Origin of the sequence: Pseudomonas sp. NPDC088885 (genome assembly GCF_044750025.1) — a bacterium.
GTDB classification, from domain to species: domain Bacteria; phylum Pseudomonadota; class Gammaproteobacteria; order Pseudomonadales; family Pseudomonadaceae; genus Aquipseudomonas; species Aquipseudomonas rustica.
Genome location: NZ_JBIVJB010000014.1, coordinates 1 through 55,704 on the forward strand (window position 1 = coordinate 1; position 55,704 = coordinate 55,704).

At 59.0% G+C, this 55,704-nt stretch carries 52 protein-coding genes and 2 pseudogenes (1 of these 54 only partly in view); 29 read left to right on the forward strand and 25 right to left on the reverse strand.

Translation table 11 applies throughout. The annotated features are described in order from the left end of the window. Window positions 1-66 precede the first annotated feature (66 nt). Complete coding sequence (cysN, locus tag ACIP1X_RS09325; RefSeq protein ID WP_400751485.1) at window positions 67-1,896, forward strand: sulfate adenylyltransferase subunit CysN; 1,830 nt, start codon at window positions 67-69, stop codon at window positions 1,894-1,896. Window positions 1,897-2,058: 162 nt separating this feature from the next. Here cysN and ACIP1X_RS09330 read toward each other — a convergent pair whose 3' ends face one another. Genes ACIP1X_RS09330 through ACIP1X_RS09340 form a run of 3 tightly spaced genes read right to left on the reverse strand, consistent with a single transcriptional unit; the run spans window position 2,059 to window position 5,448 of the window. Beyond that, window positions 2,059-2,961 carry an acyltransferase gene (locus ACIP1X_RS09330; RefSeq protein ID WP_400751358.1) on the reverse strand — a complete coding sequence of 301 codons (903 nt, stop codon included), beginning with the start codon at window positions 2,959-2,961 and terminating at the stop codon, window positions 2,059-2,061. Beyond that, a complete protein-coding gene (pta, locus tag ACIP1X_RS09335; protein ID WP_053117139.1) occupies window positions 2,962-5,061 on the reverse strand; it encodes a phosphate acetyltransferase in 2,100 nt (699 codons plus the stop codon). Window positions 5,062-5,121: 60 nt separating this feature from the next. Continuing rightward, the gene (locus ACIP1X_RS09340; RefSeq protein WP_400751361.1) at window positions 5,122-5,448 is read right to left on the reverse strand and encodes a DUF3565 domain-containing protein; all 327 of its coding nucleotides are present in this window, start codon (window positions 5,446-5,448) and stop codon (window positions 5,122-5,124) included. Here ACIP1X_RS09340 and ACIP1X_RS09345 point away from each other — a divergent pair. From ACIP1X_RS09345 to ACIP1X_RS09355, 3 genes are all read left to right on the forward strand, one after another. Next, window positions 5,417-5,902, forward strand: coding sequence for a peptidylprolyl isomerase (locus ACIP1X_RS09345; protein WP_053117141.1), 486 nt, complete (start codon window positions 5,417-5,419; stop codon window positions 5,900-5,902). The genes ACIP1X_RS09340 and ACIP1X_RS09345 overlap by 32 nt on opposite strands. Before the next feature lie 122 nt (window positions 5,903-6,024). Beyond that, window positions 6,025-6,507 carry a glutathione peroxidase gene (locus tag ACIP1X_RS09350; RefSeq protein ID WP_053117143.1) on the forward strand — a complete coding sequence of 161 codons (483 nt, stop codon included), beginning with the start codon at window positions 6,025-6,027 and terminating at the stop codon, window positions 6,505-6,507. 195 nt (window positions 6,508-6,702) lie between these two features. Further along, entirely contained in the window at window positions 6,703-7,806 is a 1,104-nt protein-coding gene (locus ACIP1X_RS09355; protein ID WP_282355775.1) for an NADH:flavin oxidoreductase, read from the forward strand. Between the two features lie 111 nt (window positions 7,807-7,917). On the opposite strand, the gene ACIP1X_RS09360 is transcribed toward ACIP1X_RS09355, so the two are convergent. Together ACIP1X_RS09360 and cysZ are read right to left on the reverse strand one after the other, a co-directional pair. Continuing rightward, window positions 7,918-9,117, reverse strand: coding sequence for a glycosyltransferase family 4 protein (locus ACIP1X_RS09360; protein WP_400751364.1), 1,200 nt, complete (start codon window positions 9,115-9,117; stop codon window positions 7,918-7,920). 42 nt (window positions 9,118-9,159) lie between these two features. Next, window positions 9,160-9,912: a sulfate transporter CysZ gene (gene cysZ / locus ACIP1X_RS09365; RefSeq protein ID WP_159812166.1), complete on the reverse strand. Its 753-nt coding sequence runs from the start codon at window positions 9,910-9,912 to the stop codon at window positions 9,160-9,162. A gap of 312 nt (window positions 9,913-10,224) precedes the next feature. Between cysZ and trxB the strand changes: the two genes are divergently transcribed. Then, on the forward strand, window positions 10,225-11,187 hold the full coding sequence (trxB, locus tag ACIP1X_RS09370; RefSeq protein WP_212549706.1) for a thioredoxin-disulfide reductase: 963 nt from the start codon (window positions 10,225-10,227) through the stop codon (window positions 11,185-11,187). A gap of 205 nt (window positions 11,188-11,392) precedes the next feature. Here the strand turns inward: trxB and ACIP1X_RS09375 are convergent, their stop codons facing one another. The 6 genes from ACIP1X_RS09375 to ACIP1X_RS09400 form a co-directional block, all read right to left on the reverse strand. Further along, on the reverse strand, window positions 11,393-11,731 hold the full coding sequence (locus ACIP1X_RS09375; protein ID WP_102900671.1) for a HopJ type III effector protein: 339 nt from the start codon (window positions 11,729-11,731) through the stop codon (window positions 11,393-11,395). Further along, a complete protein-coding gene (locus ACIP1X_RS09380) occupies window positions 11,724-12,020 on the reverse strand; it encodes a DUF1244 domain-containing protein (protein WP_053117177.1) in 297 nt (98 codons plus the stop codon). The genes ACIP1X_RS09375 and ACIP1X_RS09380 overlap by 8 nt, the downstream gene beginning before the upstream one ends. A gap of 98 nt (window positions 12,021-12,118) precedes the next feature. Beyond that, window positions 12,119-12,490 carry a dihydroneopterin triphosphate 2'-epimerase gene (gene folX / locus ACIP1X_RS09385; RefSeq protein WP_053117178.1) on the reverse strand — a complete coding sequence of 124 codons (372 nt, stop codon included), beginning with the start codon at window positions 12,488-12,490 and terminating at the stop codon, window positions 12,119-12,121. After that, a complete protein-coding gene (gene folE, locus ACIP1X_RS09390; RefSeq protein ID WP_053117179.1) occupies window positions 12,491-13,051 on the reverse strand; it encodes a GTP cyclohydrolase I FolE in 561 nt (186 codons plus the stop codon). A 21-nt stretch (window positions 13,052-13,072) separates the two neighbouring features. After that, window positions 13,073-13,783, reverse strand: coding sequence for a dihydromonapterin reductase (gene folM, locus ACIP1X_RS09395; protein WP_400751369.1), 711 nt, complete (start codon window positions 13,781-13,783; stop codon window positions 13,073-13,075). A gap of 160 nt (window positions 13,784-13,943) precedes the next feature. Then, window positions 13,944-14,513 carry an antibiotic biosynthesis monooxygenase gene (locus ACIP1X_RS09400; protein ID WP_400751372.1) on the reverse strand — a complete coding sequence of 190 codons (570 nt, stop codon included), beginning with the start codon at window positions 14,511-14,513 and terminating at the stop codon, window positions 13,944-13,946. Between the two features lie 211 nt (window positions 14,514-14,724). Here ACIP1X_RS09400 and ACIP1X_RS09405 point away from each other — a divergent pair. Further along, window positions 14,725-15,684: pseudogene (locus ACIP1X_RS09405) on the forward strand (MerR family transcriptional regulator). A gap of 3 nt (window positions 15,685-15,687) precedes the next feature. Here the strand turns inward: ACIP1X_RS09405 and ACIP1X_RS09410 are convergent. Together ACIP1X_RS09410 and ACIP1X_RS09415 are read right to left on the reverse strand one after the other, a co-directional pair. After that, the gene (locus ACIP1X_RS09410) at window positions 15,688-16,293 is read right to left on the reverse strand and encodes a hypothetical protein (RefSeq protein WP_053117187.1); all 606 of its coding nucleotides are present in this window, start codon (window positions 16,291-16,293) and stop codon (window positions 15,688-15,690) included. Window positions 16,294-16,347: 54 nt separating this feature from the next. Further along, window positions 16,348-16,824, reverse strand: coding sequence for a PAS domain-containing protein (locus ACIP1X_RS09415; RefSeq protein WP_400751375.1), 477 nt, complete (start codon window positions 16,822-16,824; stop codon window positions 16,348-16,350). Window positions 16,825-16,977: 153 nt separating this feature from the next. Between ACIP1X_RS09415 and ACIP1X_RS09420 the strand changes: the two genes are divergently transcribed. Further along, on the forward strand, window positions 16,978-17,433 hold the full coding sequence (locus tag ACIP1X_RS09420) for a flavodoxin (protein WP_053117192.1): 456 nt from the start codon (window positions 16,978-16,980) through the stop codon (window positions 17,431-17,433). Here ACIP1X_RS09420 and ACIP1X_RS09425 read toward each other — a convergent pair. Next, window positions 17,423-18,310 carry a LysR family transcriptional regulator gene (locus ACIP1X_RS09425; RefSeq protein WP_053117194.1) on the reverse strand — a complete coding sequence of 296 codons (888 nt, stop codon included), beginning with the start codon at window positions 18,308-18,310 and terminating at the stop codon, window positions 17,423-17,425. The two genes, ACIP1X_RS09420 and ACIP1X_RS09425, sit on opposite strands and share 11 nt — an antisense overlap. 97 nt (window positions 18,311-18,407) lie before the next feature. Between ACIP1X_RS09425 and ACIP1X_RS09430 the strand changes: the two genes are divergently transcribed. From ACIP1X_RS09430 to ACIP1X_RS09450, 5 genes are all read left to right on the forward strand, one after another. Beyond that, on the forward strand, window positions 18,408-18,794 hold the full coding sequence (locus ACIP1X_RS09430; protein ID WP_400751379.1) for a CidA/LrgA family protein: 387 nt from the start codon (window positions 18,408-18,410) through the stop codon (window positions 18,792-18,794). Continuing rightward, window positions 18,784-19,470: an LrgB family protein gene (locus ACIP1X_RS09435; RefSeq protein WP_053117198.1), complete on the forward strand. Its 687-nt coding sequence runs from the start codon at window positions 18,784-18,786 to the stop codon at window positions 19,468-19,470. The genes ACIP1X_RS09430 and ACIP1X_RS09435 overlap by 11 nt, the downstream gene beginning before the upstream one ends. Window positions 19,471-19,602: 132 nt before the next feature. Further along, the gene (locus ACIP1X_RS09440; RefSeq protein WP_008084971.1) at window positions 19,603-20,385 is read left to right on the forward strand and encodes a class II aldolase/adducin family protein; all 783 of its coding nucleotides are present in this window, start codon (window positions 19,603-19,605) and stop codon (window positions 20,383-20,385) included. Then, window positions 20,385-21,287: an alpha/beta fold hydrolase gene (locus ACIP1X_RS09445; RefSeq protein WP_400751382.1), complete on the forward strand. Its 903-nt coding sequence runs from the start codon at window positions 20,385-20,387 to the stop codon at window positions 21,285-21,287. The genes ACIP1X_RS09440 and ACIP1X_RS09445 overlap by 1 nt, the downstream gene beginning before the upstream one ends. A 202-nt stretch (window positions 21,288-21,489) precedes the next feature. Then, on the forward strand, window positions 21,490-22,401 hold the full coding sequence (locus ACIP1X_RS09450; protein WP_159812177.1) for an SDR family oxidoreductase: 912 nt from the start codon (window positions 21,490-21,492) through the stop codon (window positions 22,399-22,401). Window positions 22,402-22,444: 43 nt separating this feature from the next. On the opposite strand, the gene ACIP1X_RS09455 is transcribed toward ACIP1X_RS09450, so the two are convergent. Both ACIP1X_RS09455 and ACIP1X_RS09460 read right to left on the reverse strand, forming a co-directional pair. Continuing rightward, the gene (locus tag ACIP1X_RS09455; protein WP_400751385.1) at window positions 22,445-22,705 is read right to left on the reverse strand and encodes a bacteriocin immunity protein; all 261 of its coding nucleotides are present in this window, start codon (window positions 22,703-22,705) and stop codon (window positions 22,445-22,447) included. Window position 22,706: 1 nt separating this feature from the next. After that, a complete protein-coding gene (locus tag ACIP1X_RS09460) occupies window positions 22,707-25,058 on the reverse strand; it encodes an S-type pyocin domain-containing protein (protein ID WP_400751388.1) in 2,352 nt (783 codons plus the stop codon). Between the two features lie 745 nt (window positions 25,059-25,803). On the opposite strand from ACIP1X_RS09460, the gene ACIP1X_RS09465 reads away from it, so the two are divergent. The 4 genes from ACIP1X_RS09465 to ACIP1X_RS09480 all read left to right on the forward strand — a co-directional run bounded on the left by ACIP1X_RS09465 (window position 25,804) and on the right by ACIP1X_RS09480 (window position 34,266). Next, window positions 25,804-27,597, forward strand: coding sequence for a DUF1302 domain-containing protein (locus ACIP1X_RS09465; RefSeq protein WP_400751391.1), 1,794 nt, complete (start codon window positions 25,804-25,806; stop codon window positions 27,595-27,597). Window positions 27,598-27,620: 23 nt separating this feature from the next. Then, window positions 27,621-28,988: a DUF1329 domain-containing protein gene (locus tag ACIP1X_RS09470; protein ID WP_053117210.1), complete on the forward strand. Its 1,368-nt coding sequence runs from the start codon at window positions 27,621-27,623 to the stop codon at window positions 28,986-28,988. Between the two features lie 139 nt (window positions 28,989-29,127). Then, on the forward strand, window positions 29,128-31,689 hold the full coding sequence (locus ACIP1X_RS09475) for a LuxR C-terminal-related transcriptional regulator (protein WP_400751394.1): 2,562 nt from the start codon (window positions 29,128-29,130) through the stop codon (window positions 31,687-31,689). 165 nt (window positions 31,690-31,854) lie between these two features. Then, entirely contained in the window at window positions 31,855-34,266 is a 2,412-nt protein-coding gene (locus ACIP1X_RS09480; RefSeq protein ID WP_400751397.1) for a dermonecrotic toxin domain-containing protein, read from the forward strand. 46 nt (window positions 34,267-34,312) lie between these two features. Here the strand turns inward: ACIP1X_RS09480 and ACIP1X_RS09485 are convergent, their stop codons facing one another. Next, entirely contained in the window at window positions 34,313-35,107 is a 795-nt protein-coding gene (locus ACIP1X_RS09485; RefSeq protein ID WP_400751400.1) for an IclR family transcriptional regulator, read from the reverse strand. Between the two features lie 164 nt (window positions 35,108-35,271). Here ACIP1X_RS09485 and hmgA point away from each other — a divergent pair, with 164 nt between their 5' ends. The 4 genes from hmgA to ACIP1X_RS09505 all read left to right on the forward strand — a co-directional run bounded on the left by hmgA (window position 35,272) and on the right by ACIP1X_RS09505 (window position 40,052). After that, complete coding sequence (hmgA, locus tag ACIP1X_RS09490; protein ID WP_400647881.1) at window positions 35,272-36,576, forward strand: homogentisate 1,2-dioxygenase; 1,305 nt, start codon at window positions 35,272-35,274, stop codon at window positions 36,574-36,576. Between the two features lie 3 nt (window positions 36,577-36,579). Then, a complete protein-coding gene (fahA, locus tag ACIP1X_RS09495; protein ID WP_400751402.1) occupies window positions 36,580-37,884 on the forward strand; it encodes a fumarylacetoacetase in 1,305 nt (434 codons plus the stop codon). A 12-nt stretch (window positions 37,885-37,896) separates the two neighbouring features. Next, window positions 37,897-38,532, forward strand: a complete 636-nt coding sequence (maiA, locus tag ACIP1X_RS09500; RefSeq protein ID WP_400751405.1) for a maleylacetoacetate isomerase — start codon at window positions 37,897-37,899, stop codon at window positions 38,530-38,532. 164 nt (window positions 38,533-38,696) lie between these two features. Next, window positions 38,697-40,052: an MFS transporter gene (locus ACIP1X_RS09505; protein WP_400751408.1), complete on the forward strand. Its 1,356-nt coding sequence runs from the start codon at window positions 38,697-38,699 to the stop codon at window positions 40,050-40,052. Window positions 40,053-40,131: 79 nt separating this feature from the next. Here ACIP1X_RS09505 and ACIP1X_RS09510 read toward each other — a convergent pair whose 3' ends face one another. Further along, the gene (locus ACIP1X_RS09510; protein WP_212549689.1) at window positions 40,132-40,935 is read right to left on the reverse strand and encodes a transglutaminase family protein; all 804 of its coding nucleotides are present in this window, start codon (window positions 40,933-40,935) and stop codon (window positions 40,132-40,134) included. Window positions 40,936-41,120: 185 nt separating this feature from the next. Here ACIP1X_RS09510 and ACIP1X_RS09515 point away from each other — a divergent pair, with 185 nt between their 5' ends. Beyond that, window positions 41,121-42,140 carry a Glu/Leu/Phe/Val dehydrogenase dimerization domain-containing protein gene (locus ACIP1X_RS09515; RefSeq protein WP_053117228.1) on the forward strand — a complete coding sequence of 340 codons (1,020 nt, stop codon included), beginning with the start codon at window positions 41,121-41,123 and terminating at the stop codon, window positions 42,138-42,140. 144 nt (window positions 42,141-42,284) lie between these two features. On the opposite strand, the pseudogene ACIP1X_RS09520 reads toward ACIP1X_RS09515, so the two are convergent. Continuing rightward, window positions 42,285-42,539, reverse strand: a pseudogene (locus ACIP1X_RS09520) (YebG family protein); the annotation flags it as partial. A gap of 337 nt (window positions 42,540-42,876) precedes the next feature. Here ACIP1X_RS09520 and ACIP1X_RS09525 point away from each other — a divergent pair. Continuing rightward, window positions 42,877-43,377: a phosphate-starvation-inducible protein PsiE gene (locus ACIP1X_RS09525; RefSeq protein ID WP_053117232.1), complete on the forward strand. Its 501-nt coding sequence runs from the start codon at window positions 42,877-42,879 to the stop codon at window positions 43,375-43,377. On the opposite strand, the gene ACIP1X_RS09530 is transcribed toward ACIP1X_RS09525, so the two are convergent. After that, window positions 43,374-43,691 carry a DUF3509 domain-containing protein gene (locus ACIP1X_RS09530; RefSeq protein ID WP_400751412.1) on the reverse strand — a complete coding sequence of 106 codons (318 nt, stop codon included), beginning with the start codon at window positions 43,689-43,691 and terminating at the stop codon, window positions 43,374-43,376. The two genes, ACIP1X_RS09525 and ACIP1X_RS09530, sit on opposite strands and share 4 nt — an antisense overlap. A 340-nt stretch (window positions 43,692-44,031) precedes the next feature. Further along, window positions 44,032-45,408, reverse strand: a complete 1,377-nt coding sequence (locus ACIP1X_RS09535) for an L-serine ammonia-lyase (protein WP_053117236.1) — start codon at window positions 45,406-45,408, stop codon at window positions 44,032-44,034. A 135-nt stretch (window positions 45,409-45,543) separates the two neighbouring features. Here ACIP1X_RS09535 and ACIP1X_RS09540 point away from each other — a divergent pair, with 135 nt between their 5' ends. Then, window positions 45,544-46,491, forward strand: coding sequence for a LysR substrate-binding domain-containing protein (locus ACIP1X_RS09540; protein WP_400751415.1), 948 nt, complete (start codon window positions 45,544-45,546; stop codon window positions 46,489-46,491). A gap of 199 nt (window positions 46,492-46,690) precedes the next feature. Further along, window positions 46,691-47,098 carry an HPF/RaiA family ribosome-associated protein gene (locus ACIP1X_RS09545; RefSeq protein ID WP_053117239.1) on the forward strand — a complete coding sequence of 136 codons (408 nt, stop codon included), beginning with the start codon at window positions 46,691-46,693 and terminating at the stop codon, window positions 47,096-47,098. A 239-nt stretch (window positions 47,099-47,337) separates the two neighbouring features. Here the strand turns inward: ACIP1X_RS09545 and ACIP1X_RS09550 are convergent, their stop codons facing one another. From ACIP1X_RS09550 to ACIP1X_RS09565, 4 genes are all read right to left on the reverse strand, one after another. Beyond that, entirely contained in the window at window positions 47,338-47,706 is a 369-nt protein-coding gene (locus tag ACIP1X_RS09550) for an endonuclease domain-containing protein (protein WP_400751418.1), read from the reverse strand. Window positions 47,707-47,943: 237 nt separating this feature from the next. Then, window positions 47,944-50,277: a TonB-dependent Fe(3+) dicitrate receptor FecA gene (gene fecA / locus ACIP1X_RS09555; RefSeq protein ID WP_400751420.1), complete on the reverse strand. Its 2,334-nt coding sequence runs from the start codon at window positions 50,275-50,277 to the stop codon at window positions 47,944-47,946. Window positions 50,278-50,457: 180 nt separating this feature from the next. Further along, complete coding sequence (locus ACIP1X_RS09560) at window positions 50,458-51,390, reverse strand: FecR domain-containing protein (protein ID WP_400751422.1); 933 nt, start codon at window positions 51,388-51,390, stop codon at window positions 50,458-50,460. Further along, window positions 51,387-51,875, reverse strand: coding sequence for a sigma-70 family RNA polymerase sigma factor (locus tag ACIP1X_RS09565; protein ID WP_400751424.1), 489 nt, complete (start codon window positions 51,873-51,875; stop codon window positions 51,387-51,389). Before ACIP1X_RS09565 ends, ACIP1X_RS09560 begins: the two co-directional genes overlap by 4 nt. Window positions 51,876-52,060: 185 nt before the next feature. On the opposite strand from ACIP1X_RS09565, the gene ACIP1X_RS09570 reads away from it, so the two are divergent. The 5 genes in view from ACIP1X_RS09570 to ACIP1X_RS09590 are tightly spaced (at most 1 nt apart) and all read left to right on the forward strand, a layout consistent with a single transcriptional unit that may run on beyond the window. Then, the gene (locus ACIP1X_RS09570; protein WP_400751426.1) at window positions 52,061-52,366 is read left to right on the forward strand and encodes a DUF3649 domain-containing protein; all 306 of its coding nucleotides are present in this window, start codon (window positions 52,061-52,063) and stop codon (window positions 52,364-52,366) included. Further along, a complete protein-coding gene (locus ACIP1X_RS09575; protein ID WP_400751429.1) occupies window positions 52,363-53,949 on the forward strand; it encodes a PepSY-associated TM helix domain-containing protein in 1,587 nt (528 codons plus the stop codon). The genes ACIP1X_RS09570 and ACIP1X_RS09575 overlap by 4 nt, the downstream gene beginning before the upstream one ends. Next, complete coding sequence (locus ACIP1X_RS09580; protein ID WP_053117253.1) at window positions 53,949-54,275, forward strand: DUF3325 domain-containing protein; 327 nt, start codon at window positions 53,949-53,951, stop codon at window positions 54,273-54,275. The genes ACIP1X_RS09575 and ACIP1X_RS09580 overlap by 1 nt, the downstream gene beginning before the upstream one ends. A 1-nt stretch (window position 54,276) precedes the next feature. Continuing rightward, window positions 54,277-54,843, forward strand: a complete 567-nt coding sequence (locus ACIP1X_RS09585) for an RNA polymerase sigma factor (RefSeq protein WP_053117255.1) — start codon at window positions 54,277-54,279, stop codon at window positions 54,841-54,843. Beyond that, a protein-coding gene (locus ACIP1X_RS09590) for a FecR family protein (RefSeq protein WP_400751432.1) crosses the window boundary here: on the forward strand, window positions 54,840-55,704 show its 5' portion. It continues 125 nt past the right edge of the window; 865 of the gene's 990 nt are visible here — the first part of the coding sequence; its start codon is at window positions 54,840-54,842; the stop codon falls past the right edge of the window. The genes ACIP1X_RS09585 and ACIP1X_RS09590 overlap by 4 nt, the downstream gene beginning before the upstream one ends.

Sequence of the window (55,704 nt, forward strand, 5' to 3'; positions counted from 1 at the left end):
ACTCACAAATCATAATAGATCACCAATTAAATCATCTCATACCACGGCAAGAAATAACGTAAAGAGCTGCTGCGATTTTTGACTTGCGGTAACGTCGATGACGGCAAGAGCACCCTGATCGGGCGCCTGCTGCACGACTCGAAAATGATCTACGAAGATCATCTGGAAGCCATTACCCGCGATTCGAAAAAAGTCGGCACCACAGGTGACGACATCGACCTGGCATTGCTGGTTGACGGTCTGCAGGCCGAGCGTGAGCAGGGCATCACCATTGATGTTGCTTACCGCTATTTCTCCACCGCGAAACGCAAATTCATCATCGCCGACACCCCCGGCCATGAGCAGTACACCCGCAACATGGCCACCGGTGCGTCCACCTGTGACCTGGCGATCATTCTCGTCGACGCGCGTTACGGCGTGCAGACCCAGACCCGTCGCCACAGCTTCATTGCTTCACTGTTGGGGATCAAACACATCGTTGTCGCCATCAATAAGATGGATTTGAAAGGCTTCGATGAAGGTGTGTTCGAGTCGATCAAGGCCGACTACCTGAAGTTCGCCGAAGGCTTGAAGATGAAGCCGACCAGCATGCATTTCGTGCCGATGTCTGCCCTCAAGGGCGACAACGTGGTGAACAAGTCCGAGCGCTCGCCTTGGTACAAAGGCCAGTCGCTGATGGAAATTCTCGAGACCGTGGAAGTCGCGGGCGACCGCAACTTCACCGATCTGCGTTTCCCGGTGCAGTACGTCAACCGTCCGAACCTGAACTTCCGTGGTTTCGCCGGCACGCTGGCCAGCGGCATCGTGCACAAGGGTGACGAAGTCGTGGTGCTGCCGTCGGGCAAGAGCAGCCGCGTGAAATCCATCGTCACCTTCGAAGGTGAGCTGGAACACGCCGGTCCAGGTCAGGCAGTAACGCTGACCATGGAAGACGAAATCGACATCTCCCGTGGCGACCTGTTGGTGCATGCCGACAACGTGCCGCCAGTCACCGACAGCTTCGAAGCGATGCTGGTGTGGATGGCTGAAGAGCCGATGCTGCCGGGCAAGAAATACGACATCAAACGCGCCACCAGTTACGTGCCGGGCTCGATTGCCAGCATCGTTAACAAGGTTGACGTGAACACCCTGGAAGAAGGCCCAGCGAGCGCGTTGCAGCTCAACGAAATCGGCAAGGTGAAGATCGCGCTCGACGCGCCGATCGCCCTCGACGGTTACGAAAGCAACCGCACCACCGGCGCGTTCATCATCATCGATCGCCTGACCAACGGCACCGTCGGCGCCGGCATGATCGTCGCGCAGCCAGTGACGCATGGCACTGCCACGCACCACGGCAAACTGGCGCATGTTGCGACTGAGGAACGTGCTCAGCGTTTCGGCCAGCAACCCGCGACCGTGCTGTTCAGCGGTCTGTCGGGCGCGGGCAAAAGCACGCTGGCTTATGCGGTCGAGCGCAAGCTGTTCGACATGGGCCGTGCGGTGTTTGTGCTGGATGGTCAGAACCTGCGTCACGACCTCAACAAAGGTCTGCCACAGGATCGTATCGGCCGTACCGAGAACTGGCGTCGTGCCGCACACGTCGCGCGTCAGTTCAACGAAGCCGGTCTGGTGACGTTGGCTGCGTTTGTCGCGCCAAGCGCTGAAGGTCGCGAGCAAGCCAAGGATCTGATCGGCAAGGATCGTTTGCTGACGGTCTACGTACAGGCCTCGCCGGCCGTGTGCGCCGAGCGTGATCCGCAAGGTCTGTATGCCGCCGGTGGCGACAACATCCCAGGCGAATCCTTCCCGTACGACGTGCCGCTGAATGCCGATCTGGTGATCGACACGCAGACGCTGAGTCTGGAAGAAAGCGTCAAGCAAGTGCTGGATCTGCTGCGTCAGCGTGGCGCGATCTAAGCGTTAGCGACAAATAAAAAGCCCGCCGATGAGTAATCATCGGCGGGCTTTTTTGTGACCTTAAGATCGCTTTCGCGGGCAAGCCTTGCTCCTACAAGAAGTGCACCTCATCACATTGTAGGAGCAAGGCTTGCCCGCGAAGAGGCCATCACAGGCAACCGATCATTTGGCAGGATATTCGCGGTGCATCTGTTCCAGCAGCGCATCCTTGTCCAGCCACAGCTGATTGATCCAGCCCTGAAACTGCAAACGATACTCGCCGTCCTGATCGTAATTCTTGCCAATGAATTGCTGCGGAATTTTCAGCTCTTCAAAATGCACCACCACGTCGCGCACATTGCCGCAGAGCAAATCCCAGAACCCCGGACGCCCGGCGGGGTAGTGAATCGTCACGTTAACGATCGACTCCAGTTGCTCGCCCATCGCATCCAGTACAAACGCGATGCCGCCAGCCTTCGGCTTGAGCAGATATTTGAACGGTGATTGCTGTTGCGCATGCTTACCTTCGGTAAACCGCGTGCCCTCGACGAAGTTGAAAATCCCCACCGGATTATTGCGAAATTTCGCGCAGGTTTTACGCGTAGTTTCGAGGTCCTTGCCTTTCTTCTCCGGGTGCTTGGCCAGGTACGCCTTGGAGTAGCGCTTCATGAACGGAAAGCCCAGCGCCCACCACGCCAGACCAATCACCGGCACCCAGATCAGCTCCTGCTTGAGGAAGAACTTCAGCGGTTGAATCCGGCGGTTGAGCACGTATTGCAGCACCAGAATATCGACCCAGCTCTGGTGGTTGCTGGTGATCAGATACGAGTGCTGATAGTCGAGGCCTTGCAAGCCGCTGAGGTGCCAGCGCGTGCGGCGCACCAGGTTCATCCAGCCTTTGTTGTTGCTGATCCACGCTTCATGGGTGTGGCTCATCAGCCAACCGGCGATGCGCTGGGTGAAGGCAAACGGCAACGCCTTGACCAGCGCCACGCAGAACAGAAACGAGCAGAGCAGAATCGTGTTGAGCGCCAACAGCAGCGAGGCGATCACACCGCGCACGGGTGCAGGTAGAAAATCCAGCATTTACACATCCATAGGTCGGTTGGCGGCTTGAATCGCGGTGAGGGCGATGGTGTAGACGATGTCATCGACTTGCGCGCCGCGCGGCAAGTCGTTCACCGGTTTGCGCAGGCCTTGCAGCATCGGCCCGAGGCTGACGCAATCGGCGCTGCGTTGCACGGCTTTGTGCGTGGTGTTGCCGGTGTTCAGATCCGGGAAGACGAACACCGTGGCGCGACCGGCGACCTGACTGTTCGGCGCCAGTTGCCGGGCGACTTCAGCGTTGGCCGCAGCATCGTATTGCAGCGGGCCGTCGATCAGCAGCGAGTGCTGTTGTTCGTGGGCGAGCAAGGTGGCCTCGCGGACTTTTTCGACTTCCTCGCCAGTGGCCGATTCGCCGCTGGAGTAACTGATCATCGCCACGCGCGGGGTGATGCCGAACGCCGCAGCCGAATCGGCGCTTTGCAAGGCAATTTCGGCCAGCTCGGTGGCGCTCGGGTGCGGGTTCATCACGCAGTCGCCGTAGACCAGCACTTCCTCCGGGAAGAGCATGAAGAACACCGACGACACCAGCGTGCAGCCCGGTGCCGTTTTGATCAGCTGCAAGGCAGGGCGGATGGTGTTGGCGGTGGTGTTGATCACGCCCGAGACCAAGCCGTCGACTTCATCCAGCGCCAACATCATTGTGCCGATCACCACGGTGTCTTCCAGTTGCTGCTCGGCCATCGGCGCATTAAGGCTTTTGGTTTTGCGCAGGGCCACCATCGGCTCGACGTAGCGTTCGCGGATCAGATCCGGATCAAGAATCTCCAGCCCCGGCGGCAATGTGATGCCTTGGGCGCGGGCGACGGCTTCGACGTCTTCCGGTTTCGCCAGCAACACGCAACGGGCGATCCCGCGTTCCTGACAGATCGCCGCCGCTTGCACAGTGAACGGCTCGCTGCCTTCAGGCAGGACGATGCGCTTGTTCGCTGCCTGCGCACGCTGAATCAATTGATAACGGAACACCGCTGGCGACAGGCGCATTTCCCGAGGCGTGCCGCAGCGCTGGTGCAGCCATTTCGCGTCGAGGTGGCTGGCGACGAAGTCAGTGATGATCTCCGCACGCTCGCGGTCATCAATGGGGATTTCTTTGTTCAAACCGTTGAGCAGATTGGCGGTGTCGTAGGAGCCAGTGCTCACCGACAACACCGGCAAACCGGCCTGCAACGCGCCACGGCAGAGGTCCATGATGCGCGGATCGGGCAGGGTGTCGCTGGTCAGCAACAGGCCCGCCAGCGGCACGCCGTTGATCGCGGCGAGGCTGACGGCGAGGATGATGTCGTCGCGATCGCCTGGCGTCACCACCAGCACGCCGGGCTTGAGCAGCTCGACGGTGTTGCGCATGGTGCGCGCGCAAATGATAATTTTGGTCATCCGCCGGGTTTCGTAATCACCGGCGTTGAGCACCTGCGCGCCCATCAGATCGGCAACGTCGCGGGTGCGTGGTGCGTTGAGTTCTGGTTGATACGGAATGCAGCCGAGCAAGCGGAAGTCACCGCTGCGCAGCAACGGCGAATGCTCCTTCAGGCGCGCGGCGAAGGCGTCCATGCTTTCGTCGGTTTTGACCTTGTTGAGGATCACACCAAGGACTTTCGGATCTTTTGGGCCACCGAACAATTGCGCCTGCAGTTCGACACGCCCGGAGAGTTCGGCGAGCACTTCGTTTTCCGGCGCCGAGACCAGAATCACCTCGGCATCGAGGCTTTTGGCCAGGTGCAAGTTGACCCGCGCGGCGTAGCTGGCGCTGCGGGTCGGCACCATGCCTTCGACCACCAGCACGTCTTTGCCGATCGCGGCTTGCTGGTAAAGGGTGATGATTTCTTCGAGCAACTCATCGAGCTGACCGTCGCCGAGCATCCGCTCAACGTGAGCGAGGCCAAGCGGTTGCGGCGGTTTCAGGCCGTGGGTGCGCGCCACCAGTTCGGTGGAACGCTCAGGGCCGGTGTCGCCCGGGTGCGGCTGCGCAATCGGTTTGAAAAACCCGACTTTCAGGCCCGCTCGCTCCAGCGTGCGCACCAGCCCGAGGCTGATGGAGGTCAGACCCACACCAAAATCGGTGGGTGCGATAAAAAAAGTTTGCATGCGAATTCTCTAAAGTTGCATGGCAATGGTGTCAGCTTATGTCTGGCTGACTACCGAAATTCAGTCGTCAAGGTTATCGCTAACCGAGCCTTGTGCGCACCAACCGCAGGCAAAGGGTTGGCCTATTTTTTCAATACGTTGCGCCGGGTCGAGTACCCACGCCCGGGTTTGCCATGGCGGCTGATGGCGCAGGTGCTGGGTGTGGCCACAGGAAAGCTCGGCCACCCAATGGCCCTCTTCGTCTTGATGGAAGCCTGTGATCGTTGAAACCCGTTTGTCCGGGTTGTGTTCGCTTTCGCGCGATTGCTTCGCTAAACTTGGCCTTTCTATATTCTTATGCAAAAGGTCTCGCCCCATGCTGATCGCCGCCAATAAGGCTGTCTCCATCGACTATACCCTGACCAACGACGCTGGTGAGGTCATCGACAGCTCCGCCGGCGGCGCTCCGCTGGTCTACCTGCAAGGCGCAGGCAACATCATCCCGGGCCTGGAAAAAGCTCTGGAAGGCAAAACCGTTGGTGACGAGCTGGACGTTTCCGTTGAACCGGAAGACGCTTACGGCGAATACGCCGCTGAGCTGGTCAGCACCCTGAGCCGCAGCATGTTCGAAGGCGTTGACGAGCTGGAAGTCGGCATGCAGTTCCACGCTTCGGCGCCGGACGGCCAGATGCAAATCGTCACCATCCGTGACCTCGACGGCGACGACGTGACCGTTGACGGCAACCACCCGTTGGCCGGCCAGCGTCTGAACTTCAAAGTGAAGATCGTTGACATCCGTGATGCCAGCCAGGAAGAAATCGCTCATGGTCACGTCCATGGCGAAGGTGGCCATCACCACTGATTTCTGCGCTAAGCTTCGAGTACTGGAGAGGCGCCTGCGGGCGCCTTTTTAGTCCGCGGCTGTCCTTGGTGGTCTCGCCAAGTGGCTGTTTCGAGTAGAACACGGGAATCTTGGAGTTCGTCATGAGTGCTTTTCACGACCTTAAGTTGACAGCCCTGGATGGTCAGGAGCTACCGCTGGCGCCTTTCAAGGGCCAAGTCGTGCTGGTGGTCAACGTCGCCTCCAAATGCGGCTTGACCCCCCAGTATGCGGCGCTGGAAAACCTCTATCAGCAGTTCAAAGGCAAAGGCTTCAGCGTGCTGGGCCTGCCGTGCAACCAGTTTGCCGGTCAGGAACCCGGTTCTGAAAAGGACATTCAGGATTTCTGCAGCCTCAACTATGGCGTGACGTTTCCGTTGTCGAGCAAGCTCGAAGTCAACGGTCACGAACGGCATCAGCTCTACCGTCTGCTGGCGGGCGAGGGCGCGGAGTTTCCCGGTGACATCACCTGGAATTTCGAGAAGTTTCTGCTCGGCAAGGACGGCCGGGTGCTGGCGCGGTTCTCGCCGCGCACGGCGCCGGATGATCCGACCATTGTTCATGCGATTGAAAAAGCGCTGAGCTGATCAAGCAAGATCAAAAGATCGCAGCCTTCGGCAGCTCCTACAGGTGACCTTAAAATCCTATGTAGGAGCTGCCGAAGGCTGCGATCTTTTGCTCTGCGTCTTTTGATCCTTAATCACCGAAATCAATAATGCTGTTCAAAGGCTTCGGCTCTCCATATTATCGCCGTCATAAAGTCATCTCTGTGGAGCTCTTCGATGCCCGTTCAAGCCTTGTTCAAACCGTTCCACCTCGGTGCCCTCGAACTGCCGACCCGCGTGGTCATGGCGCCGATGACCCGTTCTTTCTCCCCGGGTGGCGTGCCCAATTCGAAAGTCATCGAGTACTACCGCCGTCGTGCGGCCGCCGGTGTTGGCTTGATCATCACCGAAGGCACCACCGTTGGCCACGTTGCCTCGAACGGTTACCCGAACGTGCCGCAGTTCTTCGGTGAAGCGCCATTGGCCGGCTGGAAAAAAGTCGTCGACGCCGTTCACGCTGAAGGCGGCAAGATCGTTCCGCAACTGTGGCACGTGGGCAGCGTGCGCCGCATCGGCACCGAACCGGACGCCAGCGTGCCGGGTTACGGCCCGTCGGAAAAACTCAAGGACGGCCAAGTCGTGGTGCACGGCATGACCAAACAAGATATTCAGGACGTGATCGCTGCGTTCGCCCAAGCGGCCAAGGATGCACAAAGCATCGGCATGGACGGCGTGGAAATCCACGGCGCCCACGGTTACCTGGTCGACCAGTTCTTTTGGGAAGGCAGCAACCAGCGCACCGATGAGTACGGCGGCAGTCTGGCCAACCGTTCGCGTTTTGCCATCGAGTTGATTCAAGCCGTGCGTGCGGCGGTCGGCGAAGGCTTCCCGATCATCTTCCGCTTCTCGCAGTGGAAGCAGCAGGATTACACCGCGCGTCTGGTGCAAACCCCGGAAGCGCTGGGTGAATTCCTCAAGCCGTTGTCCGACGCTGGCGTGGATATTTTCCATTGCTCGACGCGGCGTTTCTGGGAGCCTGAGTTCGATGGCTCTGACCTGAACCTCGCTGGCTGGACGCGCAAGCTGACCGGCAAACCGACTATCACCGTTGGCAGCGTTGGTCTGGATGGCGAGTTCCTGCAATTCATGGTCAACACCGACAAAGTCGCGCAACCGGCCAGTCTGGAAAACCTGCTGGAGCGTTTGAACAAAGAGGAATTCGATCTGGTGGCGGTGGGGCGTGCGCTGCTGGTTGATCCGGACTGGGCGCTGAAAGTCCGCGAAGGGCGTGAGCAGGATATTTTGCCGTTCAGCCGTGAGGCGTTGATGTCGCTGGTTTAAGCGGCGCCTGTCACGACCCCTTCGCGAGCAAGCCCGCTCCCACATTTGGAATGCATTTCAAAATGTGGGAGCGGGCTTGCTCGCGAAAGCGGTTTCAAAGGCAACGATAATTCAAGGCAGTGTTTGAGCCTCAGGCACCACCAACTCCCCCAAACACGCCCCACGCAAATGCCCTTCAAACTGCTCGATGATCGCCGCCCACCCCTGGCGACTCGCATGCTGCCGCGCATTCAGGCGCACGCAACGCAAGCGCTCATCCTCTTCCAATAACCACACTGCCGCCTCGCAAAACGCCTCTTCGTCCCCGGGCATCGCCAGCACGCCGCTGTAGCCATGGCGAATATGCTGCGCCGCCGCAGCCTGATCGTAAGCCACCACCCCCAACCCTGACGCCAACGCCTCCAGCACCACATTGCCAAAGGTTTCGGTCAGGCTCGGAAACAAAAACACATCCCCCGACGCATAGTGCGCCGCCAGCGCTTCGCCACGCTGGGCACCGCAAAAAATCGCCTCAGGCAATTCCTTCTCCAGCGCCAGCCGTTGCGGCCCGTCGCCGACCACGATGAGTTTCAGATTGCGCTGTGGATAAGCGCTGCGCAGTGCTTCGAAGCTGCGCTTGAGCAGGCCCAGATTTTTCTCCGGCGCGAGGCGTCCTACGTGAATCACGGCAACGTCGCGCTCGCGAAGTCCCCATTGCTCACGCAAGGCGTTCAGGCGTTTGCTCGGGTGAAACAACTGGCTGTCCACACCGCGCGACAACAACGCCAAACGCTCGAAATGCCGACGCTCCAGTTCCAGACGTTGACTGGGACTGGGCACCAGCGTCATCGCCGAGCGATTGTGAAACCAGCGCAAATAATGTGTGAGCATCCGCGTCAGCAGGCCGAGGCCGTACTGACTGGTGTATTGCTGAAAATTTGTGTGAAAGCCGCTGACCACCGAAATCCCCAGGCGTCGCGCCGCGCGCAAAGCCGATAAACCCAGCGGGCCTTCCGTGGCGATGTACAGCACATCCGGGCGCTGGCGTTTCCAGCGGCGCAGCAATTTGTGCATCGACGACTGGCCCCATTGCAGGCCCGGATAGCCCGGCAGCGGCCAGCCTCGGCACAACAGCAGCGCGTCGTCATCGCTGCGCTGCGGATCGCCAGCCTGACGCGGGCGCACCAGATCCACTTGATGCCCGCGCGCGCGCAGTCCATCGCACAAGCGGCCAAGGGTATTGGCCACGCCGTTGATTTCCGGTGGGAAGGTTTCGCTGATGAGGGTGATATGCAGAGCTGTCGTCATGACCTCAGTGTCGGCTGAGGCCATGTCGTCGTTGTGACGTTCGGATGATGGATTTGTGACGCCGCGTTAGCGTTGAGTCACCAGGTTCTCGGCGCCACGCTCACGCACCCAGAACAACGTCGCGCCAGCGACAGCGGCCGGCATCATCAGAATGTTCACCACTGGAATCAGCAGCACCAGATAAACGATCCCGCCAAAACTCATGCTCTGCCAGCGCTTCTGCCGCAGCCAGGCGAGCATCTCGTTCCAGCCAAGTTTGTGGTTGTCTGCCGGGTAGTCGATGTACTGGATCGCCATCATCCACACGCCGAACAACAGCCACAGCGGCGCGGCGATGATGTTCACCACCGGGATAAACGAAAGAATGAACAGACCGATCGCGCGGGGCAGGAAATAGCCAAGTTTGCGCATTTCCCGGGCGAGGGTGCGCGGTACCATCTCGATCAGTTCGCCCCAGCTGAAGGCCGGGAAGTCATCGGTGCCGCGCACGACCACTTCGACTTTTTCCGCGAGGAAACCGTTGAACGGTGCGGCGATCACGTTGGCGAGCATGGTGAAGGTGAAAAACACCATCAGCGCAACCAACACGACGAACAGCGGCCAGAGGATGTAGCTGAGGAAGCTCAGCCATTCCGGCAGCGACGGCATCAGCGTGTCGACCCAGAGGCTGAACTGGTGGCCGGCCAGATAGATCAATCCGACGAACAGCACGAGGTTGATCGCCAGCGGCAGCAACACGAACAAGCGCAGGCCAGGGCTGAGAACCAGTTTGAGGCCTTCGCGCAGGTATTGCGGGCCGGACAGAACAGGGGCGGGCATAAGGTGCTCCGAGCAAGGGAAAACGCGCCGACCTTACCGACTTTGCAACGGCGGCGAAAGCGCGGTAGAGCGATCGACATTCACTGTAACAAAGACGTCCATCTCGTCAGTGTGTCGGCATAGAGACCACCTATGAGCTGGATTGTTAATCCGTATTTCCTTAATCTTGCCCCCCTCGATACGCTGCACCCAACTTTTTACAGGACTGTCGAGCTCAAGCCTTCCCCAAGGTTTTCCACGGTCCTTTTTTATTTCCGCCGGCAGTCCGGCGATCCGTGCCAGTTTTTTCGGCCCGGTCAACAGGAGCAGGTCATGTCTGAAGTCCGTCATTCGCGAGTGATTATTCTCGGTTCCGGCCCTGCCGGTTACAGCGCTGCGGTATACGCGGCCCGTGCCAACCTCAAGCCACTGCTGATCACCGGCATGCAGGCCGGCGGTCAACTGACCACCACCACCGAAGTCGACAACTGGCCGGGCGACGTTCACGGCCTGACCGGTCCAGCCCTGATGGAGCGCATGCGCGAGCACGCCGAGCGTTTTGAAACCGAGATCGTTTTCGATCACATCAACGCTGTGGATTTCGCTGCCAAGCCTTACACCCTGACCGGCGACAGCGCGGTTTACACCTGCGACGCCCTGATCATCGCCACCGGCGCCAGCGCTCGTTACCTGGGCCTGCCGTCGGAAGAAGCGTTCATGGGCAAAGGCGTTTCGGCCTGCGCAACCTGCGACGGTTTCTTCTACCGCAACAAGCCAGTCGCTGTGGTCGGCGGCGGCAACACCGCGGTTGAAGAAGCACTGTACCTGGCCAACATCGCCAGCACCGTGACCCTGATTCACCGTCGCGAAACCTTCCGCGCCGAGAAGATCCTGATCGACAAGCTCAACGCTCGCGTCGCTGAAGGCAAGATCATCCTCAAGTTGAACGCCAACCTGGACGAAGTCCTGGGCGACAACATGGGCGTGACCGGTGCGCGTCTGAAGAACAACGATGGCAGCTTCGACGAAATCACCGTCGACGGCGTGTTCATCGCCATCGGCCATACCCCGAACACCTCGCTGTTCGAAGGCCAGTTGACCCTGAAAGACGGTTACCTGGTGGTGCACGGCGGCCGTGAAGGCAATGCGACTGCGACCAGCGTCGAAGGCATCTTCGCTGCCGGTGACGTGGCTGACCACGTTTACCGTCAGGCCATCACCTCGGCCGGCGCCGGCTGCATGGCGGCACTGGACACCGAGCGTTACCTGGACGGTCTGCAGAACGCATCGTTCTAAGATCGCAGGCAAAAAAACCGGCCAGATTGGCCGGTTTTTTTTGTGCCCGGAGTTTCAGCTACGTGATGATCGTTCCCACGCTCTGCGTGGGAATGCCTCATCTGGACGCTCTGCGTCCGATGGGACGCGGAGCGTCCCCGGCTGCATTCCCACGCGGAGCGTGGGAACGATCACGGTGCCGAAGGCTGCGATCTTTTGATCTTGATCAGCGGCGGGTCAGGGGCTGTGCGGTGAACTTGACGCCGGCCAGACCGTGTTTGATCAACGCACGGATGTTGCCGTGATCGCTGCCCTCAGGCGTCGCCACTACCGAGCGATAATGCTCGCCAAACGCCAGCAGCGCTTCTTCATCGCTCAGGCCTTCCAGCAGCGCCAGGCCCAAGGTCTTGCACGAACCTTCGTTCTGCCCGGCGGCGTTTTCCACGCCACCGTTGTTGAAGGCTTGCGGCTGGTAGTCGTAACCGGCAGCAATGAAAGCCAGGGTGTCGGCGAAAGCGTGCTCGCCGCTTTTCAGGCTGGCGCGCAGGGTGTTCAGGTCACTCATGGGTTTTTCCTTTGGCGAACGCCGCTTGCTGGTCGGCGCTGGCTTCTTGCTGATATTGGGCTTTCCACTCGGCGTACGGCATGCCGTAAACCACTTCGCGGGCGTCATCGAGGCTGACGTCGATCTGGCGCTCGTCGGCTTCGGCCTTGTACCACTTCGACAGGCAATTGCGGCAGAACCCGGCGAGGTTCATCAGGTCGATGTTCTGCACGTCCTTGCGGCTGTCCAGATGGGCAACCAGCCGGCGGAAGGCGGCGGCTTCGAGTTCGAGGCGTTGTTGCTCGTTCATGGAGGTCTCTTCGAGACAGCTTCAAGCGGCGAGCTTCAAGCTGCAAGTTTGGATTGTGGGTGGCGGTAGCTTAACGCTTGCAGCTGGAAGCTTGAAGCTCAGCGGCTTGCCGCGAGGGTGATCGATACCGATTCGGCAAATCGCAGCGCATGCGGCTTGTCGACTTCGACTTCGGCGTACAGCACCGAACCGTTGCTCATCACCAGATCGAGCAATTCCTGCGTCAGGCGTTCAAGCAGCGCAAAACGGTTGCCCTCGACGTGAGCGATGATCGCTTTGGTGATCGTGCGGTAGTTCAGCGCGTGATCGATGTCGTTGTCACGCACCGCTTCCTGCGCGGCATACAGAATAGTGACGTTGATCAGCACATCCTGCTTGTTGAGGATCTCGTCCTCGTTGATCCCGATAAAGGTGCGCAAGCGCAGATCCTTGACCCGGATGCGCGCCATTCCCGGTTGAAGTTGTGGCATTTACTTGCTCCGTCCAATCAATTGCAGGAACTCCTGACGGGTGTTGCTCGACTCGCGAAAGGCGCCGAGCATGACCGAGGTGTTCATCGTCGAATTCTGTTTTTCCACGCCGCGCATCATCATGCACATGTGTTTGGCTTCGATGACCACGGCGACCCCAGCGGCATCGGTGACCTGTTGCACCGCGTCGGCGATTTGCCGGGTGAGGTTTTCCTGAATCTGCAGGCGTCGGGCGAACATGTCGACCAGCCGCGCGATTTTCGATAATCCCAGCACCTTGCCTGTCGGAATATAAGCCACATGGGCCTTGCCGATGAAGGGCAGCAGGTGATGTTCGCACAACGAGTACAACTCGATGTCAGCGACGATCACCATCTCGTCACTGTCCGAAGCAAACAGCGCGCCGTTAACGATTTGCTCGACGCTCTGATCGTAACCGTGACACAGGTATTGCATGGCTTTGGCCGCGCGCACCGGGGTGTCGAGCAACCCTTCGCGGTCGGGATTTTCGCCGAGACCGATGAGGATTTCACGGTAGTTTTCGGGCAGGGAAAGGCTCATGGACATCCTCGCAGCTAGGCGTTATTTGACGTGCCGCCCGCCGTTGACGGTCAGGGTCGTACCGGTGACATAAGGGTTGTCGAGCAGATAGCGCAGGCTCTGGTAGATCACTTCGCTGCCGGGCTCGATGCCCAGCGCCGATTTGGCCAGCGCTTTGGTGCGGTACGCCGCGTCGTCGTCGGGATTGAACAATAGCAGGGCCGGCGCGATGCCGTTGACCTTGATTGCTGGCGCAAAGCGCGCGGCGAAGGACAGCGTCAGGCTGTCGAGCCCGGCTTTGCTGGCGCAATAGCCGATGTGTTTGCTGCTGCCCTTGCGCGTGACATCGTCGCTGATATGGATGATGTCGGCGGGTGTCGAGCGTTGCAACAAATCGGCGCAGTGCAGGTTGATCAGGTAAGGCGCGAGCATGTGCAGATTGATCATGCGCGTGAAGGCTTCGGCCTCGCTGCCCGGGGTTTCGGCCAGCCACTCGGAGGCGTTGTGCACAATGGCGCGCAGGCTGTCGGTGTGGTTTTTCAGTTCGCTGATAAAGGCGAGAATCCCGGCTTCGCTGGAGAAGTCGGCGAACAGGCCGATTGCGCCCAAATCGCGCAGTGTTTGTACGCCGGGACGTTCGGTGCGGTAGGTGAAGATGACGCGATGACCGTCTTCAAGCAAACGCTGCGCGCAGTGCAGACCGACACGCTGGCCGGCGCCGGTGATGAGGATCGGGGCTGCGGAAGTGGACATGAACGGCTCGCATCGCGGTGGGAGCAAAAACTATAACAGCGACACGGCTTGCTTTGCGTTTTTGTAGGAGCAAGGCTTGCCCGCGAAAGCAGCGTGTCATTCAGCATTGAAGGTGCCTGACACAACGCTTTCGCGGGCAAGCCTTGCTCCTACAAAGATATCAGCGATTCTGGGAGACGGGCTCGGCAGGCACGCGCCGAGCCGGAGTGCTGTTCAACCAATTGGCCAGTAACCGCGTCGACAGCGGAATAAAGAAATAAACCATCAATGGCGTCAGGCACAGCGTGCTGATAAACACCCGCGGCAGCAGACTCATTTCGCCGAGCAACGGCCCCAGCACGAAGTTGAACAGCATCGACACCGGAAAGAACGCCAGCCAGATCGCCACCGCCTGCTTCCAGCGTGGCGGACGTTGACCGGCCGCGCCGAACCAGCCTTCGATGCCGCTGACGCGATGTTCCTTCGGATGCGCAAACAGATCGCTGCCCCGATCCAGCCATGCCGTACGCGAAGCCGAATGCTCCCACGCATGCAACGTCTGTTCGTCGACGAAGCGGAAAATGATTTGAAATTCGTTATCACCGGGCGGCGGAGCGAGCACGCCAGAGCCGAGATAACCGGGAAAGTCGGTGGCGAGTTGTTCGCCTTCGCGCAACCAGGCAATCAGATCCTGATAGCGACCATCGGCGACGCGACGCGCGACCATCAGCGTGACGGGTGAAGTAGACATTGTGTATCTCCGTATTTCGTTCGCGGCACTCCGGGTAGGAGTTTCGCCAGACGCGCGCCGGGGTAGAGGCCCGCGTTTATTGCCAAGCAAGGATTATTCCTGAATTTCGCGATTTAATCAGAGACTTTCGTCGCAGTTCATCGCTTTTACCTTTAGCGGGCATTGCAGCTAGAATAGGATCCAATCACTTCACATGGACGTCGAACGCGAAATGCCTGTCATCACGGAGCTGAGCCCTGTTTCACGGGCGTCTGACGCGCTCGAGCGCGAAGACCTCTTTCCCATTCGTGAAGTGTCCCGACTCACCGGGGTCAACCCGGTCACGCTGCGTGCCTGGGAGCGACGTTACGGTCTGATCGAACCGACGCGCACCGAAAGTGGGCATCGGCTGTATTCAATGACCGAAATCGAGCGCGTTCGCAGCATTGTCGAGTGGATCGATCGTGGCGTCTCCGTCAGCAAGGTCGGCAAAATCCTCGCGAAAACCGAACCGCTATAAGCACTGGCGCACATCATTTCCGATGATCAGGTGCAGGCTGATTACCAGCAGTGGCAGCATCAGGTAAAGCGTGCGGTCAGCGCCTTCGACGATCTTGAACTGGATCGTGTCTACGGCCAGATTTTTTCTTCTTATTCGCTGCCCGTGGTTTTTCAGGACATCCTGCTGCCGCTGTGGCGGCAATTGCTGCTGGGGCAGGACGCCTTCGGACACACCAGCGAATGGCTGTTCTACGACGGCTACCTCAGAACCCGCGTACTGCAACGAATCATCGCGCTACGCACCACGCAGCCCCGCAAGATTCTCGTCAGCGCATTGGCCGGTCAGTGCCGTGAACTGGAATTGCTGGTGGCCGCGCTGTTTTTGAGTAGCAGCGACGCCGGTGTTCGGGTACTGACGACGGGGCAGCCGTTCGATGAGTTGACGCTGGTCTGCGAAAAGATCAAACCGCAGGCACTGGTGCTGTTTTCCAATCACGCACCGGCCGTCGAGCTGCCACGGCGTTTGAACCGTTTGGCACTGAGTCTGGATTGTCAGGTGTTACTGGCGGGGGATGCGGCGGATCTGGCAGAGGAAACTCTGGCCGGATCGTCAATCGGTTGTCTGGGCAATGAAGGCGCGACCATGCGTCAGCGGCTGACGCAATTTCTCGCGGGCAAACTCGATACCTGAGAATCAGGTGTGCAAGGCAGGGTGGGTCAGGCGATGTTGTTGCAGAATGAACTGGCGCAGGCGCTCGGTTTCATCGGCATCGGTCTGGCTCAGTTCGTAGGCGAAGAAACCTTTGTCGGTCTCACGCTCGAAATTGCCGCGCAGGGAAATTCGCTCATAGCCTGAAGGGCTGAACCACAGAGCGAAATGCTTCGGCGGTTTGGTCTTGTTGCGCACTTCCAGCAACACGCCTTTGTGCGACACCTCATGAACCCACAACGTGCCCGGTTGGCCATTGGCGTTTTCCAGCGCCACCGGCTCGTCCAGCGCCAGGCGCCAAGGACGCACCATCGGGCCGTCTTCGTAAATGCTTGGCACACCTAGACGCAAATGCAGCGCGTGGAACTCGTCTTCCACCAGGTGCAGCGGGAAAGTCATTTGTTGGTTTTCGAAGTTGGCCTGAATGGTCACTTGTTCGTGAGCGGCCAGGCGCGTGAGCAAGTCACGGATCTGCGAACCGCCATTAACCAGCAGACTCGACGTCGCATCCCGCACATTGAGTTGCGGGTTGTGCTGCATGGTCTGGATGAAATCCAGCTCATCCTGAGTGAGGAGGGCGTCGCGTTGCATGGCTAGCTCGAAAGATATAGTTACAAAGTCATTGGTGATTGTAGTTAATGACAATTAGTTCGCTGATTTGTTTGCGCCGTTCGTCGCTTTCAGTTCTGCCAGCTGTGCTTTCAGTGTCGCGACCTCCTGTTCGAGTTGCGCAACACGTTGCTGAGCCTTGACCTGAATCGTTACATCTTTCTGCACGCCGACGAAATAAGTCAGCCCATCGTCAGCGCTTTTTACCGTTGAAAGCGACAGTTCATTCCAGAACGGTGTGCCGTCCTTGCGATAGTTACGCAGGATTTCCCGGCACGATCCATTGTTGCGCAGCACCTCGCGAATCCGCTCCAAAACTTCTGGGTCGCGGTCTCCAGCCTGCAGAAAGCGGCAGTCCTGATAGAGAATCTCTTCACTGCTGTAGCCGGTCAGCCGTTCGAACGCGGGGTTGACGTAAATCAGGATGGTGTCCTGATCGCCCTCCTTTTCCGCTACCACGATTCCATCGTTCGAGGCGTTGATCACCATTTGCAGCAGGTTGGCGTTGATCATCTGTGAGTCCATTCAGATTGGCCGAGGGCTCGCATTCTAGATAAACCGTCAGCGCTGTCTACTGGCCATTATCGCCAGTTGAGATCCAATCGCAGCTTTGCGGCTCGGGCTGCTACTATCGCCGCTCATTTTTTCAGTTTCAGGATCAGATTGATGAAAGTCGCCATCCTCTCCGGTTCGGTTTACGGCACCGCCGAAGAAGTCGCCCGCCACGCCCAGAACCTGTTGAAAGCCGCTGGCTTTGAAACCTTCTACAACTCGCGCGCCAGCCTGGCGGACATTCAAGCGTTCGGCCCGGAAGCGTTCCTCGCGGTGACCTCGACCACTGGCATGGGCGAGCTGCCGGACAACCTGCAACCGTTGTATTCGACCATTCGCGATCAACTGCCAGCCGCGTGGCGCGGTTTGCCGGGCGCGGTCATCGCCTTGGGCGACGCCAGTTATGGCGACACCTTCTGCGGTGGCGGCGAGCAAATGCGCGAACTGTTCGGCGAACTGGGTGTGCGTGAAGTGCTGGAGATGCTGCGCATCGACGCCAGCGAAAGCGTGACCCCGGAAACCGACGCCGAGCCTTGGCTGGCGCAGTTGATCGACGCGCTCAAGGGCTGATCGGCCGCTCGCGCAGGAGTGCCAGCCACGCCTGCGCGGCATTCGACAAATAGGCGCCCTGACGCCAGATAAACGCGATGTCCCAGCGCAGATAGTCCGGCGCACGCAAGGTCAGGCGCACCACGCCTGGCCGCACCAGCCCGCGCGCCACCACGCTGGGCAACAACACCACGCCTTGCCCGGCGGCCACCAGTGCCGCAAGAAAATCCGCCTGACCGCTGCGGCCGCCTTCCTTCGGTGTGAAGCCCATTTGCTGGCACGCCTGCAGCAAACGATCGTTGAGCACGAAGCTGCGCTGATACAGCAGAAACGGCGTATCGGCGAGCTCTTCCAGGCCGATTTCGCCGCGATCCGCCAACGGGTGATCGACCGGTAGCAGCGCATCGAGTTTCTCATCGCAAAACGGCTGACAGTCGAACTGCGGATCCTTCGGCAACAAACTGCCACCCAGCTCCAGTTCACCGTTGAGCACGGCTTGCTCGATGTTGCGGCTGCCGCCCTCGAGCAACTGCACGCTAATGTTTGGATAGCGCCGGCGATATTCAGCAAAGAGCCCGGCGAACAAAGCATCGCTGCCCAACAGCGGCAGACCGAGGCGCAACTCGCCACGGGCCAGATGACTGAGATCGTCCAGTTCGACCAGCAATTCGTTGCGTAAACGCAGCATGCCTTCGGCCCGTTGCAAGACCACGCTGCCGGCGGCGGTCAGGCGCAACTGGGAACCGAGGCGTTCCAGCAGGGGCGTGCCGAGGCTCTGTTCCAGTTGTGCGACTTGCTTGCTCACCGCCGACTGGCTGATGTGCAGGGTTTTCGCCGCTTGGGTGAAACCGCCCTGATGCATGACTTCGACAAAGCTGCGCAGCTGTTTGAATTCCATCTGCCTGATTCCGTTTTGGAATGGCTTTGAGTCTAACAATTCGCTTCGGGGATGGCAGGTCACTTCGTAAAATAGGCTTCTGTAAGGAGCCAATCTCATGAACGCCGCCCGCTTCAAACACCTTTCACGTCTCTTCGTCGAACTCGCCGTGTTGCTCGGTCTCTACCTGCTCGGCTGCCAACTCGCCGCGTGGCTGGCCTGGCCGATTCCCGGCGGCGTGATCGGCATGGCGCTGTTGCTGCTGGCCTTCGCGTTCGGCTGGGTCGAACCGGCGGCGCTGCAATTGGGCGCGGGCTTGTTGATGGCCGAAATGCTGTTGTTCTTTATCCCGGCGCTGATGAGCCTGCTCGATTACGGCACGTTGCTGCGCAATGACGGCTGGCGGATTTTGCTGGTGATCGCCGCCAGTACCTTGATGGTGATGCTGGTGACCGCATTCACCGTGGAATTGGCCGTGCGCGCGAGGCGTTCCCATGAAGCTTGAATGGATGCCGATGTTCTGGCTCGCCTTCACCTTGTTGGCGTACCTGTTCAGCCGCTGGATTTATCGGCGCACCGGGCGCTATGTGTTGTCGCCGCTGATTCTGGTGCCGGCGCTGTTGCTGGCGCTCGCCGTGCCGCTGCACACCGCCTATGCCGAATATTCCAGCAACACCCATTGGCTGATGTTGGTGCTCGGCCCGGTGACGGTCGCGTTCGCTGTGCCGATCTGGCAGCAACGGCGTTTATTGATGCGGCACTGGTCAGCGCTGATGCTCGGCATGGTGGCGGGCAGTGCGGCATCGATCGGCACCTCGTTCGGCTTGGCCAAGGCATTGGCGCTCGACAGTTCGGTAACGATGTCGCTGGTACCGCGTTCGATCACCACGCCGTTCGCCATGCCGCTCGCGCAAAACCTCGGCGGTGTGCCGGAGCTGACCGCGGTGTTCGTGATGTTCACCGGCGTGTTCGGCGCGATGCTCGGCGGCGTGCTGTTGAAGTGGTTGCCGCTGCGCAGTGCCTTGGCGCGTGGTGCGTTGTTTGGGGTTGGCGCACACGGTGCCGGGGTCAGTCGCGCGCATGAAGTGGGCGGTGAAGAAGGCTCTGTCGCCGGGCTGGTGATGGTGCTCACCGGGTTGCTCAATCTGTTTGCTGCACCTTTGTTGGCGTCGTTGCTTTGACATGGATCCAAGCTGTTTGCACGACTGACCCGGTCAGTCATCAAGCTGGCTGCCAATGCAACTACGTGATTGCCTGCACCTGACTAGACTGCTCACACGTTGCAGAACAATAAGAACGCAGAGGTGCATACAGTGAGCGTAGCCCCCGTCCAATCGTCCCTTAACGTCAAAGACCAGGTCAGTGCTGCGGAATGGCAGACCCGTGTCGATCTCGCCGCTTGTTATCGTCTGGTCGCCGCCCATGGCTGGGACGACCTGATCTTCACGCATATTTCCGCCAAGGTGCCGGGCACCGAAGACTTTCTGATCAATCCGTTTGGTCTGATGTTCCATGAGATCACCGCGTCGAGCCTGGTGAAGGTCGATCAGGCCGGCAACAAACTCATGGACAGCCCGTACGAAATCAATCCCGCCGGTTACACGATCCACAGCGCCGTGCACGAAGTACGGCACGATGTGGTTTGCGTGCTGCACACGCACACCGCCTCGGGTGTCGCGGTGTCGGCGCAAAAGCAGGGCGTGTTGCCGATCAGCCAACAATCGTTGTTCGTGCTGTCGAGCCTGGCCTATCACGCCTACGAAGGCGTGGCGCTGAACCACGAAGAGAAGGCGCGTTTACAGGCCGACCTCGGCGAAAACAATTTCCTCATGCTGCACAACCACGGTCTGCTGACCTGTGGCAGCACCATCGCCGACACCTTTTTGATGATGTTCACCTTCCAGCGCGCCTGCGACATTCAGGTGATGGCGCAAACCGGTGGCGCTGAACTCATCGCCATCGAACCGCAAATTCTGGCAGGCGCCAAAGCGATGATCGCCGGCGTCACCAAAAGTGCTCAAGGCATGGGTGGCGCGCTGGCCTGGCCAGCGCTGCTGCGCAAACTCGATAAACAAGACCCCGGATATAAACTCTAATGCCTCTTGCCGAGATTCCTCTGTGTGTCTGGCGTAAACGCAGCCGGACGTTTGTCTTTCGTGGTCAGCCGATTCGTTACTGGACGGCGGGGCAGGGCGAGCCGCTGCTGCTGATCCACGGCTTCCCGACCGCCAGTTGGGACTGGCATTACCTGTGGCAGCCACTGGCCCAGCGTTATCGGGTGATTGCCTGCGACATGCTCGGTTTCGGCGATTCGGCCAAGCCAATCAACCACGCCTACAGCTTGCTGGAACAGGCGGATTTGCAGCAGGCATTGCTCGCGCATCTGCAGGTCGAGCAACCGGTGCATGTGCTGGCGCACGATTACGGCGACAGCGTTGCGCAAGAACTGCTTGCCCGGCATTACGAGGATCGCATCGAAATCGCCAGTTGCGTGTTCCTCAACGGTGGCCTGTTTCCGGAAACTCATCGTCCGGTGCTGATGCAAAAACTGTTGCTCAGCCCATTGGGCTGGATGATCGGCCGCGCGTTTACCCGCGATGCACTGGTGAAAAGTTTTCGGCAGATCTTTGGGCCGAACACTCGGCCGACAGAGAGCGAACTGGATGATTTCTGGAGCTTGGTCGAGACCAATCGTGGGCCACGGATCATGCACAAACTGATCAGCTATATTCCGGAGCGTCGGGTGCAGCGTGATCGTTGGGTCGCGGCGATGCAGCGCGGTGAAATCCCGTTGCGGGTGATTGATGGCGAAGTCGATCCGATTTCCGGGGCGCACATGGTCGAGCGTTACCGTGAATTGATCCCCGACGCCGACACGGTGTTGCTGCCGGGCATCGGCCACTATCCACAGACCGAAGCGCCGGTACAGGTGCTCAAGCATTACCTGGAGTTTCGTGAGCGGTTTGTATTGCCGCCGCGCAAAGTCGCCTGCTCCTGAAGATCAAAAGATCGCAGCCTTCGGCAGCTCCTACACCGATCCCCTGTGGGAGCTGCCGAAGGCTGCGATCTTTTGCTTTTCAAACCTGACTATCCCCCAACCTTATCGCACACCATTCAGCCCCAGCCTTGTTCGTTGTGACACCAAGCCCCGTGCCTGACACTCGGGATCAATGTCCCATTGGCCTGCTGGAGTTGCCTCGATGAATGAGTCTGTGCGTTTCGAAGATAAAGTCGTGATCGTCACCGGAGCCGGTGGTGGCCTTGGCCGCGCCCACGCACTGCTGTTCGCCAAACAGGGCGCGAAAGTGCTGGTCAACGACCTCGGCGGCTCGGCTCAGGGTGAAGGCGCCAATGCCTCCGCTGCCGACCGCGTCGTCGCCGAAATCCGTGAAGCCGGCGGCACCGCCGAAGCCAACCATGACTCGGTCACCGACGGCGACAAACTCGTGCAAAACGCCCTCGACGTCTTCGGCCGCGTCGACGTGGTGGTCAACAACGCCGGCATCCTGCGCGACAAGACCTTCCACAAAATGGACGACGCCGACTGGGATCTGGTTTACCGCGTCCACGTCGAAGGCGCCTACAAAGTCACTCGCGCCGCATGGCCGCACCTGCGCGAGCAAAACTACGGTCGCGTGATCTTCACCGCCTCGACCTCGGGCATCTACGGCAACTTCGGCCAGTCCAACTACGGCATGGCCAAACTCGGCCTCTACGGCCTGACCCGCACCCTGGCCATCGAAGGCCGCAAAAACAACATCCTCGTCAACGCCATCGCCCCAACCGGCGGCACGCGCATGACCGAAGGCCTGATCCCGCCGCAAGTGTTCGAACAACTCAAACCGGAACTGGTCAGCCCGTTGGTGGTGTACCTGGCCAGCGAGCAATGCCAAGAGACTTCTGGACTGTTCGAAGTCGGCGGCGGCTGGATGGGCAAAGTGCGTTGGGAGCGTAGCCTTGGTGCCGGGTTTGATCCGCGAGTGGGTTTCTCGCCGGAAGATGTCGCGGCGCACTGGCAGCAGATTTGTGATTTCGAAGGCGCGGCGCATCCGAAGGACAATATTGAAGCGCTGAAGGAAATGATGGCGAATTTGCAGAAGTATTCGTTGTAAAGAGAGCGCAAAGCGAGCAGGCATCGAATGCCTGCTCGCTTTTTTATTCCGGCTTGAATCCAGGTTTTCCGTTTGCTGCGCGCCAAGCCTTGATGGCTTCTAATACGCCTGTCGGGCTGTCTTCAACACCTTCTTCCGGGTAGTAAAGAATGTTTGTCCCATTCGGGTGTTCAGAAGTGTGAACAATGTTGTCGACGAATTGATCATGTTTTCGTTCTGTTGAGAATTTTCCTTGGAATAGCCGTTCTATAACTGCCAGGTATTCGGACTCTGTGTAGTCTTCTAGTCTGTTTTTTAATTTCATCCTATAATTTTCCTTTTTTTAAGTGCAATTCAATATGCTGTTTTGGTGTTAGCACCGTTAGATTGTTTATATCGTAGACGTTGCCGCCTTCGCTAATTGGATTGAGGTGATGTATTTCAAATTTTTTACGCTTGCCTATTTGCTCCGAGGGTAATGCGCTGGGAGCCAATCCGTCTCTCAAATCTATTTTGTTGAGTCTTGAAAATTGGTCAAGTAATGCTGGGTCATTCCCAACTGCTTTCCAGAACGCCCTCCGAAATGCCCTGAAATTGGAAAACTCCTTTCCTCGAAGTTTATCCGCGATCTGTGCGGGAATGGGGGCGCCCTTCGACGTTGAAGCAGTTCCAAGCCAGTTACCGGAAACCGGTTGCCCCAAACCGCTGGCAACCCCCGGATCCTGCCTTCGATCCCTGAACACCGTGAGTATCGGCGGTATGCCTGACTCAATCGGGAATATGGTGATGTATCCGCCAAACCCGTACAGATCCAATTCAGGAAATGGATCTATTCGTCCGTCGGCGGGTTTAACTGTTGCACCGTCATAGACTGGTAGCTGTCTGTCGACCTGCGGAAGAGCAGACGACGGATCAATAGGCTCGATCAGCGGCGTCCAGGTTACGGTAGGGCCGTTGGAGCCGGCGGTAACTACGTACGCGTTTTTTTCTGAATCGAAATCAGCAAGTCTTACTGGCACGTCGTTGGGAACAGTCACGCCATCGGTGCTGACAATGACGATATCTACACGGTTGCCCACCGTTCTGGTGCCAAGTCTTACAGGAATCCGGGCGCGGCCGCCGGCAGCCGCTAATTCATACAGATCGCCAGTCAGATCAGATGAAATATTTGATAATGGGACACTTGCGGAAAAGAGATCACCGTTCCCCAATTCAGAGGGGACTAGCAGGGCAGCGAAACCTGCTACGGCAGGAGCAGCGAAAGTTGCAGCGGCTGCCAACGCTGAGGCGACGCCACTACGAAGTGCGCTATTGAGGGCCAACGCAGTGGCTCGATCGATAGCGATATCGCCAAGCGTTCCTGAGAAAGTTGCCCCAGACACAGCCGCTGAACCGACGTGAGCGAATTCCGGACTTTGCCAGCGTGCCTCTGTCTGTTTTTTCCAATCGGCTTTTAAGCGTGCCTGTTCCGCTCGAACTTCGGCGTCGGCCCGCGCTTTCAGGCGCGCCAGTTGCTGTCTCTTTCGCCGAGCGATTTGTTCTGTTTTTTTCTGTTGCTCGAAGCGCTTTTTTTCATCGCTGAGTTTGAGCTCTCGCTCGCGCTGCAACGCTTCAACTGTTAACCGTTCCTGCTCGTCAGCCAAACGCTGCCTTTCTGCCAACGCAGCAAGCCTTGTCTGTTCCCGAGCCTGGGCTTGTTCCTGCTCACGTCGCACTGCATCCGCAATGTTCTTTTGCCGATGTTGTTCTGCTGCAATGCGGGCACGTTCAGCGGCCACGCGTTGAGCTTCAGCCAGTGCCGCAACTCTTGCCTTTTCACGAGCCTGAGTTTGTTCTTGCTCACGGCGTACCGCATCAGCAAGTTCTTTCTGCCGTTGTTGCTCCGCTGCAATACGTGCTCGTTCAGCGGCCAAACGCTGAGCTTCTGCGACCGCAGCAAGTCTTGCCTGCTCCTGTGCTCTGTTATGTTCCGCCTGTCTGCGTGCCGCATCGGCAATGTCTCTCTGCCGTTGCTGCTCGGCTGCGATCCGGGCGTTTTCGGCTGCCACTCGAGCTGCCTCGGCCATCGCCGCATTCCTTGCGTGCTCCTCAGCCTGTGCGGCCCTCAAGTAACTTTGTGCATTCATCGCTTGCTGGTGCAGCAGGGCAATCGATTGAGATAGAAGCTGGGCCTCATGCGCCGCGAGATAGGATTGCTCCCAGAGTTGTGTCGAGCGAGCGCCAGGCCAGATTAGCTTGTCGATGGTTGTCGCTTTACGAACGAAGTCGGTGAATGATTTATCTCTCGGGTCACTGCCGAAAAAAGCATTCGCAGTAATGTTTTTTTGCTGTAGTTCTACGGTCTTTCGAGCGCGTAATGTTTCCCTTATATCTACTTCTCTCTGCCACGCCTGGACGGCTGATATCGATGAAACAGGCAGTTGTAATCTATTGGCAGCAATTTCTGCTTCCAGATTAACCGGCAGTGCTTGTGACTTGGTTTCAAATTCCTGTTGGACCTGTCTTTTTACTTCTTGAGTTCTGACAGATGTTTCCACTTGAAGGAGTTGAGTGTTGGTACCGTTCCCGAACATGCCACTGCCGCGAGGGCGTGAATGCGTGGTGAGTGGGGTCATCCATTCCGGGGCTTGTTCAATAATATGAGTAGCCGGAAGGTTGTCTTGTGGTGGTCGTTGCATTTAAATTCCTTTTTAAATGCGGCATCGAAATAGCTTTTGCTGTGCGGCATTAGTCGCAAGCGTAAAGCTGCAAGCCTGCGCCAATGATGTGAGCAGGTATGTTTATGCTAAGTGATTAATTTCTAGGAATGGGCTTGGTGTGTTGTCGGAAACTTCTGGTACGACAAAGAGAGTCTGGGAAGCGATGAGACAGATTTTGTTAATGAATATGTAGGATTAGTAGGAATGCGGAAATTTCTTACAGTGCGCCGCGGTAGTTAGCTCAGCGCCTTGTAGGATCTGATCAATGCAGCGCCCATAAAAAAGGCCGCTGCAAACGCAGCGGCCAAGGTAAGACGTTGGATCAAGGAGCTACAAATCAACGTCAGTGAACACCGGGCGATAAACCGACCTATCGATTCATCTGAAATCTGTCAGCAATGGCCAGAGTTGCTCATGGCCATTGCTTCGGCGCTTTTCGGCGTATCCCGTGAAAGCCCGCTCAGAATAAGCAGTTCGGCCTGCAGGAAAAATAGCGATTCCGGACATGCACTGTTGCGGAGCATGCAACAGTCGCTGTGCCCCGGCATGCACCATGCGCTGCGCTGATGATCGTCCATCCAGCTCACTCATGGATCGCGCAAAGCCCCGTGCTGTGCGGGCATTCATCCTTTCGAGCGACAGCGTGAATACCTCCTTGGTGCGCTTATCGTCCGGTGGTGGCGGCAGTAGGGTGGGGCCTTCTGTCACTCACCGGGGAAGACGCATGACAAAAACAACAATGCGCGCCATCTTCACACCGCAAGCGCTGGCCGCTGCGGTGGCTCTGGGTTGCTGTGCCCAGGCGCAGGCGGTTTCGTTCAACATCGGCGAAATCGAAGGGACGTTCGACTCGTCCTTGTCGATCGGGGCGAGCTGGGGCATGCGCGATGCCGACAAGTCGCTGGTCGGCACGGTCAACGGCGGTACCGGGCAATCTTCCACGGGTGATGACGGGCGCCTGAACTTCAAGAAAGGCGAGACCTTTTCGAAAATCTTCAAAGGCATTCACGACCTCGAACTGAAGTACGGCGACACCGGGGTGTTTGTGCGCGGTAAGTATTGGTACGACTTCGAGCTGAAGGACGAAGACCGCGAGTTCAAACAGATCAGCGACACCGGTCGCAAGGAAGGCGCCAAATCTTCCGGCGCGCAGATCCTCGATGCCTTTGTCTATCACAACTATTCCATCGCAGATTTACCGGGCACTGTGCGCGCGGGTAAGCAGGTGGTGAGTTGGGGCGAAAGTACCTTCATCGGCAACTCGATCAACAGCATCAACCCGGTCGACGTTTCCGCGTTTCGCCGTCCCGGTGCCGAGATCAAGGAAGGCCTGATTCCGGTGAATATGTTGTTCGGTTCACAAGGTCTGACCGATCAACTGACGGTTGAAGGCTTTTACCAACTGGAGTGGGATCAGACCGTTCTCGACAACTGCGGCACGTTCTTCGGTGTCGACGTGGCGGCGGATGGTTGCAACAACGGCTACACCGTCGGCAGTCCAGCCATTGCACCGTTTGTGCCGTTGACCCAGGCATTCGGTCAGGGCATTCAGGTCACTCGCGAAGGGGTGGTGATTCCCCGTGGCGGCGACCGCGATGCGCGGGATTCCGGGCAGTGGGGCACGGCGCTACGCTGGCTCGGCGACGATACCGAGTACGGCCTCTATTTCATGAACTATCACAGCCGCACGCCAACGGTGGGCACCACTACGGCGGGGCTTTCGACGCTGGCGGCGTTGCCGGGCATGGTCGGCATTGCCAACGGTCTGGCGCCGGGCAGCGGTGCGGGTCTGGCGCAGAGCGTGATGCTCGGACGCGGTCAGTACTACCTCGAATACCCGGAAGACATTCGCCTGTACGGCGCGAGTTTCTCCACCACTTTGCCCACCGGTACCGCGTGGACTGGCGAGATCAGCTACCGGCCCAACGCGCCGGTGCAGGTCAACACCAACGACTTGACGCTGGCGCTGCTCAACCCGATTGCCGGTGGCACGGCCTCGCCACTGGCGACGTCGCCGGGCGCGGACAACAAAGGTTATCGCCGTAAAGAAGTGACGCAAGTGCAGAGCACCCTCACGCACTTCTTCGATCAGGTGTTGGGCGCTGAACGTCTGACCGTAGTCGGCGAAGCGGCGGTGGTGCACGTCGGTGGTCTGGAGTCGCGCAGTCAACTGCGTTATGGCCGCGACTCGGTGTACGGCCAGTACGGTTTCGGCGGTGACACCGACGGCTTTGTCACCTCGACCTCGTGGGGCTACCGCGCCCGGGCGATCCTCGATTACGCCAACGTGGTCGGCGGGATCAACTTCAAACCCAACCTGTCGTGGTCGCATGACGTCGCCGGTTACGGGCCCAACGGCCTGTTCAACGAAGGCGCGAAAGCGATCAGCGTCGGCGTCGATGCCGACTACCGCAACACCTACACCGCGAGCCTCAGTTACACCGACTTCTTTGGCGGTGACTACAACGTCCTCGAAGACCGTGACTTCGTGGCCCTGAGCTTCGGCGTGAACTTCTGATCTGCCCGAGAAGGATGACTGCAATGCGCAAAATGATTCTGCAATGTGGTGTGCTGGCCCTGAGTGTGCTGGCGGCCAACGTGATGGCGGCGGTGTCGCCGGATGAAGCGAACAAACTCGGCACCAGCCTGACCCCGCTCGGTGCTGAAAAGGCCGGCAACGCCGATGGCTCGATTCCGGCGTGGACCGGCGGTATCCCGAAAAACGCCGCCGCAGTGGACAGCAAAGGTTTCCTCGCCGACCCGTTCGCCAACGAGAAACCGTTGTTCACCATCACCCCGGCCAACGTCGACAAGTACAAAGACAAGCTGTCCGAAGGCCAGGTGGCGATGTTCAAGCGCTACCCTGAAACCTACAAAATTCCGGTCTACACCACTCACCGCACCGTCGCCGTGCCGCCGGAAATCTACGAATCGGCCAAGCGCAGTGCGCTCAACGTCACCACCATCAACGACGGTAACGGCCTGGCCAATTTCACTGGCAATCGCTACTACGCCTTCCCGATTCCGAAGAACGGCGTCGAGGTGTTGTGGAACCACATCACCCGTTACCACGGCGGCAACGTCAAACGCATCATCACTCAGGTGACCCCGCAGACTAACGGCAGCTTCACGCCGATCCGCTTCGAAGAAGAGATCGCCGTGCCGCAACTGATCAAGGATATCGACCCGGAAAAAGCCGCCAACGTGCTGACCTTTTTCAAACAGTCGGTGACCGCGCCGGCACGTCTGGCCGGCAACGTGCTGCTGGTGCACGAAACCCTCGATCAGGTGAAGGAGCCGCGTCTGGCGTGGATCTACAACGCCGGCCAGCGTCGGGTTCGTCGGGCGCCGCAAGTGGCGTATGACGGCCCGGGCACGGCGGCGGATGGCTTGCGTACTTCGGACAACTTCGACATGTTCTCCGGCGCACCGGATCGCTACGACTGGAAACTGGTCGGCAAAAAGGAAATGTACATCCCGTACAACAGCTACAAACTCGATTCGCCGAGCCTGAAATACGACGACATCGTCAAGGCCGGGCACATCAATCAGGATCTGACCCGTTATGAACTGCATCGTGTCTGGGAGGTGATCGGTACGGTGAAACCGAACGAGCGGCACATCTACGCCAAGCGCCACATGTACATCGATGAGGACAGCTGGCAAGTCGCACTGGTCGATCACTATGACGGTCGCGGTCAACTGTGGCGCGTGGCCGAAGGTCACTCTGAATATCACTACGAGCATCAGGCCCAGGCTTACACCCTCGAAGCGCTCTACGACATCATTGCCGGTCGCTACATTGCCCTGGGCATGAAGAACGAAGAGAAACACAGTTACGAATTCGGCTTCGAAGCCAAGGCGGCGGATTACACGCCATCGGCCTTGCGCGCCGAGGGCGTTCGGTAACGGTCTGGATACATCGGCAAGGCAATAGGCGACCACTCGGTCGCCTTTTTTATGGGCCGCAATCAGCGCGCTGAATACTCGTCAACAAGGTGCCCGGAGCGGGCTAGGGTGAGTGCACAACGATAAGAAGGCTCACTCGATGACCGCCATGACGCCCTGCCTGGATCGCCGCGGATTTCTGCCCAGGCTTTCTTCCCATCATCAGTCGCGTACGCGTTTGAGCGCGCCGTTGCTCGAATCCGTGGCGCGGGTGCGGCTGGTGTGCGCGCCGGCCGGCAGCGGCAAAAGTGCATTGCTTGCTGAATGTCTGTTTCAGGCGCCGCCCGCGTGCGAGGTGCGGTGGTTGCCGTTGGCCGGGGCAACGCTCAGTCCCGCCGACTTCTGCCAGCGTCTGGCGCAGACGTTGGGACTGGCCGAGCGGGTGGATGAGGCGCGGTTGATCGCGACGCTGGCACGTTGGGCTGAGCCGACCTGGTTGTTTATCGACGATTACTGTCGTCTGCCCGATCCGGCGCTGGATGCGTTGCTTGATCGCTTGCTGGCGGTCAGCAGCCCGGCACTCACGTGGTGGATCGGCACGCGCCGACGGCCGCAATGCAACTGGCCGCGTTTGCTGCTCGACGATGAGTTATATGAATCTGAAAGCGTGACCCTCGCCCTGAGCCAAGACGAAATCGCCTGCGCGTTGACGCATTTGACGGCGGAGCAGGCCCACAGTGTGGCCGGGCGAATTGTCCAGCGCACCGGCGGCTGGTGCGCCGGGGTGCGCATGGCGCTGCTGCAAAAGTGCGACTGGACGCAAAGTCTGCAGCCGCAGCAACGTGTCGATACGCTGCTGGATTATCTGCAACACGAACTCTTCAGCAGCCTTACGCCGGAGCTGGCCGAAGCCTGGCGGGTGTTGGCGCATCTGCCGCGATTCAATGCCGAACTGTGCGAGCACTTGTTCGGTGCCGGCGAGGGTGCGCAACTCTTGCGCACGCTGCAAACGCTGGGCTGCTTTATCGAGCCGTGGCACGAATCGGCTGAATGGCTGCAAGTGTTCCCGCCGCTCGCGCAAGTCATGCGCGAAGAGCAATGGCCGGCGAGCCGTTCCTGGCATCGGCGTGCCTGTCAGTTTTTTACCGTCGGCAAGGATTGGCGTTCGGCCTTCGAGCAGGCGCTGTTCGCCGAAGAATTCGAAGTGGCGGTCAGCCTGTTGCAGCACTTCAGTTTCGAGCATCTTTTTGAAGAGCAGACCGTGGTGTTGTTGCTGCAATTGCACGAGCAACAGGGCGAAGAATTGATTTTGAGTTCGCCGCAATTGGTTGGACTGTTTACCGGGGCACTGTTATTTGCCGGACGGTTTGAACAAGCAGAGCAATGCATCGCGCATATGACGCGATTCCTGCCGCAACCGTCAGCGCAATCCGAGCGGCAGTTAATTGCTCGTTGGCAGGCGCAACAGGGTTGGCTCCTGCATTTGCAAGGGCAGATGCAGTCTGCGCAGGAACACTTTCAGCAGGCGCTGGCCGAGCTGGCCCCCGAGACGTGGCCGACCCGGCTGCTGTGCCTGTCGGGGCTGACTCAGCAGGCGTTACTGCGCGGCGAACTCGACGTGGCGCAGGCGTTCAATCGACAAGCGCTGTGCCTGGCCCGGGCGCATGACTCGTTGGTTTTCGAGGGCTTGCTTGAACTCGATCATGCGCACTTGCTTGAGCAGCGCGGTGCGAGTGCGCGAGCCGAGGCGTTGCTGAGCAACATGGATGAATTACTGCGCGATCAACCGGTACGGCTGACGCCGTTGCACGGGCGAATCGCACTGCTGCGTGGGCGTCTGGCGCTCAATCAAGGGCAGGACGAACGCGCTGCGCCACTCTTTCAAAGTGGCTTGAATGATTGCCTGCGCAGCCACGACAAACGAGTGCTGTACGGCTATTTGGGACAGGCGCAATTGGCGGCCAATCAGCGTGATTTTGAGCTGGCCTTCAATCGGCTCCGCGCGGCTGAACGCTTGATGCAGCAGCGGCAGATTCCCGACACCGTTTACCGCGGCGTCTTACTGCAAGTCAGCAGTCATTTCTGGCTGCAGCAAGCGCGGCAGGATCTCGCTTGTGAAGCGCTGAGCCGGGTGTTGCGTCATTACCAGGGAACTCAAGCTGTGCAGGCTCCACCAGCAACCGTGCTGCTGATCCCGAGAATTGAATACCTGCTGATCCTCGCACACGCCGCACATTCGCCGATGGAGGCTGAACACCTGTTGCGGTTGCAGCACATGCTGAGCCTGGCCCAATCCAGCGCAATGAACGCCTTGCAGACGGAGTTGCAACTGGTCATCGCCGAGCTGCTGTGGCTCACCGGCCGCAAGGATGAAGCCGCTAACGCTTTGCAGCAGGGGCTCCAACTGGCGACGGATTTTCATTGTCACCATGCTGTGCAAGAGCTGAACTTGCGCAGGGCCGAAATGCTGCAAACGTTGTCAGTGTCTTCAGACAATCAACAGCGTTTAGACACTTCAGCGAATTTGCCTTTGTTGAGCCAGCGCGAACTGAAAGTTCTCAAGCTGATTGCCCTCGGTTATTCGAATCAACAGATTGCTGATGAGATGTTTATCTCGTTACACACGGTAAAAACTCATGCCCGGCGAATTAACGTAAAGCTGTGCGTGGAACGCCGTACTCAGGCGGTCGCAAAGGCAAAATTATTAGGGGTACTGAGTTAAGACTTTTGTGTGCTGAACGTGAGTCAGAGACGTAGAGATGTCTTGCATGTTTTTCGCATATTTTGAATTGCTTGTCGGTTATTTGGATTTCGCGAACTGACGTAATTTTTGCCCGCTGACCAGTCATTCGGCTGGTTGCGTTCTGAAATGATTCAGGGGCATTAAATGAACTTGTTTGATAGACGTGTTTTAGCGAATGTACAAAAAACTGCGAAGTGGCTGAGCGATGCCGAGGGTGATAAGCAGCTCGAATTTGCTCAGTTGCAACAGCAGCTTATTGCCAGTCGGTTGAACCTTGAGCGACAGCTGGAGAATATGACCGATCTCCAGACCTATGCGCGTTATGTCATTGCTGATTCGATCCGGCTCGATTTTGATACGGCATTGAACCCTGATCAGGTCATCGTTCGTTCACAGTATGTTTTCCAGGAAGGCCCTCACACCATCCAACAAGTAAACTCCCGAAGTCTGACGGAGTTTGCGTTGTACGGACTGCATGACAAGGCGGCGCGCGGTCGGCTGGAATGCGTCGGTGAGGGCGTGCCGACGCAGTTGAACCAGCAATGGCTCGAAAGCGCCATGGACGGTTCAGACCTGCGCGCCACATACGCTGCCAAGTTGAAAAAGACCTATCAGAAAAGCAACGTTCTGGAGGCAATGAGTGATTTCATAAAACAGCAACTATTGCTCAGCGCTTATTCGGCGCGGCTGCAGGGACACCTAACGCCAGCCAATCTTGAGCGTGTTCGGCATGCCGTCGACGGAGCATCGGGTTTCGTTATCAATTGCCTGAAACTCGAACTGCCCGGGGCCAACATTCAGCCGTTCAAGGATCTGGTGGTCATTGGCTCCGATCAGTCCGCCCAACCGGACTGGCTACTGTTTGCCCCAGGCTCTCCCGCCAATCGCGAATGGCATGAGCTCACCGATTTACGTAGTCTGAGCCTGGAAATCGGCAGCTGGACGGCCACTGAAAAAGGCTGTGATTATCTGGTCTGGCAGTCGCATGCGATGGATCGGCAGGTCATTTCCAATCACTTGAAGCGAGTCCGCCAACTCCCCAGTCTGTGGCCGGGCGTGGGGCTGGGACCCACCTCTTTTCGAAGTGAACAGGTGATGCGCAATCTGGTGGACAACCAGCGGGACTGGATTCTGGCGCAGGAGGAAAACGTTACCCCTGACAACTATCTCAACGCGACCCATGTTCAGCGTCAGTTATTCACCCGAATCAATACCGAACTCCAGGCTCTGCAAACGATTAATGTGCGCGGGGGTGGATTTGTCAGTTACGAACAATTCTGTTTCGATCTGATCAAGCAGCGTGTTGAGCAGGTATTGGCGCAAAGAAACGAGCATGTCTCGATCAATCCTGATTTGATCCGAGTTGAAATCAGTGACGATCAACAAATGACGCTGAGGCAGTTGATCGTTGCTGAAGTGCACTTTTACGCCGACGGTGCTGGCGACCCCAAATACCCAAGGTTTGTTGTTGCTGAAAACCATCCGCCGTTGAGTAACCTGGATATTCGCGATATCGCCGGATGGTCGAGAACGCTGCGCGCCGGTGAACAGTACATTGACGAACTGCGCTCCGTTCATTTGAATCGAAACAGTGTGGCCGGTTCGTTCAAACGGCAGATCTATCTTGGCGTCTTGAAGCGAAAAATGTATGTCTCCGCCATGCAGGCTTTTTTCAGCGGTCGCCTGAGCGGTAAATCACTTCCTGAACTGCTCAATGTCATTGCGGGCATTGATGGCGAGCACCCACCGAAATCGATTCTGGAACGCATCGGTGCTGTCAATTACAGCGCGATGTGTAACTTGCACATCAAGGGTGAACGGGTCGTCGGTGTGTACGTATTCCGCTTACAGATTGCGGGTCGCGTTGAAGAATATGTGTTCGCCCCGGAGGCTCCGGATGGCTGTGAAATCTGGCCCTTCCACGAATTCGTCGATGCTGTGAAAACACGCGGTTACGCTGACTACTTCTATGAAAGAGTTGCAGAGAAATATCAGCGCAAGGTCAAAGACTATCTCGATAAACTGGAGCAACAGAGCCACTTTGCCGAAGCGCCGGAGCTGGAATCCAACAGCCGAATCGATAACGTTCAAACGTGCTACGACGATCTGATTAACAAAGTCATTTCCGATGTCGATGAAAAGACCCAAAGCCTGAGCGAAATCATCTTCGGGCTGGTGTTTGACGGGGTAGTCACAGCGGTCACCGCGCTGAGTATTGTGTTCCCGCCGGTGGGCATCGCGTTGAGTGTCGTGCTGTTCACAAAAGAAGCGGTATCCGGGCTGGATGCGCTCGTTCAGGGTGATCGGGCAAAAGCGCTGGCGCACTTTGTGGAAGCCATTGTCGAGTTGGGGTCGCTGGGCAAGGCGGCCGCCGGTGCGCGCGCCGTGTCCAAATTGCAACGTAACTTCGTTTCACTCGCCGGTGACGTCTATAAAGTCGAGAGCTTTTACAGACAGGCCACCGGGCACCCCGGTCTGCCCGGTGTGGCGAAGGATGCCATTCAAGAGATTCTCGATGACCCGCAAGCCCTGACCAGCACAACCACGATTGTCTGAGTTCAGTCGCGTGCGGTGCCGAGGCGCCGCACGTTGATAGCGCCGTTCAACGGCTGACGTCGTCGCGTTGAAAACCCATGCGCCAACTCACGGCCCGCGTCGCCGCCAACAAGCGCTGCGCCGCCGGGCCGTTTTCGTCAGCGTGAAACAACGAGGTCGGGCCGACGATAGTGAGCACGGCTGCGACCTGGCCGACGGCATTGAACACCGGCGCGGACAACGCGTCCACGCCGGGCATCAGCAAGCCGTGAACATGGTGCAGACCGCGTTCGCGGATCTGTTCGCACAGGGTTGTGTAAGTCTTTTCGTCTTTGAGCGGGTGATCGGCAACGGCGATTTCCTGCTCGCGCAGATCATCGGTTTCCCGATGCGGCAGAAACGCGCTGAACACCAGTCCCGTCGAAGAACTGAGCAGCGGCAGCACTGAGCCCAACTGCGTTACCACCGTCACCGCACGCACCGCCGGTTCGATGTGCACCACCGTTGCACCCTGATTGCCCCACACCGCCAAAAAACAGGTCTCGTTGAGTTCGTCGCGCAGTTCGGCCAACGGCAGGGCGGCGACTTTCAGCACGTCCATACTGTTGAGTGCGGCCAAACCCACACGTAGCGCTTCGCGACCGAGACCGTAATGGTTGGTGGCGGCGTTCTGCTCGGCGAAACCCGAGGCGATCAACGCCTGTAAATAGCGATGCACCTTGCTCGCCGGCATCTGCACATGTTCGGCCAGACGCGACAGCGAGGTCGACGGTGACAACTCGGCCAAAGCCTTGAGGATGTCGGTGCCGACTTCGGCGGAGCGGACTTTCTGTTTGCCGTTACTGTCGCTGGTTTTTTCCATGGTGCGGCCGGGCTCCGATACGAATGGGCGTCTTTATAGCTTGACGCTGGATAGCGAGCAAATTACGTTATGCGTAATCGAATTACGATAATAACAACCCCGGCGTGCCGAAACCTCTGAGCCAGAGCGATGGGCCACTGCCGACTCCCTGTTCAGGAGGCTCCATGAACCTCGATTCAACCGCTCAGGCGCTGGCGTATCAGTCCGGTTTCGGCAACGAATTCAGCACTGAAGCGTTGCCCGGCGCGCTGCCCGTCGGCCAGAACTCCCCGCAAAAAGCCCCGTACGGCCTCTACACCGAATTGTTTTCCGGCACCGCGTTCACCATGACCCGCAGTGAAGCGCGGCGCACCTGGATGTACCGGATTCAGCCGTCGGCCAATCACCCGGCGTTCGTCAAACTGGAACGGCAATTGGCCGGTGGGCCGTTGGGCGATGTGACACCGAATCGCTTGCGCTGGAATCCGCTGGAGATCCCCGCCGAGCCGACGGATTTCATCGATGGCCTGGTGAGCATGGTAGCCAACTCCGCCGCCGAAAAACCGTCCGGCATCAGCATTTACAACTACGCCGCCAATCGTTCGATGGAACGCGTGTTCTTCAATGCCGACGGCGAACTGCTGCTAGTACCGCAACTCGGCCGTCTGCGCATCGCCACTGAATTGGGTGTGCTGGAAGTGGCGCCGCTGGAAATCGTCGTGCTGCCGCGCGGCTTGAAATTCCGCGTTGAACTGCTCGACCCGCAAGCACGCGGTTACGTCGCCGAAAACCATGGCGCGCCGCTGCGTCTGCCCGATTTGGGGCCGATTGGCAGCAACGGTCTGGCCAATCCGCGCGACTTCCTGACGCCGGTTGCCGCTTACGAAAATCTGCAGCAGCCAACCACGCTGGTGCAGAAATTCCTCGGTCAGTTGTGGGCCACCGAACTCAATCACTCGCCGCTGAACGTGGTCGCCTGGCACGGCAATAACGTGCCGTACAAATACGATCTGCGCCGTTTCAACACCATCGGTACGGTGAGTTTCGATCATCCCGATCCTTCGATCTTCACCGTGCTGACCTCGCCGACCAGCGTGCACGGTCTGGCCAACCTCGACTTTGTAATCTTCCCGCCGCGCTGGATGGTCGCCGAAAACACCTTCCGGCCGCCGTGGTTCCACCGCAACCTGATGAACGAATTCATGGGCCTGATCCAGGGCGAATACGACGCCAAGGCTGAAGGCTTCGTGCCCGGTGGCGCCTCGCTGCACAGCTGCATGAGCGCCCACGGCCCGGACGGCGAGACCTGCACCAAAGCCGTCAACGCCGAGCTCAAACCGGCGAAAATCGACAACACCATGGCCTTCATGTTCGAGACCAGTCAGGTGCTGCGCCCAAGCCGTTTCGCCCTCGACTGCCCGCAACTGCAATCCACTTACGACGCCTGCTGGGCCACGCTGCCCGCCACGTTCGACCCGACCCGGAGATAACCCATGACGCAGAATTCCATCACCCGCAGCTGGGTCGCTTCAGCCAACGGTCACGCAGATTTCCCGCTGCAGAACTTGCCGCTCGGTGTGTTCAGTACCGACGGTTCGGCGCCGCGCGCAGGCGTGGCGATTGGCGAACAGATTTTTGATCTGCAAGTCGCGCTGGAAGCCGGGCTGTTCGACGGCGCCGCGCGCAGTGCCGTCGAAGCCATGCACGGCGGCCAGTTGAACGCGTTTTTTGAACTCGGTCGCGACGCTCGCGTTGCTTTGCGTGAGCGTTTGCTGGAACTGTTCAGCGAAGGCAGCACGCACCGTGGCAGCATCGAAGCGCAAGGCGTGAAACTGCTGCCGCTGGCCAGCGATTGCCAACTGCATCTGCCGGCGCGCATCAGCGATTACACCGACTTCTACGTCGGCATCGAGCACGCGCAGAACGTCGGCAAACTGTTCCGTCCGGATAACCCGCTGCTGCCGAACTACAAACATGTGCCAATCGGCTATCACGGTCGCGCCTCCACCGTGCGCGCCTCCGGTACCGATGTGCGTCGTCCTAAAGGCCAGACGCTACCGGCCGGTCAGACTGAGCCGACTTTCGGCCCGTGCGCACGTCTGGACTATGAACTGGAACTGGGCATCTGGATCGGTCAGGGCAACGAGATGGGCGATTCGATCGCCATCGGCGATGCCGCTGATCACATCGCCGGTTTCTGCCTGCTCAACGATTGGTCGGCGCGCGACATTCAGGCGTGGGAATACCAGCCGCTGGGCCCGTTCCTGTCGAAGAGCTTCATCACCAGCGTTTCGCCGTGGGTCGTAACAGCAGAAGCGTTGGCGCCATTCCGCACCGCGCAACCGAAGCGTCCGGAGGGTGATCCGCAGCCGCTGCCGTACCTGTTCGATCAACGCGATCAGGACGGCGGTGCTTTCGACATCGAACTGGAAGTGCTGCTGCTCACCGAAGCCATGTGCGAACAGAATCTGCCAGCCCATCGCCTGACCCTGAGCAACACCCGCTACATGTACTGGACTGTCGCGCAAATGGTCGCGCACCACAGCGTCAATGGTTGCCAGTTGCAGGCCGGTGATCTGTTCGGTTCGGGCACCTTGTCCGGCCCGGAAAACGGTCAGTTCGGCAGCCTGCTGGAAATCACCGAGGGCGGTAAAAAACCGATCGAACTGGCGTCCGGCGAAGTGCGCAAATTCCTTGAAGACGGTGACGAAATCATCCTGCGTGCACGTTGCGCCCGTGATGGTTTTGCCTCGATCGGCTTCGGCGAATGCCGCGGCAAAGTGTTGGCAGCGCGCTGACAGGAGCGGTTCATGGATCTCTATACCTACTACCGTTCGACCTCGTCGTATCGCGTGCGGATCGCGCTGGCATTGAAGGGCCTCGACCATCAGGCGTTGCCGGTCAATCTGATTGCGCCGTCCGGTGGCGAGCATCGGCAGGCGGCGTATCTGGCGATCAATCCGCAAGGCCGGGTGCCGGCCTTGCGCACTGACGAGGGGGAGTTGTTGATCCAGTCGCCGGCGATCATCGAGTACCTGGAGGAACGTTATCCACAGGTGCCGTTGTTGCCGGAAGACCTCGCGGCCCGCGCCCATGTGCGTGCTGTCGCGGCGGTGATCGGCTGCGACGTGCATCCGCTGCACAATGTCAGCGTGCTCAATCGTCTGCGCCAGTCGGGGCAGGAAGAGCCGCAGGTGGTCGAGTGGATCAGCCACTGGATCGGTCAAGGCTTGGCGACGGTGGAGCAGTTGATTGGTGATAGCGGTTTCTGTTTCGGCGAGCGGCCGTGTGTGGCGGATGTTTACTTGATTCCGCAGTTGTATGCGGCTGAGCGGTTCAATGTGTCGTTGGAGGCTTACCCGCGAATCTGCCGAGTGGCGGCGCTGGTCGCAGACCATCCAGCGTTCATCAAGGCGCATCCCGCGAATCAACCTGACACCCCGTAACCAAAATTGTGACTGATCGTTCCCACGCTCTGCGTGGGAACGCATCCCGTGACGCTCTGCGTCACAGTGGACGCAGAGCGTCCCCGGCGGCATTCCCACGCGGAGCGTGGGAACGATCCGGTTGCCACAGCAAAAAATCATAAAAACAAAACAGGTACCTTGCGATGCACAACCAGATTGCCAGCTTCCGCGCGGCACTCGACGCCCGTCCGGTGTCCCGCTATCAGTGGTTGCTCCTGATCCTGCTCGCCTTGCTGCTCGTCACCGACGGCTACGACGCGCAGGTGCTCGGTTACGTTGTCCCGGCACTGGCTCAGGATTGGGGTCTGGAAAAAGCCGCATTCGGACCTGTTTTCAGCGCCAACCTGCTCGGTTTGACCATTGGTTCGCTGGTGGTCACGCCATTGGCTGACCGTTTCGGCGTGCGACGGATTCTGCTTGCTTGCGTGCTGATCTACGCCACGCTCACCGTGTTGATGGTGTTCGCCGATTCCCTGAATACGCTGATGATCGCGCGTTTCATCTGCGGTATCGGCATGGGCGGCGCGATGCCCAGTGCGATGGCGTTGATGTCGGAATATTCGCCACCGCGCTTGCGCACCTTGATGGTGACGCTGGCGGCGTGCGGTTTTTCGTTCGGTGGTGCGGCGGGTGGTTTTGTCGCGGCCGGATTTATCGATCAGTTCGGCTGGCAAGCGGTGTTCCTCGCTGGCGGCGTGACGCCGTTGCTGCTGTTCCCGTTCCTTTGGTGGATGTTGCCGGAGTCGCTGCCGCGTTTGCTGCGTGACGCGCCGCCGTACGCGCGCCTGCGCAAAGTCACCGCGCGAATGTTGCCGGACTGGCAACCGCCATTGGCGAGCGTCGAGCAAAACGAACGCGAGCAGGGCAGCAAACTGACCGTGGTCGAATTGTTCCGCAACGGCTACGCGCGACCGACGCTGCTGATTTGGGCGACGTTTTTTGTCAGCCTGATTCTTCTGTATTTCATGATCAGTTGGCTGCCGACGTTGTTGCTGGAAAGTGGCCTGACACTCAACGAAGCCAATCTGGTGACGTCGATGTTCCTGTTCGCCGGCACCCTCGGCGCGATTTGCATGGCGTGGTTTGCCGACCGTTTAAAGCGCAAGGTGCGGCTGTTGTCTGGCGTGTTGGCCGGCGCAGCGCTGTGTACGATTTTGCTCGGTCTTAATCACGACAACCCGCGTTATCTGGTGGCCTGCGTGTTTGCGGCGGGGTTCTGCATCATCGGCGGGCAGCTGACGTTGAATGCGTTCGCGAGTAATTTTTATCCGGCGCACGTTCGCGCCACGGGTACTGGTTGGGCATTGGGTGTAGGGCGTTTTGGTTCGATTCTCGGGCCGTTGTTCGGCAGTCTGCTGTTGGCGATGCACATTCCGGTGGCGCAGATTTTCTTCTTCTGCGCGATTCCGGCGGTCATTGCGGCGCTGCTGATCATCCAGGTGCGCTCGCCTTCCGAGGGTGGTTCGGTTGTGGGTGTTGCGGCGCCTTTTAAATCTTGAAGATCAAAAGATCGCAGCCTTCGGCAGCTCCTACAGGTGATCTCATGTAGGAGCTGCCGCAGGCTGCGATCTTTTGCTTTTAATGGACGACAGAATTAGGCGGCAAGTGGCTGAGCCGGTCGGTCAGGCGCAGCCGCTGGATCGGATCATCGCTCAGCAACAACGCACGCTCCAGATCGAAGCGCTCGGCATTCGGGCAATCCAGCCGCTGATACAAACTCGCCCGCGCCAGATAATCAGCGGCAGCAGCATCGCCCAGTTCGAGCACCCGTTCAGCGTCGATCAGCGAGGCAATGTAGTCCTCATGGGTCAGGTGCAACTGGCGCAAGTTGCGCGACAAACGTTGCAGCATCTGCACCGGCGAGGCGGTCAGCAAATGCTCGGCGTTGAGCTTCATGTTCGGCCCGTACTGGCGCTGCAACAACTCGCGACAATCATTCGGATACAGGCGTCGACCGCCGCAGGGATCAAGCAGGTGATCGGCCCCCGGTACTCGCAGCAAAAAGTGCCCGGGGAAGTTGACCCCGACCAGCGGAATCTCCAGGCCTTGTGCCAACTCCAGCGCAATCAACGCCAGCGCCAAAGGCTGACCGCGACGGGTCTGCATGACTTTGGGCAGCATCGCCGCCTGCGGTCGTAACGGCAAAAAATCATCCTGAGCGAAACCCAGATCGGTCATCCGCCGCAGCAACGGTTGCGCCAGTTCACTGACCGGCAGCATCGGCAGCCCATAACTCACGCGCTGTTGCAGCTCTTTGAAGTCGTGCAGCAGCGCCGCCGGGTCGACGTCTTTTTCGTGCTCGGCAGCAATCCACAACGCGGCTTCTAACAGCGCGGGCGGTGAACGGTGCAGGCACTCGAAAAATCGTTGACGCGGACTCATCGCAATCTCCCTCGAATGCCTCGTTTTAGCCCCGTCAGTGCTATTCGTCCAGTGGCGGATTTTGCAGCGATTGAGTTATGCCGCAAAACATCTGTCTTCGAGGCCGCTTATTCCGGTGCGCTCCAGCAATTTTCAGGCGCAAGCCTATACTGGCGTTCTACAAGAAGTGATTCGGGAGCCCAACAATGTTTGCGCTCATGCAAAGCACTCGCCTGGATTCGCTGCACCTTAGCGTCGACCCGGTTTCAGGGTTGAAGGCGGTCATTGCCATCCATAACAGTCGCCTCGGGCCAGCCTTGGGCGGGTGTCGTTACCTTGCCTATCCGAATGATGAATCAGCCATCGAGGACGCCATCCGTCTGGCTCAGGGCATGAGCTACAAAGCCGCGCTGGCGGGATTGCCGCAGGGCGGTGGCGTTGCGGTGATCGTGCGGCCGGCGCATGTGGAAAATCGTGCGGCGCTGTTCGAGGCGTTCGGTCGCTGCATTGATCAGCTTGATGGCCGTTACATCACCGCCATCGACAGCGGCACCTCAGTGGCGGACATGGATTGCATCGCTCAACAAACCCAACACGTCACCAGCACTACTTCGGCGGGCGATCCGGCCCCGCATGCGGCAATGGGCGTGTTCGCCGGCATTCGCGCGACCGCCATGGCGCGGCTGGGCAGCGATAATCTTGAAGGTTTGCGCGTGGCGATTCAGGGTTTGGGCAACGTCGGGTATGCGCTGGCGGAGCAACTACACGCGGCGGGTGCCGAATTGCTGGTCAGCGATATCGACCACGGCAAGGTGCAACTGGCGATGGAGCAACTCAACGCGCATCCGATTGCCAACGATGCGTTGCTCAGCACGCCGTGCGACATTCTTGCGCCGTGTGGGCTGGGCGGGGTGCTCAACAGTCACACCGTCACACAATTGCGTTGCTCGGCGGTGGCGGGCTCGGCGAACAATCAACTGACGCATCTGGACGTGGCCGATCAACTGGAGCGGCGCGGGATTCTTTATGCGCCGGATTATGTGATCAATGCCGGTGGGCTGATTTATGTTTCGTTGAAACATCGCGGCGAAGAGTTGCCGACAATTACCGCGCATCTGTCGAAAATCAGTTCGCGGCTGACGGAAGTGTTTGCTCATGCGCAGGCGGAGAAGCGTTCGCCAGCGCGGGTGGCGGATGAGTTGGCGGAGCGGGTTTTGTATCGGTGATGGGGGAAGATCAAAAGATCGCAGCCTTCGGCAGCTCCTACAGGGGCTGCGATCCTTTGTTGATTACTTCGGGGCCTTTGCCGCTTTCGCAGGCTTGGCCGGCGCTTCAGCGACTTCCACCACTTCAGCGTTCTCGACAGGCTCGGCCGGGGCGTTGATCAGCTCCGACAGCGCGTCAGGCTGGCTCTTGAACGCCCGGGCGAACACATCGCGATTCTTCGCCATGTAGATCCCGGCTTCTTCCACTTGCTGTTCAGTCAGGGACGGAACGGCTTTTTGCAGGACATCGGCCAGATATTCGGCCAGTTCGAGCATTTTGTCATGACGGTCAGCTTCGGCTTTATCCATGAACAAGCGCTCCAGATCTCGGCTGCTGCGGTATACCACTTCGACGGCCATTCACCACCTCACATGCCTTCACATTAAGTTGTCTTGACGACTACTGTATCCATATACAGCGAAAAGGATAAGCGAATCCCTGCGCCATGGGTAGTGGGATTTTAATGTAGACCGGATTTAGGGTTTGGCAGTGGGATCGTGTTGAGGCCATTCGCGAGCAGGCTCGCTCCCACAGGGATCGTGCAAACCCGAGGCCTGCGACCAAACGCCACGGCGCGGGTTTGGTGATGGCTCGCCATGATGGCGTGGCCTCTTTTCTGCATGAAAACCGTTACGTGCAGAAAACCGTCACGTCCAACGCGCATCATCCGCTCGCATCGAGCTAAGGAACATCATCGTGAAAATAAACTGGGCCGAGAAACTGCGGCAAAACGTGCATCAACTGGCCGAGTCCCTGGGCAACCTGTTCGTCGAAACCTTTCACTATCTGGCGCTGTTTGCCATCGGTGCGGTGACGGCATACGCGGCGGTGATGGAGTTTCTCGGGATGCTCGAGGAAGGCCACATCAAGATTGATGACATTCTGCTGCTGTTCATCTATCTCGAATTGGGCGCGATGGTCGGGATTTATTTCAAGACCAACCACATGCCGGTGCGCTTCCTGATCTACGTGGCGATCACTGCGCTGACGCGCCTGCTGATCTCCAACGTCTCGCACCACAACCCGCCGGACATGGGCATCATCTACCTGTGCGGCGGGATTCTGCTGCTGGCGCTGGCGATTCTGGTGGTGCGTTACGCCTCGTCACAATTTCCCTCGGTGAAAATCGAGAAACCACAGCGCACCCTCGGTACAGGTTCCAGCGAGCATCCCGAAGTCGAGAAGGGCGAGCTTTAAAGTCCGGCCGCTGGTCGGGGCTGATCCATGATTTTTTGCGGTGGCGGGGTCAGTCCGTCGCCGCTGGTCATCGATTCGAGGATCGCCATGGCGCTGTGGCCCTGTTCGATGGCGATGCCGAATTGAATGCTCTGCACCAGGCGTTTAAGGCGCGCGGGATCGTTGCGTTGTTCGGCGCTGATCATGCGTTTGGCCACGATCCGGCCGTTGTTGGATAGGGTCAGCATAATGCTGCCGTCCAGCCCTTGAATGCTCAGGTTGATCTGATAGTCCGGCGCAAAGGCATCGGTAATGATTTGAAATGGATTGTCCATGATGCGTCACCGCCTGATTGAACGTGCAGTTGTTGACCGGCCGTGATCGGGTTGGTTCGCCAGACCTGATCACCGGCCATTCCGTGGCCATTCGCGAATTGCTCGTGTAGGAGCTGCCGCAGGCTGCGATCTTTTGATCTTCGGTGTTTTGATTTCAGTCATGAAGATCAAAAGATCGCAGCCTTCGGCAGCTCCTACGGGGAGTTTGCAAGGGACATGCCGGAAAAATTGTCGAACAATGAACACGGCGATAAAAAAGGCGAGCCACGGGGCTCGCCTTTTTTTATCGCGCGGTTTCAGGGCAGAACTGCGTAGATGACCGCTGACAGTGCAATCGGGATCAGCACTCCACCCAGTTCACCGCCAGGCCGCCGCGCGACGTTTCCTTGTACTTGTCGTGCATGTCGGCGCCGGTATCGCGCATGGTGCGGATGACTCGATCCAGGGAGATGAAGTGATTGCCGTCGCCGCGCAGGGCCATTTGCGTGGCATTGATCGCTTTCACCGCCGCGATCGCGTTGCGCTCGATGCACGGCACTTGCACCAGCCCGCCGACCGGGTCGCAGGTCAGGCCGAGGTTGTGTTCCAGACCGATTTCGGCGGCGTTTTCCAATTGCTCCGGAGTGGCGCCGAGCACGTCAGCCAGACCCGCAGCGGCCATTGCGCAGGCCGAGCCGACTTCGCCCTGACAACCGACTTCGGCACCGGAGATCGAGGCATTTTTCTTACACAAAATGCCGACGGCGGCCGCGCCGAGAAAGAACGCGACAACATCGTCATCAGACGCGTCCGGATTGAATTTCATGTAGTAGTGCAGAACGGCCGGAATGATCCCCGCAGCGCCGTTGGTCGGTGCAGTGACCATACGTCCACCCGCCGCGTTTTCTTCGTTCACCGCGAGGGCGAACAGATTCACCCATTCCATTGCAGACAGGGTCGAGCTGATCACATTCGGTTTGCCGATTTCCAACAGGCTGCGGTGCAATTTCGCTGCACGACGCGGCACATTGAGACCGCCGGGCAGGATGCCTTCATGGCGCAAACCTTGTTCGACGCACTCCCGCATCACCGACCAGATATGCAACAGGCCCTGACGGATTTCGGCGTCGCTGCGCCAGGCGCGTTCGTTGGCCATCATCAGCTCGGACACCCGCAGGCCGTGCTTTTTGCACAACGACAGCAGTTCGGCGGCGCTGGAAAAATCGTACGGCAGTACCACGTCGCCGGCCGGGGCGACACCCGACTCGGCTTCCGCCGCTTCGACGATGAAACCACCACCGACCGAGTAGTACGTTTGCTCAAGCAGCACGTCGGTTTCGCCAAAGGCTGTCAGCGACATGGCGTTGGGGTGGTAGGGCAGGCTCTCGTCGAGCAGTAGGAGATCTTCCTGCCAGTTGAAGGCAATCGCGCGTTGACCGGCGAGGGACAGTTGGCCGGACTCACGCAATTGCTGGATGCGCGGGTCGATGGTCGACGGATCAATGCTGTCTGGCCATTCGCCCATCAGGCCCATGACCGTGGCACGATCGGTGGCGTGACCGACGCCAGTAGCGGAAAGCGAGCCGTACAGACGGATTTCCACGCGCCGCACATCGTTAAGTAAACGCTGGTCGATCAGCGCCTGAGCGAAGGTCGCAGCGGCGCGCATCGGGCCGACGGTGTGGGAACTGGACGGGCCGATGCCGACTTTGAAAAGATCGAAAACACTGATAGCCATACTAAAGCCTTGCAAGTCATGGAGTAGGAATCGCCGCCATTTTTTGTAGGCCAAGCGCAATGTCGGTGATACTGCCTCTCTCGGTCTGACGTGACCAACGAAACTTCCTAAGACAGCCTTTAGCAGGACTAAACGATGAGTCGTCAATTGCACGCACAGACCTATGTCTGGCTGCAGGTGTTTTCCTGTGCCGCGCGGCACCTGTCATTCACCCGGTGTGCAGAAGAACTGCACATCACCCCGGGCGCGGTCAGCCAGCAAATCCGCCAACTGGAAGAGCGCCTTGGCTTTCGTCTGTTTCATCGGCGTGCGCGGGGTGTGGAACTGAGCGCGGAAGGACAGCGGCTGGCGATCACGGTCAACGAGGCGTACGGCAGCATCGATGCGGAATTGCGTCGACTCGATGCCGGGATGATCAGCGGCACGCTGCGGGTACGCTCGATTCCATCGTTTCTGAGTAAATGGCTGACGCCACGCTTGCCGCGCCTGCAACAGCGTTTTCCGGACATTCAGTTGCGACTGGTGGCGGAGGACAGCAGCGTGCAGTTGCATGAAGGCGACTTCGATCTGGCGATCGATCTCAACGACGGCAGTTACCCGGGATTGTTATCCACAGCCTTGCTCGATGAGCAGATTTTCCCGGTGTGCGCGCCGAGCCTGCTGCGCGGCCGCCCACCGCTGCACGGGCCGGCGGATCTGGGGCATTTCCCGCTGCTGCACGACATCACCGCCTGGCGCGGCAGTTATGAATATGCGGAGTGGGAGTTTTATCTCAACGCGATCGGCTTCGAAGGCGCCGACGTACGGCGCGGGCACACCTTCAACCGCAATCACCTGACCATCGAAGCGGCGATTGCCGGCATGGGCGTGGCGATTGCCCGGCGCACGTTGCTTAACGATGAACTGGAGCGGGGTGCGTTGATCGTGCCGTTCGGCTTGTCGGTGCCCAATCACAAACGTTACGTGTTGCTCTATGCGCCAGGGGCGCTGAGCCATCCGGGCGTGCGTGCGGTGCATGATTGGCTGGTCGAAGAGGCGGGGATTTTTCGCAGCTTGCACCCGTTGAACGACGGGCAATTGTGAGCAGATTTTGCCGGGTTGCGAGGCGACCCAACTCCCGACCTTACCAGCGCTTTACTCGGTTGTCCGGCTTTTTTTGCGAATGAATATTTATCTTTTCTCAGGGGTTGAAATGTTCGGCAGTCGGGCCGATTGTTGTAACCAAGGGGTCAGGAAATTCAATTCAGGCCCCTCGCGAGCTAGCTGAAATAAGGGATGAACTATGCAAATCCAAGTCAACAGCGATAACCATGTTCAAGGCAGTAAACGACTGGAGGAGTGGGTACGTACAACCATTGAGAGCACGCTCGACCGTTATGAGGAAGACCTGACCCGTGTCGAAGTCCATCTGAGCGACGAGAACGGTGACAAACCAGGACCGCATGACATGCGCTGCCAACTGGAAGCGCGGCCAAAAGGCCATCAACCGATTTCCGTGACCCACAAAGCCGATTCGCTGGAACAGGCGATCGACGGCGCTGCCGAAAAACTCGAGCACGCCCTGGAGCACCTCTTCGGCAAACTGCGAGGTAAACCACGCGCCGCTGTAGTGCCCTTCACCGGCAAGGCCAACGACAAGCTGTTGGCGGAAGAATTTGACGAGAATGAACAGGCAGCGATCAACAGTTGATGCGCTGATTTTATAAGCTAACCTGATGAGAACGGGCCTGCGAATGCGGGCCCGTTTTTTTTGTAGCAGGACAGCCCCTCACCCCAGCCCTCTCCCAGAGGGAGAGGGGGCCGACCGAAGTGTCTAGCGGGGTACATCGACCTGAAAGACCGCGTTGATTATGGATTCGGCAAAGCAGAATCAGGTCGGCGTGACTCGCAAGCATCCCCCAATCAGTCCCCTCTCCCTCCGGGAGAGGGTTAGGGTGAGGGCAATTTTCGAGCTGCCGCTATTCGTATGATCTGCTCCAGTACGGCATCCATCTGCTGGAGTACCTCCAGATTGCTGAACCGTACGACCTCAATGCCTTGTTGATACAGGTAGAGAGTTCGGCGCTGGTCATGGATCAATCCCGACGATTCATAGTGCTGGCTACCGTCCAGCTCAATCGCCAATTTCAGCTCAGCACAGTAAAAATCCAGCACGTAAGGCGGGCAGGGAAACTGTCGGCGGAATTTAAGATTGGCGATCTGGCGGGAGCGTAACCTCTGCCAAAGCAGGTGTTCGCAGTCGGTTTGCTGGGCGCGTAACTGGCGGGAGAACTGGACGAGAGTGGGGCGGGTTTGCATGCTTCACGATCCTTGTGAAGTTGATTTGATATTTCACTGTAGCCGAGAACCCTCACCCCAGCCCTCTCCCAGAGGGAGAGGGGGCCGACCGAGGTGTCTTGCGGGGTACATCGACCTGAAAGACCGAGTCGATTATGGATTCGGCACAGCACGTTCAGGTCGACGGAGATCGTGAGCATCCCCCATTCAGTCCCCTCTCCCTCCGGGAGAGGGTTAGGGTGAGGGGCTCTTCAATCCTCAGAACGCTACCGAAGTCTGCACATAAACCGTCCGCGGTTCCCCCACATACTTGCCTTTGTTGTTGTCATCAAACGAGCGCGTGAAGTACTGCGTATTAAAAATGTTCTTCACCCCAACAGCCACATTCAGATCCGACAACTGCGGCCCAAAGTCATACCCCGCGCGGCTGCTGAACAGCATGTAACCCGGGATCTTGCCGTTACTGCCGTCAGCACTTTCCTTCGAGGTATTAGCGTTATCGGCAAACTGGTCACTCTGGAAACTGCTGTCCAGATTCAACTTCCACGCCCCTTCGGTGTAACCCACACCAATCGTGCCTTTGTGCTTCGACGAGAACGGCACCCGATTACCTTTGTTCGGCCCGTCTTCACGAATGGTCGCGTCAACGAAAGCGTAAGTCGCGTAAACATCGAAACCCGCCAGCGCCGGGCTCAAGTCATCCAGCGCGTAGTTGACGCTGGTCTCGATGCCCTGATGACGAGTTTCACCCCGGGCGATCACCGAATCGTTGGTCTGATTACTTTCATACTGATTGTCGAAGTTGATCAAGAACGCACCAATCTCCGCGCGCAACGCGCCATTGTCATAGCGAGTACCAAGCTCCCAGGTGCGGGCCTTTTCCGGTTTCACTTCACCGCTGCTCACGCGGTTGGGCATCTGGCTGTACTGCACGCTGCCGAATGAGCCTTCGGTGTTGGCATACAGATTCCAACTGTCGGTCAGGTGATACAGCACGTTCAACGCCGGCAGCGCGGTGTTGTAGTCGCCTTCATATTTGACGTTGGTCAGGTTGTTGGTTTGCTGCGAGTCGATCATCTCGTAGCGCACGCCCGGGGTGATCGTCCATTTGCCGATGTCGATGCGGTCGTCGACGAAGAACGCATTGGCTTCGGTGCCGCCACGGGTATCGCGGTCGTTGCGGCTGTTGGTGGTTGGGTATTCGTTGCTGGCGATCGGCGTGCGATAGCGCAGTTCGTGGCCGGCCTCGTTGATGTAGCGGTAGCCGATGCCGACTTCATGGCTGGTCGGGCCGAGGTCGAAGCCTTGGGCGAAACGGGTTTCCAGGCCGCGTACCCAATACTCGCGTGGCGACAGCGAAAGGAAGCTGCCCTGATCCAGATAACCGCTGCGCAGGGTTTTGGTGAAGAAAGTATTGGCGGTGAATTCGCGGCGATCTTCCTGATAGCGATAGCCGAAGTTGAACATGGTACGACGGCCCCAGAACTGGTCTTTCGGGCGCGTCGACTGATACGGATCGGCATCGTAATCGGCGACGTTCAGGCCGCCGGGCATGTCGGCTTTCCCTTCGTAATACTGCGCCATGGCGTTGAAGCTGTTGGCCTCGTCGAGCTGGTATTTGCCCTTGAGGATCAGGTCGTCGATTTCGCTGTCGCTGTGCTCACGCCAATCACCGCCGCGCGTGCCGGAGTAAAGCAATGCGCCGCCGAGACCGTTGGCGTTGGTGCCGCCAGCCAGCAAGTTGGCGCTGGTCTTGAAGCCGTCGTGGCTTGAGGAAGGACTGGTCTCAGTCTGGAAACCGCCCTTGACCGTTGGCTCGTCAGGAATCGCGCGGGTCACGAAGTTGACCACGCCGCCGACGTTCTGCGGGCCGTAACGCACCGCGCCGCCGCCGCGCACCACGTCCACCGCATCCATGTTGCCCATGCTGATCGGCGCGAACGAAAGCTGCGGTTGGCCATAAGGGGCGAACGGCACCGGGATGCCATCCATCAACACGGTCGAGCGTGCGGCTAGACGCGGATTCAAACCGCGAATGCCGAAGTTCAGCGCCATGTCGTGGCTGCCGGTGCCGTTGTTTTCCGGGGCGTTGACGCCGGGGATGCGGTTGAGCACATCACGCGCCTGAGTCGCGCCTTGTCGTTCGAACTCTTCGCGGCGGATCACGTCGCGCGCGCCGGGGTGTTCGAAGACGTTGATCTGCGCGGCATCGCCGAGCCAGTCGCCGACGACTTTCGAGGTGTCCAGCTCCAGCGCGGCATCGGTGATCGGTTGCAGGCTGAACGCGTTGTTACCTTCGGCGCGTGCTTGCAGAGCGGTGCCTTCGAGCAGCGCATTCAAACCTTGCTCAGGCGTATAGCTGCCTTCCAGACCACGGCTTTGTACGCCGCTGGTGACTTGTGAACCGAAAGAAATCAACACACCCGCTTCACGGCCAAACTGGTTGAGGGCGTTTTCCAGCGACGACGGTGCGATGTGATAAGCCTTGGCGTCGGCCGCCATCGCGGCGGGCAGTGCGCTGAAGCTCAGGCTGGCGCCGAGGACGAGATTGCGCAGGCTGCGGGCCAGTGGCGTGAGGCGGGTGGGGTGCATGGTGGATGATCCTGAGAAGGTTGAATCAAGGGGGGCTTTCCTTCTCTGTCACGCCAGATCTGAAAAACGGCTCATTTATTTTTCAAGGATCAAAAGATCGCAGCCTTCGGCAGCTCCTACATGTGCAATGCATATCTTCTGTAGGAGCTGCCGAAGGCTGCGATCCTTTGATCTTGTTCCTTACACCCGCGCCTCAACGGTCACCCAATACCGGGTAAAGCGCTTCACCTTCACCGGCAAACTGATTTCCAGCAGATCAAGAATCCGCTCACTGTCGTCCAGCGGATACGTCCCGGAGATCAACAAATCAGCAACCTTCCTGTCGCAATTAAGCTGCCCGCGACGATAGCGACCGAGCTCATCGAGAAAATCCCCCAGACGCATATGCGCCGCCACCAACATGCCATCGACCCAGGCGCCACTGTTGGCATCCAGCGCTTGCGCGTCACCAACAGACGTCGAGGTAAAACTCAGTTGCCGAGCCACCGGCAGCAGCATCGGCGCACGCCCATCGGCGCTTAGTTCGACCCGCCCTTCAAACAAAGCCACCTGCGTGCGATCAGCCAATTGCCGCACATTAAGACGCGCGCCCTGGGTTTTCAGAACGCCCTGCGCCGTGCGCACTTCAAACCCGTGCGACGCGGTCAGGAGCATTTCTCCCTCAAGCAAACGAATCAAACGCTGATCAACACGCACGTCAGCCGCACTCGCCGTGTTGAGCTGCAACTGATCGCCCGCACCCAACTCCACCTTGCGCCGCTGACCAACCGGGCTGCGGTAATCAGCAAGCAGCGACGGCAGCGGATTGTGCTCACGCATTCCCCAGGTCGCAGCCGAACCAGCGCCAAGAATCAGCAACAATTTCAGCGCCTGACGCCGACTGCCCGACTTCGGCCCGTTCAACGCCGCATGCGCCAGCGGTGAAGACACACCGCGCAACCGCTGATTGACCCGCTGAATGTGTTCCCACGCCCGCCGATGTTCGCTGTGCGCCTCCAGCCATTGCTGCATCGCCATCTGCTGACGCGGGCTCAAGGCGCCTTGCTGCATTTCCATCAGCCAGTGCACAGCCTGTTCGGCCACCTGCGAAGAAAAATCCGGCGCGCGACTCATAGGGCGAAGTAGCAGCGCATCGCCGCTTTGTTCAGATGACGTTTGACCGTGGCCACAGAAATGCCGAGTTCGGCGGCGATCTGTGGATAAGTCAGACCATCGATCTGCGCCAGCAAAAACGCGCGTTTGACCTGGCGCGGCAAACCGTCGAGCAACTCATCCAGCTCCATCAGGGTTTGCAGAATGATCGCTTTGTGTTCTTCCGAGGGTGCGACCAATTCCGGCATCTGCGCGAGGGTGTCGAGGTAGGCGCGCTCCAGATCCTGGCGGCGGTAATGGTTGAACAACACGCGCTTGGCGAGGGTGGTGAGGAACGCGCGCGGCTCGATGATCACCGGTGGATCGCGAACGGTCAGCACTTTGATGAAGGTGTCCTGCGCCAGATCCGCCGCGCTGTCCGGGCAGCCGAGTTTGCGCCGCAGCCAGCCGGTCAGCCAGTTGTGGTGGGCCTGATAGAGCGATTCGACGGGATGGGCGGACGACAACGGTGACTCCGGGCGTTTTGCTGACGCGGTAGAGAGGTGCGTTAGAGAACAAGAACTGTTCGCATTGTAGGTGCGCTGACGGTGTCCGGCAATCAGATGCTTTTGCGTATGAGAATATTTATCATTAATATTGCTCGACTGTTGTTCGGCTTGTCGGCCGGACGTTTTCGTTTCAGGGTCGAAACATGAAAGCCAAACTCGCCACACTTCCCATGTCCTATCGTCTGGCCGTTACCTCGCGGGTGCTGGCGGCGGTGTTTGGCGGCTATCTGGTCGCGGCGCTGGCCAGTGTCACCCTGACAATGTGGTTGCCGCTGAACCGCGCCGAAGCCGTGGTGACCGGCATGACCGTCTCGTTTCTGGTCTATCTGGTGGCGGTGTTGTGGTGCTTTGCCTGCCGCACGGCGTTGTCGGCGTGGGTCGGTTTGCTGGTGCCGAGCGTGATTCTGGCGACCATCTCCGGCGCTGCTCGCGGGTTGGGCTTTGCATGAAAGAGGGTTTTCGCCAGGCCATGGCCTGGTTGCACACGTGGGTCGGGCTGGTGTTCGGCTGGTTGCTGTTCGCGATTTTTCTGACCGGCACGCTGGCCTATTTCAATGACGAAACCACGCACTGGATGCAGCCGGAAATTCCCTCGCGACCGTTGAATGCCGAGGCGAGCCTGACGCTGGCGCAAAATTATCTACAGCAACATGCCGCCGGCGCCTCGCGCTGGTTGATCGACTTGCCCGACGCCCGTGATCCCGGCCTGACCGTGCGCTGGCAGCAGTCGCCGGGCAAACCCGGCGAGCGCGGCCGCTTCGAATCGAAAACCCTCGACGCGCAAACCGGCAGCGAAGTGCAGGGCCGCGAAAGCATGGGCGGCGAGTTCTTCTACCGCTTCCACTTTCAGCTGCAAATGCCCTATCCGTGGGGGCGCTGGCTGGCGACGATCGCCGCGATGGTGATGTTCGTCGCGCTGATCACCGGGATCATCACCCACAAAAAAATCTTCAAAGACTTCTTCACCTTCCGTCCGCGCAAAGGCCAGCGCTCCTGGCTCGACGGGCATAACGCGGTCGGCGTGCTGGTGCTGCCGTTTCACCTGATGATCACCTACAGCAGCCTGGTGATTTTCATGTCGATGGTCATGCCGGCGAGCATTTTGGCGTCGTACGGCAGCGACGTGAACAAGTTTTACGATGAAGTATTCCCAGCCTCGAATACCCCGGAACGCGCCAACACTCCTCAGGCGCTGGCACCCATGGCACCGCTGTTGGCCAAGGCCAGCGAACAATGGTCGGGCGGCCATACGGCGCGACTGTCGGTGAACAATCCGGGCGACGCCAATGCGACGGTGGTGCTGTCGCGTGCCGGCGACGGCGTGGTGCACGATTTCGGCCGTGCGGTGACGTTCAACGGGGTCAGCGGGCAGATGCTCGGCAGCACACCGAATCAGCCGATGGCCATGGCGGTCGGCGGCGCTTTCTATGGTTTGCACATGGGCCATTTCGCCGGGCCGGTGTTGCGTTGGCTGTACTTTATTTGCGGATTGGCTGGTACGGCGATGATCGGCACCGGGCTGGTGATCTGGCTCAGCAAGCGTCAACTCAAACACGCGAAGAGCGGCGTGATGCCGTTCGAACTGCGGCTGGTTGAAGTGCTGAACATCGCCAGCATGGCCGGGCTGGTGACGGCGATCGCGGTGTTTTTCCTGGCCAATCGTCTGCTGCCGACAGGTCTGGCCGGGCGTGCGGATTGGGAAGTGAATGCGTTCTTTATCGCTTGGGGCTTGAGCGTGGTTCACGCGCTGTTGCGACCGGGGCGCAAGGCGTGGGTCGAGCAGCTGGCGTGCGGCGCGTTGCTGTTTACTGCCGTGCCGGTAATCAACGCGCTGACCACGCCGTGGAATCTCGCTGCAACCCTGACGCAGGGCGATTGGACGCTCGCCGGTTTCGATCTGACCTGCCTCGCCACCGGCGTGTTTCTGGCGTGGGCCACATGGAAAATGCAACGCGCCGCCAGTACCGTCAGCGTGAAAAATCCTCGTCGCGAAAAGGCCCGGGCGATCACCCTTGAGCAGGGAGCGAACTGATGTTGCTGGCGCTGCTGCTGTGCTATGCCGGGTTCACCGCGTTGTGTCTGTCGATGCCGCGACATCACGATGAATTGCTCGGCCACAAACCCTCGGCCTCGCGTCGTCAGGCGCTGAAAATCGGCGGATGGTTGTTGTTGTGTTTGTCGCTGTGGGCGGCGGTGACGGTCAATGGCTGGAGCTTTGGCCTGGTCGACTGGTTCGCCGTGCTGATGCTCAGCGCATTGACGCTGGTGTTGCTGATGCCGTATCGCCCGCGTCTGGCGTTGGCGCTCGCCGGGCTGAGTCTGTTGGCCAGCCCGGTGGCGGCATGGGCGCAGTGCTGACGTGCTGATCGGTCTCCCTCCTGAATCCCGCGACGACGAACCGCGCGGGGCGCGTGCGCATTTTCTCCAGGTGTTTCTGTCCCAGCGTTCGCAGATGGAAGCGCTGGTGAATCGGCGCGTCGGCTGCCGGGCGACGGCGGCGGATCTGGTGCAGGATCTGTTTCTGCGTTTCTGGCGCCGACCGCTGGTGCAGGTCGAAGAGCTCAGCACTTATCTTTTACGTTGCGCCGGCAACATCGCCATCGACCATTTGCGCAGCGAAGGTACGCGCTCGCGAGTCAACGAAGGCTGGCAACCGGATGAGCCGCACAGCCACGGCAGCGAGCCGCAAGCCGCGCTCGAAGCGGGCAATGATCTGCGTCATGTCGAAGCCGCGTTGCGTGCATTGCCCGAGCGCACCCGACAGATCTTTTTGCTCAATCGCATCCACGGCCGCAAGTACGCAGACATCGCCAAAGCCATGGGCCTGTCCCAAAGTGCCGTGGAAAAACATATGATGCGCGCCCTCGAGGCCTGCAAGGCCAGCCTGCGCGAACCCGCGCCACGTCTGCCAGGGAAAGCACCGTGAAGCCAACCGATTACGTCACCCCGACACCGGCTCAGGAGCAGGCTGCATTCGCCTGGCTGAGCCTGTTGCATGATCGGCCAAGCGCGGGCGATCAACTCACCTTCAGCCAATGGCTGCGCGCCGATCCGGCGCATGCCGAGGCGTACGCGCAGGCGCAAGTGGTCTGGGAGTTGAGCGAAGGCCCGGCGCGAACATTGGCCGATGAAGACGCTTTGGCGCTGCAGGATTATCTCGATGCGATGGATCGACCGCGTCGTCCGCAGCTGTTGCGGTGGTCGGGTGCGCTGGCGATGGCCGCGTGTCTGTTGTTGATGATCAGCCTCGGCACCGGGTGGCAGCCGCAGCGCTGGATTGATGATCTGGGGGCGGATTACGTTTCCGCGCCGGGGGAAATTCGCACGGTGACGTTGGCCGATCAATCGCAAGTCACCCTCGATGCTGACAGTGCGATTGCGGTGGATTTCAGCCGGGGTGAGCGGCATGTGCAGTTGCGCCGTGGCGCTGGATTTTTCACGGTTACGCACACTGGTGAGCCGTTTGTGGTCGAGGCCGAGAAAGGCTCGGCGCGGGTGCTTGGGACGCAATTCGAGGTGCGACTGCAAGCGCATGGCGCGCAGGTGACGGTGTTGTCCGGGCGTGTCGGGGTGACGGCGGATCGTGATGGCGAACAGCAGATTCTCACGGCCGGGCAGCAGGTTGCTTACGGAGCGGGATCGGCGGAAAAACTGCATGCCGTGGACAGCGAGGTGCAACTGGCCTGGCGGCAGGGTTGGCTGACGTATTACAAGTCGACGCTGGGGGACGTGGTGGAGGATTTGCGCCGGTATTATCCGGGGCGGATTGTGCTGCTCAATGATGAGC

What these genes read in the sequence shown, in the direction of transcription:
- ACIP1X_RS09330 (WP_400751358.1), bottom strand. Translation starts at nt 2,961, where the DNA reads ATGCTGGATTTTCTACCTGCACCCGTGCGCGGTGTGATCGCCTCGCTG.
- pta (WP_053117139.1), bottom strand. Translation starts at nt 5,061, where the DNA reads ATGCAAACTTTTTTTATCGCACCCACCGATTTTGGTGTGGGTCTGACC.
- ACIP1X_RS09345 (WP_053117141.1), top strand. Translation starts at nt 5,417, where the DNA reads ATGCTGATCGCCGCCAATAAGGCTGTCTCCATCGACTATACCCTGACC.
- ACIP1X_RS09340 (WP_400751361.1), bottom strand. Translation starts at nt 5,448, where the DNA reads ATGGAGACAGCCTTATTGGCGGCGATCAGCATGGGGCGAGACCTTTTG.
- ACIP1X_RS09350 (WP_053117143.1), top strand. Translation starts at nt 6,025, where the DNA reads ATGAGTGCTTTTCACGACCTTAAGTTGACAGCCCTGGATGGTCAGGAG.
- ACIP1X_RS09355 (WP_282355775.1), top strand. Translation starts at nt 6,703, where the DNA reads ATGCCCGTTCAAGCCTTGTTCAAACCGTTCCACCTCGGTGCCCTCGAA.
- ACIP1X_RS09360 (WP_400751364.1), bottom strand. Translation starts at nt 9,117, where the DNA reads ATGGCCTCAGCCGACACTGAGGTCATGACGACAGCTCTGCATATCACC.
- cysZ (WP_159812166.1), bottom strand. Translation starts at nt 9,912, where the DNA reads ATGCCCGCCCCTGTTCTGTCCGGCCCGCAATACCTGCGCGAAGGCCTC.
- trxB (WP_212549706.1), top strand. Translation starts at nt 10,225, where the DNA reads ATGTCTGAAGTCCGTCATTCGCGAGTGATTATTCTCGGTTCCGGCCCT.
- ACIP1X_RS09375 (WP_102900671.1), bottom strand. Translation starts at nt 11,731, where the DNA reads ATGAGTGACCTGAACACCCTGCGCGCCAGCCTGAAAAGCGGCGAGCAC.
- ACIP1X_RS09380 (WP_053117177.1), bottom strand. Translation starts at nt 12,020, where the DNA reads ATGAACGAGCAACAACGCCTCGAACTCGAAGCCGCCGCCTTCCGCCGG.
- folX (WP_053117178.1), bottom strand. Translation starts at nt 12,490, where the DNA reads ATGCCACAACTTCAACCGGGAATGGCGCGCATCCGGGTCAAGGATCTG.
- folE (WP_053117179.1), bottom strand. Translation starts at nt 13,051, where the DNA reads ATGAGCCTTTCCCTGCCCGAAAACTACCGTGAAATCCTCATCGGTCTC.
- folM (WP_400751369.1), bottom strand. Translation starts at nt 13,783, where the DNA reads ATGTCCACTTCCGCAGCCCCGATCCTCATCACCGGCGCCGGCCAGCGT.
- ACIP1X_RS09400 (WP_400751372.1), bottom strand. Translation starts at nt 14,513, where the DNA reads ATGTCTACTTCACCCGTCACGCTGATGGTCGCGCGTCGCGTCGCCGAT.
- ACIP1X_RS09410 (WP_053117187.1), bottom strand. Translation starts at nt 16,293, where the DNA reads ATGCAACGCGACGCCCTCCTCACTCAGGATGAGCTGGATTTCATCCAG.
- ACIP1X_RS09415 (WP_400751375.1), bottom strand. Translation starts at nt 16,824, where the DNA reads ATGATCAACGCCAACCTGCTGCAAATGGTGATCAACGCCTCGAACGAT.
- ACIP1X_RS09420 (WP_053117192.1), top strand. Translation starts at nt 16,978, where the DNA reads ATGAAAGTCGCCATCCTCTCCGGTTCGGTTTACGGCACCGCCGAAGAA.
- ACIP1X_RS09425 (WP_053117194.1), bottom strand. Translation starts at nt 18,310, where the DNA reads ATGGAATTCAAACAGCTGCGCAGCTTTGTCGAAGTCATGCATCAGGGC.
- ACIP1X_RS09430 (WP_400751379.1), top strand. Translation starts at nt 18,408, where the DNA reads ATGAACGCCGCCCGCTTCAAACACCTTTCACGTCTCTTCGTCGAACTC.
- ACIP1X_RS09435 (WP_053117198.1), top strand. Translation starts at nt 18,784, where the DNA reads ATGAAGCTTGAATGGATGCCGATGTTCTGGCTCGCCTTCACCTTGTTG.
- ACIP1X_RS09445 (WP_400751382.1), top strand. Translation starts at nt 20,385, where the DNA reads ATGCCTCTTGCCGAGATTCCTCTGTGTGTCTGGCGTAAACGCAGCCGG.
- ACIP1X_RS09450 (WP_159812177.1), top strand. Translation starts at nt 21,490, where the DNA reads ATGAATGAGTCTGTGCGTTTCGAAGATAAAGTCGTGATCGTCACCGGA.
- ACIP1X_RS09455 (WP_400751385.1), bottom strand. Translation starts at nt 22,705, where the DNA reads ATGAAATTAAAAAACAGACTAGAAGACTACACAGAGTCCGAATACCTG.
- ACIP1X_RS09460 (WP_400751388.1), bottom strand. Translation starts at nt 25,058, where the DNA reads ATGCAACGACCACCACAAGACAACCTTCCGGCTACTCATATTATTGAA.
- ACIP1X_RS09465 (WP_400751391.1), top strand. Translation starts at nt 25,804, where the DNA reads ATGACAAAAACAACAATGCGCGCCATCTTCACACCGCAAGCGCTGGCC.
- ACIP1X_RS09470 (WP_053117210.1), top strand. Translation starts at nt 27,621, where the DNA reads ATGCGCAAAATGATTCTGCAATGTGGTGTGCTGGCCCTGAGTGTGCTG.
- ACIP1X_RS09475 (WP_400751394.1), top strand. Translation starts at nt 29,128, where the DNA reads ATGACCGCCATGACGCCCTGCCTGGATCGCCGCGGATTTCTGCCCAGG.
- ACIP1X_RS09480 (WP_400751397.1), top strand. Translation starts at nt 31,855, where the DNA reads ATGAACTTGTTTGATAGACGTGTTTTAGCGAATGTACAAAAAACTGCG.
- ACIP1X_RS09485 (WP_400751400.1), bottom strand. Translation starts at nt 35,107, where the DNA reads ATGGAAAAAACCAGCGACAGTAACGGCAAACAGAAAGTCCGCTCCGCC.
- hmgA (WP_400647881.1), top strand. Translation starts at nt 35,272, where the DNA reads ATGAACCTCGATTCAACCGCTCAGGCGCTGGCGTATCAGTCCGGTTTC.
- fahA (WP_400751402.1), top strand. Translation starts at nt 36,580, where the DNA reads ATGACGCAGAATTCCATCACCCGCAGCTGGGTCGCTTCAGCCAACGGT.
- maiA (WP_400751405.1), top strand. Translation starts at nt 37,897, where the DNA reads ATGGATCTCTATACCTACTACCGTTCGACCTCGTCGTATCGCGTGCGG.
- ACIP1X_RS09505 (WP_400751408.1), top strand. Translation starts at nt 38,697, where the DNA reads ATGCACAACCAGATTGCCAGCTTCCGCGCGGCACTCGACGCCCGTCCG.
- ACIP1X_RS09510 (WP_212549689.1), bottom strand. Translation starts at nt 40,935, where the DNA reads ATGAGTCCGCGTCAACGATTTTTCGAGTGCCTGCACCGTTCACCGCCC.
- ACIP1X_RS09515 (WP_053117228.1), top strand. Translation starts at nt 41,121, where the DNA reads ATGTTTGCGCTCATGCAAAGCACTCGCCTGGATTCGCTGCACCTTAGC.
- ACIP1X_RS09530 (WP_400751412.1), bottom strand. Translation starts at nt 43,691, where the DNA reads ATGGACAATCCATTTCAAATCATTACCGATGCCTTTGCGCCGGACTAT.
- ACIP1X_RS09535 (WP_053117236.1), bottom strand. Translation starts at nt 45,408, where the DNA reads ATGGCTATCAGTGTTTTCGATCTTTTCAAAGTCGGCATCGGCCCGTCC.
- ACIP1X_RS09540 (WP_400751415.1), top strand. Translation starts at nt 45,544, where the DNA reads ATGAGTCGTCAATTGCACGCACAGACCTATGTCTGGCTGCAGGTGTTT.
- ACIP1X_RS09545 (WP_053117239.1), top strand. Translation starts at nt 46,691, where the DNA reads ATGCAAATCCAAGTCAACAGCGATAACCATGTTCAAGGCAGTAAACGA.
- ACIP1X_RS09550 (WP_400751418.1), bottom strand. Translation starts at nt 47,706, where the DNA reads ATGCAAACCCGCCCCACTCTCGTCCAGTTCTCCCGCCAGTTACGCGCC.
- fecA (WP_400751420.1), bottom strand. Translation starts at nt 50,277, where the DNA reads ATGCACCCCACCCGCCTCACGCCACTGGCCCGCAGCCTGCGCAATCTC.
- ACIP1X_RS09560 (WP_400751422.1), bottom strand. Translation starts at nt 51,390, where the DNA reads ATGAGTCGCGCGCCGGATTTTTCTTCGCAGGTGGCCGAACAGGCTGTG.
- ACIP1X_RS09570 (WP_400751426.1), top strand. Translation starts at nt 52,061, where the DNA reads ATGAAAGCCAAACTCGCCACACTTCCCATGTCCTATCGTCTGGCCGTT.
- ACIP1X_RS09575 (WP_400751429.1), top strand. Translation starts at nt 52,363, where the DNA reads ATGAAAGAGGGTTTTCGCCAGGCCATGGCCTGGTTGCACACGTGGGTC.
- ACIP1X_RS09580 (WP_053117253.1), top strand. Translation starts at nt 53,949, where the DNA reads ATGTTGCTGGCGCTGCTGCTGTGCTATGCCGGGTTCACCGCGTTGTGT.